This is a genomic window from Streptomyces exfoliatus (assembly GCF_000725545.1).
Taxonomy (GTDB): Bacteria; Actinomycetota; Actinomycetes; order Streptomycetales; family Streptomycetaceae; genus Streptomyces; species Streptomyces exfoliatus.
Genome location: NZ_JNZP01000039.1, coordinates 1 through 50,240 on the forward strand (window position 1 = coordinate 1; position 50,240 = coordinate 50,240).

The window sequence follows — 50,240 nt, forward strand, 5'->3', positions numbered from 1 at the left end:
CCGGGGCTGGTCTCCTGCTGGCGGCGGCGGTGACGCTGTTCTGGGGGGCCCGCGGGTCCGGAAGCCTTTCCTGCGGATCATCCGATCGTTGGTTGATGAGCGTCCTTGACTCAGCAGCCGTGGCGGCAGGCCGGCGGCCTTCGACTGCGAGGCCTACAGGAACGGAGCACCGTCGAGCGCTGAGTCGACCCGCTCAGGCAATGGCGTGGCCGGGCCACTGGATACGACAGTCCGAAAGAAGCCGTCTGGCTTTGGCCGCGCAGGTTCGCCGGGTCGTTCAGGCAGCGGCGGCGAGGGGGCGTCCGCCCCAGCGGATGCCCCCTCGCCGCGGATGCGGGCGCGTACCTTGCGTTCGGCGGCCAGGACGTCGCGGTGGTGGGTTGGCGTTGCGCCAGCGCAGGTAGGCGTGCAGGGCCCGGGTCTGCACGGTGTGGTTGGGGTGATCGCCTGCAGCGGGAACGACCAGGTCGCCGGTGGTGGCGGCAGGCCTGGACCAACTGGGCGATCACCGGAACGCGGTTCCCGCCGGCCGAGGTCGACATGGCTCATTGGAAGAAGATCGCGGGCGGTCTGACGGGGATCTCGGCGGGGTCGCGGTCCAACGTGTGGGGCGTGAACGCGGACGCGAGGATCTACCGGTTCACCAACGACGACGCCACCCTCTGGCACAACGTCCCCGGCGGCCTCACCGACATCAGCGCAGCGGCCGACGGCACCGTCTGGGGCGTCAACGCCAACGCCGAGATCTACCGCTACACCGGCGACCAGCCCTAACCGAGTAAGCCTGCGCCCCGCCGCCCGATGACGGCGGGGCGTTCCTGGCTACTGCTCCCCCAGCCCGGACAGCTGAAGCCCCGATTCCCGGCAATGGAACAGCGAGGACCGAGGCGGTGCGTCTGCCCCGGTCCTCGCCGTGTGAACTCAGGCGAGGCTGGCGTTCTCCGCCTGGGGGCCCTTCTGACCCTGGGTGACGTCGAACGTCACCTTCTGGCCCTCGAAACGGCGGCCGCCGCACGCCGCGGTCGCGGTATTGAGGGGGTGTGGGGTTAGCTCGACTGACAGACCCATCGGCGCGAGGTCGCCGGTCTGCAGCAGGACCTCCGTCGAGCGTTGACCGCTATACCCCAAGGCCGGCAACAACTCTGTCCGGCCGGCACGTCGGGGATGTACCGGCCGGACAGACGAGGTCAGGCGAGGGCGAGGAAGAGTTTTTCCAGCTCTTCCTGCGTCATGGGAGGGGCGTCGGAGCCTTCGGCGAGGCACTGACGCATTCCGCTCGCCACGATCTTGAACCCGGCCCGGTCCAGGGCCCGGGACACAGCGGCCAGCTGGGTCACGACGTCCTTGCAGTCGCGGCCGGACTCGACCATCGTGATCACTGCGGCCAGCTGTCCCTGCGCCCGCCGCAGACGGTTCAGGACGGGCCGTACCGATTCTTCGTCCACCTGCACGAGATCCTCCTTCGCTCCCTGACAAGAATACCCCAAGGGGTATAAATCAGGACTTTGCTGGGATGTGCTCGTGCCCCTCCACCGGTGTGGGGTGCCTGAGACCCGAGGCGGCCGCATGTCGGCGTGGTGGGCGTTGGGCCCGCCGCAGCCGGGCGGCGATCGCGGCGGCCACGGCGACCGTGAGCCCCGCCCAGGTGGCCGGGTGGGCCCATAGGGCGGTGTCGAGCTGCTGCGCGAGGACGAAGACGCCCATGACGACGACGAACCAGCCGAACGCCTTGCGTAGCGTGTCCTGGGGGATGCGACCCGCGACCCGTCCGCCGACCAGGCTGCCGACCACCGCGGCGGCCGTCACGGTCAGGGCGAGCCGCCAGTCGATCTCGATGCCCGACAGGTGCCCGGCGAGTCCGGCGAAGGACTTCATCGCGATGACGAGGAGCGACGTGCCGACCGCGACACCCATCGGGAGCCCGCCGAGGATGACCAGGGCGGGGACGACGAGGAATCCGCCGCCGGAACCGACCAGGCCTGTCACCGCACCGACCACGAGACCTTCCACCGCGATGTACTTCAGGGGCAGATCACCATGCGCGAGCCGCGCCTTCTTGCGGCCGTCACGGGGCTTGCGGAGCATCGCGACCGCGGTCGCCAGCATCATCAGCGCGAAGGCGACGAGCAGAGCGGTGCCTGGGATGTATTCGGCGAGCCGGCCGCCGCCGTAGGCGCCGACCATGCTGAAGGCTCCGAAGAGCAGTCCGGTCCGCCAACGCACCCGCCTGGCCCGTGCGTGCGGGATCAGAGCGGCGAGGCTGGTGACGCCGACCACGAACAGTGAGGTGGCGATGGCCTCCTTGGTGCCCTGCCCGGCGAGGTAGACCAGGATCGGGACGGTCAGGATCGAGCCGCCGCCGCCGAGGATGCCGAGGCTGACGCCGACGAGCAGGGAGGCGGCCACCACCAGGGCGGTCACGGCGTGCTCCGCAGCTCCGTGATCACCGTGCGGATGTCGGTGCGCGGCCCGCGGTTGTACGGCAGTTTCGACAGCAGGACGCCCATGGCACACGAGTTGCTGACGGCGGCGTAGGTCAGGCCGGCGCCGATCGCTGTGCCGATCAGGTGCGCACCGGGGACGAAGATTCCGACGAGGCCGGTGGCAAGGACGAGCGAGCCTGCCACGAGCCGTACCTGGCGCTCCATGTCCCACCGCTCGGGGCCACGGTTGAGGGGTGCGTCGGCGGTCTCCCAGGCGACGATGCCGCCCTCCAGGACGCGGAGGTTGGGCAGTCCTGCGTCGGCCAGGGCCTTCTCGGCCTGCGCGGCGCGCTGCCCGGAGCGGCACACCAGCACGACGTCCTCGTCCAGGTGGGTCAGGAGCTCGGCCCGGTGCTCACGCAGGGTGTCCAGGGGGACGTTGTACGAGCCGGGGATGTGCGCGGTACGGAACTCGCCGGGCGTTCGGACGTCGAGCAGGCGGGGAGCCCTTCCTTCCTGGACGAGCCGGTGCAGGACGGTGGGGGCGAGGGAGGAGGCGGGCGCAGGGGTGGTGCTCATGAGGTTCCTTCGAGTGACCGCACATATACCCCGGGGGGTATATGTGGGAGCTGGTGGGGTCCGGGTGGGTTGCGGGCCCCTGGAGGTGGTCGGGGCTGCGTCGCTCAGGCGTTCGCGGGCTCGGCCGACAGGGCCCAGGCGGCGTATCCGCCGAGGATGTCGGAGATGTCGGTGAAGCCGCGGTGGCGCAGGAGGCTCGCCGCGATGGAGGAGCGGTGCCCGCCGGCGCAGTGCAGGACGAGGGGCTGGTCGGCGGGCAGCTCGCCGCTGCGTGCGGGCAGTTCGCTCAGCGGGATGTGCAGGGCGGTCTCGATGAAGCCGTTCGCCTCGCGCTCGCCGCAGGTGCGGACGTCCACGACGACGGGAGGGTTGTCCCCGGCGAGGACGGTACGCAGGTGCGCGGCGGTCACACGGCTCGCCGGAGTGACGTCGGCGGCCAGCGCCTCCAGGGCGTCCTCGGGGTTGCGCAGGTATCCCGCGGCATGGTCGAAGCCGATCCGGGCGAGGCGGGTGACGACCTCCTCCTCCCGGTTCTGCGGCGCCATGACGAGCAGTTCGCCGGCCGGGTCGAGCACGGTGCCGGCCTGCTCGGCGAACCGTCCGTCGGCGGGGATGTTCACCGCGCCGCGCAGGTGTCCGGCGGCGAACTCCTGCGGATCGCGGGCGTCCACGACGACCGCTCCTGCGGTGCGCAGCTCGGTGAACTCTGCGAGCGTCAGCGGCCGGGGGGCCGCCGAGGCGTCGTAGCGGGCGCGGTCCTTGCGGTTCAGCTCGGCGTCGTAGGCGAAGTAGCCGGGCGCGGCCGCCTGGCCGGCGGTGACGAGCGCGACGAACTCCTCTCGGTCCATGGGCGCGCAGGCGTAGTTGGTCGCGCGCTGCTCTCCGATGGTGGACTGCTTCTCGGTCGACAGGTTCTTGCCGCATGCCGACCCTGCGCCGTGCGCGGGGAAGACGCGGACGGCGTCGGGGAGGCCCATCAGCTTGTTCTGGACGCTGTCGTGGAGCATGACGCCGAGCTCCTCGGCGGTGACGCCGACGGAGGCGAGCAGGTCGGGGCGGCCGACATCGCCGATGAACAGCGCGTCACCGGTGAGGACGCCGTACGGGACGGTGTCGTCGGCATGTTCGTAGACGAGGACGCTGATCGACTCGGGCGTGTGCCCGGGGGTCTCCATGATCTGCAGGGTGACGTCACCGAGGAGGATCCGCTCGTTCTCGGCGAGCAGGCGGATGGGGTACTCGGTCTCGGCCCGGCGGCCGTAGCCGATCCACGCGCCGGTCTCGTCCGCCATCTCCAGGTGTCCGGCGACGAAGTCTGCGTGGAAGTGGGTGTTGATCACGCCGACCACCGTCAGGCCGTGCGCGGCGGCGTCGGCCAGGTACTCGGAGACGTCCCGCCGAGGATCCACGACCACCGCTTGGCCGGTGTTCTCGTCGGCGATCATGTACGACGCCTGGGAGAGGCAGTCGAGGTAGTACTGGGTGAAGAACACGGCAATCCCTTCATGAGGAACGCGCACCCCGAAGTGGGTGCGAGAGTGCTGAGCTGTGGGGCGGTTGCCCGCCCGTCATGGCGGATCCGGCGCCTTCGGGGGCGGGGTTCAGGTGGCGTGAGCGGCCCTGCCGCGTACGAGCGGTCGGCCGGTGCCGGCCCAGCTCGCGGTGCCGCCCGCGACGGACACGGCATCCACACCGAGAGCCGCGAGGTGTTCGGCGGCCCACGCGCTCCGGTTGCCGCTCGCGCAGATCACGTAGACCGGACGGTCCCCTGGCAGCTCGCCAAGTACGGCTCCAAGCGCTGACAGCGGAGTGCTGAGCGCTCCCGGTACATGGCCGGCTGTGTATTCGTCGGATTCACGGACGTCGATGACGAACGCGCCGTCGACGAGATCGGCCGCGAAGGCGTCCACGCCTACTTCACGCATCGAGGTACCCCTTGTTCAATACCCCCCTAGGTATTTACGTACTCGACGGTAAGCCAGCCTCACGGCGAAGTCAAATACCCCCCTGGGTATCCTGAATCGCAGAGGCATCAGAGCAGGGCCGCTCGAAGCAAGATACGGGTGGGGGTATTGTGAAGTGCAGGTATGAGGTTGCCGGAGTCGCTCAAGGCCGATACCGCACAGAAGAAGGAAGGCCTTGCGCAGGTCTGCGGCCGGTCCACCTCGCCAGCCCCTCCGTGCTTGGCCGGTGCCTTCCCCACCTCGTCAAGGCACGAAGGACATCCGCCCGTGAACACCACGCCTACGGCCACCATGCCGACCGACGCCGCGGCACGTCCTGTCCGGCTCGGCCTGCGGGAGAACTGGCTTCAGTTCTCCCTGCTCGTTCTCGTCAACGTCGCCGTGGGCGGCCTGGTCGGCCTGGAACGAACCACCGTGCCACTGATCGGCACCGACACCTTCGGCCTGACGAGCGACCTGGCCGTCTTCTCCTTCATCATCGCCTTCGGCCTCACCAAAGCCCTCACAAACCTCGCAGCCGGAACGCTGACGGCCCGCTTCCGCCGCAAGCAGCTCCTCGTCGCCGGCTGGTTGATCGGAATCCCCGTACCCTTCGCCCTCGCCTGGGCACCGTCCTGGGGATGGATCGTCGCCGCGAACGTCCTGCTCGGCCTCAACCAGGGGCTGACCTGGTCGATGACCGTCAACATGAAGATCGACCTTGTCGGCCCCACCCGCAGAGGCCTGGCCACCGGGCTGAACGAGGCCGCCGGCTACACCGCTGTCGGTGTCACCGCCCTGCTCACCGGCTACCTCGCCACCTCCTACGGCCTACGCCCCGCCCCGGAACTCATCGGCGTCGTCTTCGTCGCCGCCGGCCTCGCCCTGACCCTCGCCGTACGAGACACCGCCGCACACGTAGCCCTCGAACTCGCCCAGCACACCAAGCCCCTGCCCAGCGGCGAGCGCACGGGACTGACCGCCACGTTCGCCCGCACCTCCTGGCACAACCGTTCCCTGCGCGGCGCCAGCCAAGCCGGACTGGTCAACAACCTCAACGACGGTCTGACCTGGGGCGTCTTCCCTCTGCTGTTCACCGACCACGGCCTGGGGTTGGCCGCCGTCGGCCTCATCAAAGGCCTCTACCCCATCTTGTGGGGCATCGGCCAGATACCCAGCGGACTCCTCGCCGACCGCATCGGCCGCAAAGCCCTCATCGTCACCGGCATGCTCGTCCAAGCCACCGGGCTCGTCCTCGCCCTCACCCTGCTGAACCACCCCCTCCTGGCGGGCATCCTGTCCGCCATCGCCCTCGGACTCGGCACCGCCATGGTCTACCCCGCCCTCATCGCCTCCGTCTCCGACCACGCCCACCCTGCGTGGCGCGCCAACGCCCTGGGCACCTACCGCTTCTGGCGCGACATCGGCTACGCCGCAGGAGCCCTCATCGCCGGCATCCTCGCTGATCTCCTCGGCCTGAACGCCACCGTCATCGCAGCCGCCGCCCTCACCGCCGCCTCAGGGCTCCTCGCCGCCCGCTGGATCACCGACACCACAAAGCACTGACGGCCCGCGCCCAGCCGATACAGGGGTACGGTCGGTCCTCGACCTCAGCCGTCTGGGGTCGAGGATGGGCGCTCGGCATCGGATGCACTGCCGACGTATCCGCCCAACCCGCCCTGTGGTTGCGGAGATGAACTGGCGAAGGCCGGTACCGCCCGCATGCGGTCGCTCGGCCTCGTCACTCTCTTTCTCATGACTGTCAGGTCTGCGGTCATGGCATGGGAGCTGCGGCGCCGCGGCAGTCGGCACTCTGAGCGACCAGAGGTGCGCCTTGATGGATTCCTGGGGGTCTGGCACGCGCCCATGCCCCCAGGAATCCGCCTGTCCAGGAAGACGACGTTTGACGGCCTTGGCCCTTCGTCCGGTCCTAGCCTCTACGGGACCAGGTCGGGCAGGCTCGCGGAAGCGAGAACGCCGGCCCGATCGATGGCGATGCGTCCGTCCTTGAGCACGGCGTGCACATGGGCGGGGTCGGCGAGGGCGTCGATGTCGTCCAGCGGGTTCGTGCCGCAGATGACGAGGTCGGCGGCTTTGCCGGCGACCAGGCTGCCGGTGGTGTCACCCACGCCGCACAGATCGGCGGCGTCGGAGGTGGCCGCTCGGATGGCCTGGAGCGGCGTCATGCCGCCGATGCGGACGAGGAGTCCCAGCTCCCTGAGATTCTGCCCGTGGGGGGGCGATCAGGCCCGCATCGGTTCCCATCGCGACACGGATTCCGGCTGCCACGGAACGGGCCACGGACTCCTGGGCGACCCAGTGCCAGTGCACGGCCTTCGCATGTACGAACGCCACACTGCCACCCGACCACCTTGACCAAAGACATAGGGGGCCCCGGGGGGATACGGCAGCCGAGCCACACACCATGGCGCCCCGGACCATGACGACCGGGGCGCCGCCGCCGTGTGCTCGGCTGTCCGGCCTGCTCCAACGACCACCCGCGCACGCCCGTCACCGCCCGGACACCCGTGGGCACATGATCGAATTCCACGCGCCAACCCACCGGGCGTCATGCCGCTGAGGCCGGGTGGAGGTTCCACCATCCCGGCGTCTGCGGCAGGGTCGTTGGGTCACGCGGGCGACTGGCGGCCGGGCAGGGCGTGCGCGAGGAGGAACTCGGTCGCTCCCGCGATGGCCTCGGCGTAGGTGCTGTGGACGGGTTCGGACTCCTTGTCCCGCTGGTCTGCGGCGGTGGCGGTGTACCACCAGGCGTCGGCGTCGGCATCGTGGTGCACGACGGCCGTACCACCTGCGTAGTGGAGCGGAATGGACTCGCTGGTGGATTTCTTGACTACGGCGTGGGGCCACTTCAGACGGGCGGACTGACGCTTGATGCCCCCCCAGGCGGCGCCGAGCTGGGCGTAGTTCGCTCCGCTGCGGCCGGCGACGGTGGCGGCGCTCTCCGCCAGTCGGTCGACGGACTGCTTGGCTTCGTACAGAGCCCGCAGAAGTGCCAGCTGCACATCGGGCGCTGCCATGAGCACGGGGTCGAGGGGCTTGCCGGCGGCGCGGTAGGCCAGCGCCCGGGTCGAGACCCGCTCAGCCAGGGCGCGGACAGCGTCGTGGACTCTCTCGTCCATGGTGAACGCGTCGTCCGTGGTGGGCTCGCTCCACGGGGGCTCCACCAGGGTCGTGACGGTGGTCCAGAAGTTCTCGTCGTTCTTGTCGGGAGTCGGGATCCCAGCCACATCACTCATGCGACAAGCCTACCTGTCGGATGAGTGATGCGACAGGAAAATCTGTCGCCAGTGCCCTTGCGATCGGTTTCCTTGAACCCCGCAGGGCATGGCCCCGGTACGTCAGAAACCCGTCACGGGATGATTCAAGAGGGCTGGCTCTGGCTACTCACTGCTGGATGCCGGCCACGAGAGCGCTGACGCGGATCTCGTACCCGCGGCGGGCCTTGCCCTGCGCCCTCCCCCGGCCGTCCGAAGCCCGAACTGTGCGGAGGCACTGCTGTCTACGAACGAAGGCGGCGACGGCCTGGTGCTCGCGTGAGCGACCGGGCCGTGGTGGTTCGCAGCGCCCACCGGCCCGGACCGTGATCCCGCGCAGTTCGCGGGCGCCAGCGTCGTGGGGGGTGAAGAGCCGCTGCGCGTACGCCGGGGCAGGTGCAGGTGAGGCGGCGGAACCGCCCGTCGTCGGTGGTACCCACCGGTGCGATGCAGCCGAACCGGGCGCGTCTCGACGGTGATGCCGCCGGTGGCCGCCGCCTCCCTCATGACCGCCACGCTCGGCCTCCTCACGGCCGGGCTCGGCACGGGCACGCTGTCCTGGCCGGCGCTGCCGGTCGCATGGCTGGTGATCGGGGCGGCGACCTCGGCCGCCGGACCGGGGGTCGGCAGGACAGCACCCACAACAACGGGACCCGCCCAGGCCACGGCAGGGGCCCGGCCAGGGAGAAGCCCTCCACGCGAGCCCCAGGGGCGGTGCGCCACCGACGCCGACCGGAGTGCACCCCGACCACCGTCGCCGCCCTCACGGCGTCCGGAGCCGCATCAGCTACGCGGCCCGCACCGCTGGCTCTCACAACGGTTTGAGTAGCGCTACTCAGGCGCCCAGGGCCGCTCCGCCGCACGATGGAACCGCCGTCGACACGGCGGCACCGATCCACCCAGGAGGAACCAATCATGCGAGACAGCCGCCCCCGCACACTCGTCCGGCTCACGTTCGCCAACCCCTCGCTGGTCTACCTCGGCCTGGTGGCCGCGGCGGCACTCCCCATGGTGTTCGCCTCAGCGACCGCAGACAGCAGCTTCGCGGCCGTCTGGATCCTCCTGATCACTGCGCCCACCAGCATGCTCCTGCTCCTCCCCGACTTCGCGAACGGCGACTCGGGCCTGGCAAGCGGGTACTTCCTCGCGGCGCTGACCCTTTCCGCGCTGTTCCACTCCTTCCTCCTCGGCCTCGCCTACCGGGGGCTCCGGGGAAACCCGGCACAGCAGGCCCGCACCACCACGTGAAAACCCTCCCCCGACTCCACAAAGCGTCATCCTCCACGCGGGTAACAGTGCCTGCCACCTGGACGACGACCGTGAGATGGGACAGCCTGCCCACGGGCACCTCCTCGGCCAGGCGCGCAGCTGGACGGCGGTCCGGCCGATCAGCTCCAGGGTGCCGGGGGTGGCAAGGACGTGTGGGCGTAGACCTTGGGTCCAGGCCTCTGGCGTAGCGCCGCGCGGGGTCGGCGGGGTTGCGCAGTGCGTGCCGCAGGGCGAGGTACTACGCAGCCGCCCCTTGGATCGGCTGGTTGAGGTTGTGATCCACTGCGCTCATGAGCTTGTCAGTGGATGTCTTTGTGGTTGGTGCGGACGGTAAGAGGCAGGTGCAGGACGTTCCGGACGGGGACTCGGACTCCGCAGGCTTCGAGAGCTGGCGCAATCGTGTATGGGGGTCGGAAGTGGTGCGCTCGCTCGGAGCCGTCTTCTTGCCGGCCCTGGTGGAAGCGGACCTTCAGGTCGAGCCCGCGCAGGTCCCGGCGTTCCTGCGTGAGTGCCTCCTGCTCCGCGAAAACCTGGCGAGGATCGTCGCGGAGACGGAACCTGTGCGATCAGTCGAGGAGCACAGGGGCGCGATCTCCGCGCGATTGGCCATCATCGAGGACGCCGCCAGGCGAGCGAGCGCGGTGGGAGGCGGAATCCTCATCTGGTGACAGGCCCGCAGATTCCGCGCGGTTGATCCCGTCGGCAGCTTGTTCCCGCGGCCGAACGCCGACTCCCGGTCCAGAAGGGCCCCCGGGCAGATCCGCGCAACCTCCGCCAGCAGGACGACGTCCAGAAGTCGACGCGACCCAGCTGACTGGGGGCGTTCGGCGTCGGGAGCAGAGTGCCGAGCAGCAGGTCTCACCGCATCAGCAACTGTCCCTTTACATCCGTACGGGGCTGGGGACACCGACGCCCGCGACGCCTTCATCATCGCTGACCAGGCCCGCATCCGCCGCGACGTGAGCATGCTCCGCCCCGGCGACGACATCGCCCTCGACCTGCGGCTCCTCACGTCCTGCAGGAGCTGGGTGCCTACGTCGGCGAAGTGCTCGTCCGGCAGGCGCGATTCCGCTGGGTCGACTTCGACGGCATGACGTCCGAACTGCTCCGGCTGCCCGTCGGCGTCCGTACGCCCGACGGACGGGCGTGGAACCCGCTCGGCAAGGTGGCCAACCGCTTCGAACTGGGCTCCGACGAATCCGCCTACGGGCTCTTCCTCCTGGTCCCGCGCCGCCCGAAGGACCTGCCGCTGCCGCGGGGGACGGCCGACAGCCTGCGACTGACGGCGGTGTAGGGACGTCGGAACCGGTGTGCGGACCCGGCCGGTTCAGGCCGGGCCCGCCGGTTCAGGCCGGTTCAGGCCCTCGCGTCGTCGGGCGCGCGGCGCGCGGCGAGAGCGGTCTGGAGGCGGCCGAGGGCCGGTTGCAGGGTGAGCGTGCCAGCGAGGGCCACGGCGAAGGCCGGGCCGGTGCCCAGGGGTTCGATCAGGACCGCGGCGAGGAAGCAGAAGGCGGCGAAACCCCACAGGCCCCGGAGGATGCCGCGCAGGGTGGCCGCGGCGGCGGCCGTTCCGCCCTGGGCGAGCGCGAAGGTGGCGACGACGCTCGTGCCGATGGGGAAGGGAGCGAGCACGCCCGTCAGGTCGGGGCCGAGCTGTGCGGCCGCCGTGGTGAGCGCCGTGACCAGGGCGGCTGTCGCCGCGGCGCGGGCCGGGAGGTCCCACCACGGGAGCGGGGCGGAGGGCCGGATCGGCGCGTCGGCCGGTGCGGTGCGGGTCAGGGCCCAGGTGCCGCAGGCCGTCGCGGCGAGTGACAGGCACAGGGCGCCGACCGGCGGCACGGACAGTGGGGCGAGTGCGAGGTCGGCGACCAGGCACACCGCCCAGGCCAGTACGAGGGTGACCGCCCAGTGGCCGGTCCGCGGCATGCGCGACAGCGCGGCGAAGACGACGGTGAACAGGGCGAGGGAGACGAGTCCGAGCAGCGAGGCGCCGGCGGCCCGCGCGGCGAATTCCGGGCCGTGTTCCAGGCCGGTGATGAGGAGGATCGGTCCTGCCACGATCGGCAGTGTGACCAGGGTGCCCGCCACGGTCGGCCCCCAGCGTCGTCCGGCCAGCGAGGAGGCGACCACGAGGGCGGGGGCCAGGAGCAGCTTCAGTATCAGTATCGACACCGGCGTCATCCTGGCACATGCGTACTGGCCCCCTGTGGGCCGGTGTCCGCCCCGGGCAGGGGCCACGGCGGCGATCTCAGTGGTGGGCGAAACGGTTACCGGCAGCATGACGGGTGAGGATCAGGGCTTGGGTCGTGAGGGCCGACAGGGGTGGACGCAGCTGCACGTCGCGGCGGATGAGCAGGATGCCGCAGCTGTCGGCTCTCTCCTGGCGGTAGGTGTGGAGGTGAACACGCCCGACGGGCAGGGCAATACGCCTTTGTGGCTGGCCGTGTTCACGTATCGAGGCGATGGTGCGGTGTTGTCGCTGCTGGTCAAAGCCGGTGCCGATCCGGACAGGGACAACCTTCATGGTGTGAGCCCCCGGCGTCTTGCCGGCTGGCGTATCGGTTCAGATGTCGCGGAGCAGCTCGGAGAGCTTCCTTCCCCGTAGTGCAATTTCTGCAGGTCAGGCTGCCTTTGCGGGCGGGGGTTCGTAGAAGGTTCCGTCGCGGAGCATGGCGAAACGGACGTCGGCCCGGTGCCTGGCGAGGCAGAGCAGGGCCTGGGTGTGGTGTTTACCCTGGGCGATCTTCTTGTCGTAGTAGGCCCGCGATGCCGGATCGCCCAGAGCCGCGTGGCCTCGCCGGCCAGATCGTCGTCGAAGCCGACGATCATCTCCAGCTCGGCAATCGTCTCGTCCTCGCCAGCGATCGCCCGCAGCGTGTGCGGCATCGCGCGGGCCGCGTCGGCGATGATGAACGCGTCCTTCGCATCGGTCTTCGCCTCGCCGGGGTAGAGGTCGGCGATCCGCCGCATCGTCAGCCCCGGCAGGTAGGAGACGGGGCAGCCCATGTCCCTCGCGACTGCCAGCGGCAAGGCCCCAATCGAGGCCGGCTGATCCACCACGACCAGCACTGTCCCGTGCTTGGCCTGCAGCTGGGCGAACAGCTCGGGTTCGGCGTCGGGTAGGCGCTTGTCGAACGTCTGGCCCAGCTCGAAGCCCAGGTCATCGAACGACGCCGGACTACGAACTGATCTTGGAGCTGGGATCGCTTACTGCCACCCCGCCGCCGGGCTTGACAGTGAGAACTCCATGGTCGCGGACCGTCACTGTCCATGCTGACCGCTCGTCACTGATCGGCACCAGCAAGCGCCAACCGCCCGCGAACAGGACCCGGAGTGCTCCCTGATCGGAAACGCTGACCTCGGCAACGGCTTGACGCAACAGCTCAGTCGCCTTGCCGAGGTTCGTCTGCGGCCACGCCGAAAGCCCGTATGCCCGCTCGTCCGCCACAAGTTCCGCCCCCGAGCACAGGATCTCGCGGTCCATGGCACAGGCCGAGCTTCTGAACAGCGACTTCACGTTGTCTCACGGCCATGGCGCGCGGTTCAGTCCCACGGCCATGGCATATCGCGATCGGTTGCGCGCCGCCGCGTACCGAGTGTGTCGGCCGCAACAGACGCGACGGCATCGTTGGCCCGCGGGTTTGCTGCGGGCCCCAGCTCGACGGATGTGGACGATGGCCCCGCCTCATGGCTGCATTTCACCAGGCGGGCTTGCTTTTACCGTTCGGGTGAACGAAGACAGCGGACTGCGAATCGGCGAGCCGGGATGGCGTCCTCTACTGGGATGGCATCGAGCTGGGATACGCGGGCGCCCGGGGTGTCAGGGTTGTGGTGCTCAGTTCATGGCTGCTGTGGGCTTGACAGCGTGCGGGGGCAGTTCACTGGAGCCGCGGATCACCAGACGGGTGGGGACCATGATGGTCCGGACGCGGCTGTGGTCGCCGTCCAGGCGGGTGAGAGCGGTCTTGGCCGCTGTCTCACCGATGGTCGCGGGGTCTTGGGTGACAACGGTCAGTGCCGGTTCGAGGGTCTCGGCGAGTGGGAGGTCGTCGAAGGTGATCAGGGCGATGTCTTTGCGGCGTGCACGGGCGAGTTGTGCGATGACGCCGAGGGCCATCATGTTGTTTCCGGCGAAGATGGCGGTGGGCGGATTCGGCAGGCTCAACAGTGCTGTGGTCTCGGAGGCGGCCCCATCCTGGCTGTGGGCGCCGGACACCAGGGTTCGGTCGTAGGGCAGTCCGGCCTCGGCGAGCGCCGAGCGGTAGCCGGCGAGCCGTTCACGCCGGGTGTAGAGCTTGGCGGGAAGGTCTCCGATGAAGCCGATCCGGCTGTGGCCGCGGGCGATGAGGTGGGAGACGCCCTCGTGGACGCCGGTCCGGTTGGAGCTGACCACGCAATCGGCGGACAGTCCGACGCCCGGCCGGTCGAGGAAGACCACCGGCAGCCCTGCCGCGCGCGGTGCCTTGAGGTGACTGTGTTCGGCTCCGAACGCGGGGACGACCATCAGCATGCTGACGCGCCGGGCGAGGAACGTCTGGATCAACGCCGTCTCGCGGTCCGGGTCTTCGGCCGACGAACCCATGAGCAGAGTGAGGCCGCGACTGCGCACGATGTCTTCTATGCCGCTGGCGACGGTTCCGAAGAAGGGGTTGCCCAGGTCCGGTACGACCAGGCCGACCGTGCTGTCGGGACCTCCGACGCGGATGTTGCGGGCCATCAGGTTCGGCTGGAAGCCGAGCTTCGCGACCGCGGCGAGCACGCGCTCGCGGGTCTGCGGAGAACTCGGCCCGTCCTCGTTGAGGACCCGGGACACCGTCTTGGCGCTGACGCCCACTTCCTTGGCGACATCGGCCAGTGTGGGGCGACGGTTCGCGGCCATGTACCACCGTTCCTGTGCGTTCGTCGGGCCCGGCCCGGCCTGGGGCCGGGCCCGCTGTCCTGGCTATGCGGCGATCCTGCGTCCTGCGCGGCGTTGCCCCCGCAGTGACTCAGTGGGTGGACACGCCTGCCGCCTCGGCGGCACCCGCGTCGGCAACGACCGTACCTCCATCGTCGCTCACCCTGAGCGCTCCCGTCATGATGGCGACGACCTCCGCCATCGAATAGTCGGAAGGCTTGATCAGGGCTTCGCGCCGGCCGAGCCGGTGGATGTGGATGCGGTCGGCGATCTCGAAGACATGCGGCATGTTGTGGCTGATCAGGACCACGGGCATGCCCTTGTCGCGGACTCGGCGGATCAGGTCGAGGACCTGGCCCGATTCCTTGACACCCAAGGCGGCGGTCGGCTCGTCCATCACGACGACGCTCTTGGCCCAGGCGACGGACCGCGCGACCGCGACGGCCTGGCGCTGGCCTCCGGACAGGGTCTCCACCGGCTGGGTCAGCGATCGCAGCCCGATCTTGAGGTCGGCCATGTGGGCGGCCGCCTCCTGGCGCATGCGCTTCTTGTCGAGCATGCGCAGCGCGCTGCCGAGGAGGCCCGGCCGGCGCAGCTCGCGTCCGAGGAACATGTTGGAGGCGATGTCCATGGAAGCGGCGACGGCAAGGTCCTGGTAGACGGTCTCGATGCCGTGCTGCCGGGCGCTCTGCGGTCCGGTGAACCTGATGGGCTCGCCGTTCAGCCGGATCTCGCCCTCGTCGGGGGTGATCGCGCCGGTGAGGGCCTTGATCAGGCTCGTCTTGCCGGCGCCGTTGTCGCCGATGACGGCGAGGACCTCTCCGGGCAGCAGGTCGAAGTCGGCGCCGTCGATGGCGGTGACATGACCGTACCGCTTGACCAGGCCGCGTGCCTGGAGCACGGGCGTGACATCGGTAGTGCTCATCGTGCCTTCTTCCGGGAGATCTGGTCGACGGTCACGGCGAGGATGACCAGGACGCCGGTGATCAGGGTCTGGTAGATGGAGGCCACACCCATCAGCTGGAGACCGTTGCGGAACACACCGACGATGAGGACGCCGATGAAGGTGCCGAGGACGGCACCCCGACCGCCGAAGAGGCTGGTGCCGCCGAGGACGACGGCGGTGATGCTGTCGAGGTTGTCGGTCTGTCCGGCCTGCGGGTCACCGACGCCGGTACGGGAGATCAGGAGCAGCGCGGCGATCCCGTAGACGGCTCCGGCCAGGGTGTAAAGGCCGATCGTCAGCCGGGAGGTGCGGATGCCGTTGAGGCGGGCCGCCTCGGGGCTGTTGCCCAGCGCGTACACGTGCCGGCCCCAGGACGTGCTGCTCAGCGCGTAGGCGAAGACCAGGAACAGGGCGATGGTGACGAGCGAGCCGTAGGTGATGTCGGTGTTGCCGAGCGGGAAGGTTTCACCGAGGGCGGTCAGCGGTCCGGGGAGGTTGGTGATCGTCTGTTCGGCGGAGTAGATGTGGGTCAGGGCGAAGGCCACGTTCAGCATGCCGAGGGTGACGATGAACGGGGGGAGCGGGATCAGCTGCACCAGCAGACCGTTGACCAGTCCGAAGCCCGCGCACACGGCCAGGCCGAGGGCGACCGCGACGAGCGGGGGCAGGCCGCCTTCGGCTGCCGTCTTGGCGATGACGATGCTGCCGAACGCCATGACGGCACCGCAGGACAGATCGATGCCGGCGGTGAGGATGATCAGGGTCTGGCCGATGGCCAGTGTGCCCACGACCATGACCTGCTGGACGATCAGCGAGAAGTTGCCGCCGGAGAGGAACTGCTCGGTCGTCAGGGAGAAGAAGACACAGGCCAGCAGCAGGGCGACGAGCGGGCCCGTGGTCGGTGTGGTGAGCAGCCGGCGGACCGTGGTCGGTCCCTTCAGCTGATCGTAGGGCAGGGGTGTGGCAGTCATGATGGTCCTTGCCGGTGGTCGATGATCGGCGGAGCGGGGTTCGTCAGAGGGATGGCGGCGGGCTGTGCGCTGGGGCATGCCGCGAAGGGCCCCCTCCTACAGGTGCGGGCGGCCCGGCCTCGCGGGCGGGGAGACCGGATTCGGGCTGCTCGGCCGCAGGAGCGGTCTGTACGACCGAAGGCACACCCTGATGCCGGGCTCAGCCCCAGCACTTCTCCAGGCCGTAGGCGGTGTCCTTGGAGTCGACCCCCGTCTTTGCCGCGTCGGTGATGAGCGTGACGCCGGTGTCGGTGTAGCCGGATGCCTTCTTGCCGTTCTTGGCGAAGTCGGCGACCGCCTTGACGCCCTGGGACGCCATCTGGAGCGGGTACTGCTGGGAGGTCGCCGCGATCTTGCCCTCCTTGACGGCCTTCGTGCCGGTGCAGCCGCCGTCGACGGACACGACGAGCACCTTCTTCTCCAGGCCCTTGGCCTTGAGCGCGGTGTAGGCGCCCAGCGCGGCCGGCTCGTTGATCGTGTAGACGACGTTGATGTCCGGGGACTTCTGGAGGCAGTTCTCCATCGCCGTCTGGCCCTTGGCCTGGTCGCCGCCGGTGTCCTGCATGCACGCGATGTCGCCCTCCGCGACGCCGAAGCCCTTGAGGAAGCCCTGGTGGCGCTGCACGCCCACCGCGACGCCGGGCGCGAGGTCCAGCGTGGCGATCTTCGCCTCCTTGCCGGCCATGGCCGCCTTGGCGTACTGGCCGATGAGCTCGCCCGCCTTGACGTTGTCGGTGGCGAACAGGGCGTCGGTGGCGTCCTGCGGGTCGGTCGGGCTGTCGAGCGCGATGATCAGGACGCCCTTGGCGCGTGCCTTCTCGAGGGCGGGGACGATCGCCTTGGAGTCGTTGGGCGTGATGAGGATGCCCTTCACCCCGGAGTTGACCATGTTCTCGATGGCGGTGACCTGGCCGGCGTTGTCGCCGTCGAACTTCCCGGCGGCGCTGACGAGTTCGACGCCGTTGTCCTTCGCGGCCTGCTCGGCACCCTCCTTCATCTTCACGAAGAACGGGTTCGTGTCCGTCTTGGTGATCAGTCCGACCTTGACCCCGTCATCACCGGACCCACCCTGCGCGCCGGAGCCGCAGGCCGTCAGGGTCAGCGCCGAGACGGTGGCGAGGGCGGTGAATCCGATGGAGGCGAAGGTGGTGCGGTTTCTGCGAAGCATGACTGATCTCCTGCTGGACGAGGGCGGAACGGCCGTGGATCGAGGTGCTGCAGAGCAAGGGAACTGCTGCTGGCGAACGCACTGGAGCGGTGTCATCGTTGACTGATGTCATCGTTGACACCGCTTGCGGAGGATGATGAACTCCATCACCCGGAAACGTCAATGCCTTCCCGTCGTCACAAATCGGCAACGCTGCCCGCCTGTACCGCCTCACGCCGAGAGCGCCGCCCTCCGTGAGCTTCCTCAAGGCCCCTTGAAAACGCAGCCTTCCCGCGCTGCCCACCTGGAGAGAACGAGCCATGCGCCTGCCTCTGGTCACCGTCCTTGGAGAATGCGTCGCGGACGCCTTCACCGTCCCCGCGTCCATTCCGGGCGAGCTGTCCTTGCGGGTCCTGCCGGGCGGCGGTCCGGCGAACACCGCTGTGGCGCTCGCCCGCCTGGGCACGCCCGCCCGCTTCCTGGCGCGGCTGTCCGACGATGTTTTCGGACGCTTGTTCCGCGGGCACCTGGAAGCCTCGGGCGTCGACCTCACGGCCGCGATACGCGCACCCGAGCCCAGCACGCTGGCCGTCGCCGAACTCGACGCCCAGGGCCGGGCCGCGTACTCCTTCCACGCCCAGGGCACCGCGGACTGGCAGTGGACGGCCGATGAACTCGCCGCCGTGGACCTGACCTCCACGGCCTGCCTGCACTCGGGCTCCCTGGCCCTGGTGCGCGAGCCCGGCGGCACGGTCGTGGAGGACTTCCTCTCCCGCGCCTCCGCCACGGCCACGATCTCCATCGACCCGAACGTCCGGCCGCTGCTCGTGGCACCCGAGGTCTACCGCGAACGTCTGCCGCGCTGGTGCGCGACCGCGGACATCCTCCGCCTGAGCGAGGACGACCTGGAACTTCTGCTGCCCGAGTGCACGATCGAGCGCGCCTGCGACACCTGGCACGCGGCGGGTGTCCCGCTCGTCGTGATCACCCGGGGGGAGCGCGGCGCGGTCGCCTCACTGAACGGCGTGCGCACCGCCGTGCCGGCACCTTCGACCGCTGTGGTCGACACCGTCGGCGCGGGCGACTCCTTCACCGCCGGCTTCCTGCACCATCTCGGCGCCAAGGGGCTCCTCGGCGGGCGGCTGACGGATCTGCGGGTCGACGACGTCTTCGACGCCTGCGGTTTCGCCGCTCGGGTGGCGGCGCTGACCTGCGGGGTCGTCGGTCCGAACCCGCCGTGGGCCAGCCAGTTGCCGCAGCCGTCACCCGCGATCGGGCACAGTGCCGGCTGAACCGGCGGCCTGAACGAACTCGGACGAGGCCATTGACGTACGGCCCGGAGCGCGCACATCATCACTCCGCACTGGGTGTCATCGCTGTCACATGTCATCGATGACACCCGCTTCCGGGCCGTCCCCCACCGCCCGGCACTGCGAATCCCCCGGCGTCGTCCCACCGCAGCGGACGCGGGCACGACGACGCCCACAGCGCAGGAGAAACCATGAGCCGAGCCCCCGCACTCCGCCGTATCCCGCGGCGCCTCGTCGCCACCGCGCTAGCCACATGCGCCCTCACCGTCACCGCCGTCGCCCCACGGGCGGCGGCGGAAGACAGCCGACCGTACACGGAGACGTACCGCCCCCAGTTCCACTTCAGCCCCGCGAAGGAATGGCTGAACGACCCCAACGGACTGGTCTGGTACCAGGGCGAGTACCACCTCTTCTACCAGTACAACCCGAGCGGCAGCACCTGGGGCAACATGTCCTGGGGGCACGCTGTCAGCAAGGACCTGGTGCGCTGGCAGGAGCTGCCGCTCGCCATCCCCCACGACGACCAGGAGATGGTCTTCTCCGGCAGCGCCGTCGTCGACCACAACAACACCACGGGGTTCGGAACCAGCACGAACCCGGCGATGGTGGCCGTCTACACCAGCCACTCCAAGGACAGCGGCAAGCAGGCCCAGTCCCTCGCGTACAGCACCGACCGCGGCCGCACCTGGACCAAGTACGCCGGGAACCCCGTGCTCGACATCGGGTCGAAGGAGTTCCGCGACCCCAAGGTCCAGTGGTACGCACCCACCAAGAGCTGGTTGATGACCGTGTCGCTGTCCACCGAGCACAAGGTCCGGTTCTACTCCTCCAAGGACCTCAAGACCTGGACGCACCTGAGCGACTTCGGCCCCCGGGGGGCGGTGGGCGGCGTCTGGGAATGTCCGGACCTGTTCCCGCTTCCCGTCGACGGCGACCCCCAGCGCACCAAGTGGGCGCTCGTCGTCAACATCAACCCCGGTGGCATCGACGGCGGTTCGGCCGCCCAGTACTTCGTGGGCGACTTCGACGGCACGAAGTTCACGCCCGATGACGACGGCTCCTACACGCCTCCGGCCGGAGTGGTGATGCAGGACTTCGAGGGAGCCGACTACGGCAGCTGGCAGACGACCGGCACCGCTTTCGGCAGCGGACCGATCCATGCACCGGCGCCCGACCCCTCGGGCACGAACGGCTTCGAGGGCAAGGGACTCGTCGACAGCTTCCACGGCAGCGACACCGAGACCGGCACCCTCACCTCCGCGCCCTTCACCGTCAACACCCCGTACCTCAACTTCAAGATCGGTGGCGGCCGTCACCCGTACGTCCCCGGCTCCGTGAGGGGCGACTCCCCCGCACCCGCAGGCAAGATCCTCGCCGACTTCGAGCAGGACACCTACGGCTCCTGGACCACCACCGGCACCGCCTTCGGCACCGGTCCGGCACGCGGCCCCCTCCCCGGACAGCACCCGGTGTCCGGACACACGGGCACCGGCCTGGTGAACACGTTCCTGGGCGGCGACGCAACCACGGGCACCCTCACCTCGCCCGAGTTCACCATCACCGCCAAGCACCTCAACCTCCTCGTCGGCGGAGGCAACCACCCCTCCGGATCCGACGCGCCCACCGCCGTCCGGCTCGTCGTCGACGGCAGGACAGTCCGCAGCGCCACCGGCACCGACTCGGAGTCCCTCAACTGGATCTCCTGGGACCTGAGCGACCTCGCCGGCCGGACCGCGCGCATCGAGGTCGTCGACGAGAACACCGGAGGCTGGGGACACATCCTGCTCGACCAGGTCATGCTGTCCGACACCCCCGCACGGCCCCGCTCGACGGAGACCACGGTCAACCTCCTCATCGACGGCAAGGTCCTCCACAGCGCGACCGGCGCGGACAGCGGAACTCTGGACTGGGCCTCATTCGACCTCCGCGCCCACCAGGGCAAGCAGGCCGTCATCCAGATCGTCGATATGAACACGGCCGGCTGGGGCCACGTCATGGCCGACCACTTCGTCGCCGCCGACCAGCCGGCCCGCTCGAGCCTGCAGCGAGCCGACTGGGTCGACTACGGCAAGGACTACTACGCCGCCGTCTCCTGGGAGGACAGCCCGGACGGCAAGCGCCACATGATCGGCTGGATGAACAACTGGCAGTACGGCAACAACATCCCGACCTCGCCCTGGCGCGGTGCACAGAGCATCCCGCGAGAGATGGCCCTGCGTACGGTCAACGGCCGGATCCGGCTGACCCAGCAGCCCGTGTCCACCGTGGCGTCGCTCCACGGCCCCCTGACCAGCGTGCGCGGCACCAGAATCGCGGAAGGTTCCGTACCGCTGGCAGCGGGACGGGCAGACGGCAAGGCCCTCGACATCAGGGCCACGTTCACCCTCGCCGACGCCACACGCTTCGGGTTCAAGGTGCGCACGGGCCAAGGCCAGGAAACCGTCATCGGCTACGACAGGGAGACCCAGGAGCTGTATGTCGACCGGACGCGTTCAGGAGCAGTGGACTTCCACCGCGACTTCCCCGGCGTCCAGCGCGCACCCTTGACGCCCAAGAACGGCAAGGTCGAACTCCGGATCCTGGTGGACTGGTCCTCGGTCGAGGTATTCGGCGGCCGAGGCGAGGCCGTGATCACGGACCAGATCTTCCCCAGCCCGGACAGCGACGGCATCCAGCTGTTCGCCGAAGGCGGCACCGCCCGCCTGGACAGCGCCAACGTCTGGCAGATGCACCCATACCGCAGCTGACCACCTGCCCAGCCCGCTGACGGTGTGGAGGCGGACACAGGTCCTCAACCGACCGCCTCCACACCGTTCCGCCCTGCCGGCCCCACCGGCAACAGAACGAAAGTCACCACATGAACAAGTCGCTGCTGGCCGAGTTCACCGTGCGCTCCGGAAACGAGGAACACGTCGCCCGGCTGGTCCAGGACTACGCCGCCCGCGTCCGCGAAGAGCCCGGCAACCTCGCCTTCGAGGTGTACACGAAGGAATCCAACCCCTTGGCATACTGGATCTTCGAGGTGTACACGAGCGAGGCCGCATTCCAGGACCACTTGGCGGCCCCCTACAGCCCGCCCTTCAACACCGCGCTGCAACCCCTGATACGGGAGAAGGAATCCCTGCTCACCTTCCTGAGCCCACTCGGCTGACGAATCGACGCCGGCCCCGCCGGTCGTGCACCGCGGGCAGGCGGGTCGGGCGGGGCCTCCCCGAGATCGGCCGGACTGGCCGTTCGAGGCATCGGGCTGTGCCTCTCGGACGGCGCGGTCAGGACACGGTCCACACCGGGACCGGGCTCGGCCAGGCCGGCGAGACGCTGGGTGAAAGTGCCGAACGGCTGAGGGGTGGCACGCGTGCGCAGAGCGTTCCGCTGGCCCTCATCGAGCCCGTCGAGGCTGCTGGACAAGCCCAGGACCTCAAAGGGCGGCATCGGTAGCCGCCACCCCTCGCCGGAAGCGTCGACCTGCTGGCGCAGCTGGTCCGCTGCCTGCGGTGGCATGAGGTCGAGCATGCACATGCCTGCGGCGAACGGGGCGCTGTCCACGTAGATCACGCGCTCCAGGCGGTCGCCGAGACGTCCGGCTGCCCCGGTTACCGGGGCAGCCGCGTAGCTGTGGGCGACCAGCGTGACGTCGCGCAGATCGTTCCGCTCGACGAATCCCGTGATGTCCGCGATGTGCGTGTCCAGGTCTGTCTGGGGGCCGACCTGGTCGGCGTGTTCGGCCAGGCCGGTCAGGGTCACCGGCAGCGCCGTGTGGCCGCGCTCCTGCAGAGCGCGGGCGGTGTCTTCCCACGCCCACGCCCCGAGCCAGGCGCCGGGAACGAGTACGAGAACACGATGCGGGGCCGGCGGCCGCCACGGTGGTGCCAATCGCACGACCGTCATCGCCGCAGCCGTCCTCACCCTGGAGCGGCAGCGCTGACGAAGCTCATTGCCGTGGCAGGGTGAGGGCGGCCGCGGCGATGGCCGTCATGCGGTGGGGAAGCGCCTCACGACCAGACGAGCCGCCCTTCGGAAAACTTACAGACCGGGGAGTGTCCATCGGCGATCTTCGCCAGCATCTCCGCTACAGAGTCGAAATACTGGGCCATCGATTCGTACTCTCCCGTAACCGTGGGGTCACACGAACCAGCTGCCGACACGCCAGTCCCGTACGTCGATGAACTGCCGACCGGAGAACCTTGCAGGGATGCTGCTTCGAGCGTGCCTCCCACCCCTCCCCACGACTATCTTCCGACCCGAAGCACAGGGCCGGCTCCTCAGCGCGGTGGCCATCCGTCAAACGGCCGCATGCCCAGGCCGTCGGGTACACAGACCGAGCCCTTCTGCTCCTGCGCTTCCTCGCCGACCTCCTCTCGGACCCTCCGAGCCAGTTGCCCAGAGCCCGCTCACCCCCACGCCATGACGTCAGTCATCCGTGCCGCCCTCACCCTGGAGGGACGAAGCTGAAAACGCTTACTGATTCGCTGGCCGGGCGGGTCCGCCTCGGCCTCGGCCGATGATGGCTGAGCGCCGAGCCTCACCCGAAGACGAGATACGAGGCTGGTACACCGCGCTCGTGGAGCAATGCCCTGAGCGACGAGACCGCATCGGATGCGGAGGTGATGGCGGCGACCTCCGCATCGCTGATCCGGATGGTCGGAAGCCAACCGTGCACGGGCGGGAGGAGATCCGCCAACGCGTCTCGGAAGGCGCGCTGCCGATGGCGGCCTCCGTCGCTGGGGAACAGCGGTGGTTTCGGCCGGCCGAAGCCACCGCCGGGCTCGCGCCCGGCAAGGGCCCGTGAGCGGGCCAGCCATTGAGAGGCATCGAAGCCGAGCTTCACGCCTGCCGGATAGTGCTCCAGGGTCAGGGCGCGGGCCCCGGTGAAGTGCTGCTTCTCGTCGACCTCCAGGATCTGCTGGTCCCCATTCTCGTAGGTCAGCAGGACATCCAGGCGTCGCCGCTCACGAGAAGGGGCCCGTTCGGGAAGGACCAGCCCAGTGAGCGCGGCGTAAATTGCGGACACCGTCTCCCACATGGCGAGGCACTCGATCCGCCCTGGCCGCAGCAGCCAGGCCGGACAGCTCTCTGATTCGATCTCCGCTTCCACCGCATCAGCCAGTAGACGGGTTATGCCGTCCTGAATCTCTTTCACGCCCACTCCCCTTCGCCCGATTGACCGCCCCGAGTATGCGTGACGCCTCTGACAACGAAGGGTGATGGGGGCCTGGGAGTGGGGAATCTGAGGGCTGTGGCCCACATTTCGTGACGATCACGTCCCGACGGCCCTGGTCTGGCCTGGCCCGCCTGGGCCGGCCCGCCGAGGGTCCCTGCGGCGCGCAATACTGCACGTCGTGGATCGCGAAGACCTTGCTGCTGCCCTGGAACGACATCCAACTCATGCCGCCGGTCACGCTGTCCTGGCCTTGCGGGCGGGCGCAGCCTTCACGGTGTGGGCCGAAAGAGTACAGCCCGCTCGTCAGTACCTCGACGTCTGGGCATGGCGAGCTCAATGCATGGAGCAGGACGGTGTCGTCACCGGCCAGGACTTCGAACAGGGATTGCCAGCCCTCCGGCATGCGGGAGATGCCCCAGTCGTGTGGGGGCGAGTGGAGAAAGCCGAAGGCACGCACTTGTTCTTCCTGACCTCTGATCTGAGCTCATGCGTCGCCGTGTTGTAGCTCGGAGTAGACAGCTCCAGCCCGGCGCCTGGACCAAGCGGGTCACGGTGGCTGGGCAAGGACGAGGGTCCGTAGCAAGGAGAAGGATGCCCGTCCGTATGACCTACGCTTGATCAGCTTGATGCGTGTGACTTGGCCTTCGACCACCCCTGAGCTCCAAGGGGAGGCTGAGGCCATTGACGACCGCAGCCTGGCGAGGGTCGGCTGAAATTCACAACAGACCCGCGCGGTAATTTGATTGCCAGTGACACGTGCGGTACTGCTCGATCGGCACGACCGCACGGGTCGTCTTCCCCCCCAGGGTGGACCGATACCGTCACCCGCTCCAGGACGAGGCGGAAGCCCGTGACACCGCCACCGTGCCGCTGGGCGTTGGACACCAACTCGGACACGACCAGCAGCAGATCGTCGACCTGTGCCGGCTCCATCGGACGGATGCCCGCCAGCCGTCGCCGGGTGGCCTCTCTGGCCTCGGTGGACGTCCGCACGGCCGCGGTCCGGCCGTCGCGGTCAGGTCGCCCACGACGGTCCGGACGCGTGGGTGCACGGGACGGCCAGGCGTCACCCGGGGGCTGCAGCATGGTTCCCCCTTCTCCCGACTTCTGGGCATCTGCTCCTCTGTCGCCTTCCCCGGGTCGCGCGCCGGACACGCCGCGTGGGAGACCTGACTCGAAAGGGGTTGCGATCACCGGGCCGGGGGCAACCGAAGAACCCGGCCCGACGGAGGTGTCAGACGTGATGACAGGAACATGGTCGCCCCGAGCGGCGGCGAGGAGAGCGGCCCGAGGTGACGCGGTGCGGGCGGGTGCCCGCGCGGGTTTCGTGGCGCGCGGAGTTCTGTACCTGCTCGTGGGACTGCTGGCGGTACGCATCGGCCTCACGGGGGCGAACGAGCAGGCCGACCGGGGCGGAGCCCTGACCGAGGTCGCCGCCACACCGTTCGGTGCCGTACTCCTCTGGGCGCTCGGCGCGGGGCTCGCCGGCATGGCGCTGTGGCGCCTGACGGAGGCCGTGTACGGGGCCGCCGGACCGGACGGAGGCAAGGCGGCCAAGCGGACCCAGTCTGCCTTCCGCTTCGTCTTCTACGCCTTCGTTTCCTTCCTCGTCCTGTCCTTCGCCGCGGGCGCCAAGAGCAGCGGGGCCGGGTCGAGCGACCGGCAGAGCCAGGACGTCACGGGCCGTCTGCTCGGCCAGCCCGGCGGACAGTGGTGGGTCGGCGCGGCGGCGGCCGGCATCCTCGTCGCGGGTCTCGTCATCGCGGGGCGCGCCGCCCTGCGGAAGTACCGCACACACCTGCCATGGGCGCGACTGTCGAAGAAGCAGCGCCGTCTCATGGACGGCACGGGCATCGCCGGCGGTGTCTCCCGCGGCCTGGTCTTCGCAGCCGTCGGCTTCTTCGCACTCAAGGCCGCGATCCAGTTCGACCCCGCCGAGGCCAAGGGCGTGGACGACGCGATCCGCTCGTTCGCGACGGCCCCGGCCGGACAGTGGCTGCTGGTCGCAGTTGCGGTCGGACTGGCGCTGTTCGGGGTGTTCTCCTTCGGCCTCGCCAGGTGGCGGAAGTTCTGAGACCGGGGACGGAGGCCGGGGACAGTCCGCGCCACCGCCCGCGGCCGCGCTCGGGGCGTACCGTCACGGCTCGTCCCTGGTGTGCCGGGCGGCCCGCACCAATCCTGCGGCACCTGGCCGTCCAGGTACTCGCGGATCGGGGCACGGATCAGCGGCACGCCGTCCTTGCCGCGCCGGACATGCTCGGCTGCGGGAACTTGGCTGACAGAGGTGCCTTGGGCGCCCTCACCGTGCTCCAGACACTCCTGGGCCGTGAGGAAGCGGCGTTGGGCGCCCTACGCCATCACTTCGAAGCGGCGCAGACCCTGTAAGCGAGCGCCCGGCAAATCACCGGGAAGAGCGTAGAGCTCCAGCAAGCTGCGGACACCGACCCGCAGGAGCACCGACAGCAGACGAACGAAGCGATGCTGCTCTTCTCCCAGTACGCACAGCGTCTCTAGGGAGAAGGCCGCGAGGCATACCTCGCCATCCAGGCAGGCCGCAGCAGCCTGACCATTGCACCGAGGGTCGACAGCGACGACAGCCGCGGCATCGCCAGCATGGTCATCTTCTGCTTCGACCGCACGCTTGCCGTCCTGGCCCACCGTCACGGACGCGGCCCGGACTTCCTCATCCACGACAGCCACCTCTACGACGGCGTCGACGAACGCCAGATCGCCAAAAGCCCGCACGCCCGCCGGTCGCGGCACAAGTGACGGCGAAAGAAGGGCTGCAACACATCGTCACCATCAACACCGACAGCCTCGGCGTCGCCGCCCAGCGGGGATTCGACCCGGAGCCCTACATCCGCAGCCCCCGCCTCGCCGACGAACACGAGACCGGCGGCCTCTTCGGCTTCCGCTTCAAAACATCCACCGAGCAAGGAAGCCCGTTCTGAGACAGCAGTTCTCCAGCTGGGCTCGGCATACGAGCGGTTCAGAAGTTCTTCACCTCCGTACTGGAAGACGTCGAAGGCCGCCGCGTCGCTCGACGACGGGATTCCGCGTTCGGTGAAGCCCTGGGTGAGAGCGTCACCCCATGAACCGCGACGCCGTCTGCTGGGCGGCGCGGGGTTCGCCGGTGCTTTCAGTTGTCCACAGCCAAAATGAGACCGGCAGCGCGGTCCGGCTGTGGGCCCAACGGCGCGCGGGTGGCGCCGGTTCGCTGAAAGTGGCCGGCGCGGTGGTGCCGCAGGGCATGCAAATCCCGCCCGGTTCGCTGGTGGCGGGCGTCCCGGCCAAGGTCAGGCAGCCGGGCGAGCCGTGGCCGTCGGGGCGCCGCCGGAACAGGAAGCGACTCCCCATCACCCAAGAAAATGTCACTCTTGGTAATGATTCAGATCATATCGTGACGGTTAGTGATGTCTATTGCGATGCTCGTACCCCGCCCCTCCCCTGAGAAGTAAGGAGTCACGTCGCCATGCCGATGCTGCTGATCAAGGGCTCGTACCACATCCTCAACGCCCGGCCGGACGGGGACACCGTCCATTTCACCCCCGACGATATGACCGAGTGGAACCTCGTCGAGGGGCCTCACAAGGTCGAACACAACGCGTCCGGCAGGGCCCGACTGCGGCTGGAGGCCATCGACGCGCTGGAGACCCACTACTCCCGGACCGGACCGGAGGTCCACCAGCCGCTGAAGTTCGGTCACGCCGCGCAGGACGAACTGCTGCGCTGGCTCGGCTTCACCAGCGTGACGCGGGACGCGAACGAGAAGGTCACCGCTGCCACCCCCACCAGCGTGCCCGGCTGGATCCTCACCCGTGGGGCGGCCAAGGATCACCGCTGCATCGCCCTGGCTGGCCGGGGCACACCCCCAGGCACGAGCGGAACGCAGATCTTCGTCGACGTGCCGATGCTCAAGACCACCGTCAACCACCACCTCCTCGCCACCGGCCTGGCCTACCCCACGTACTACCGCAGTCTCTTCCCCGACCTGCGCAACGAGCTGACGGCCGCGGTCCATCAGGCGCAGGCCGCCACGCCCGCCAAGGGGCTGTGGTCCGACGACGACACCCTCAACGGGGCGACCGTCACCGGGATGTCCTCGCTCACCGACGACACCGGCGCGGTGATCCTGCCGAAGCTCTTCCGGCGGCTGGTGGACTATCTCAACCTCGGCTCGGCAGACCTGAGTGGGTTCCCCACATTCCTGGACCATGCCCAGGACAGGTTCTGGATCCTGTCCACCGGCCAGCACACCACCGGCCTGGACGCGGTGGTCGAAGTCAGCAACAGCAAGGTGCGGATGACCCACCCTTCCGAAGACCTCGTCTTCGAAGACTGAGCAGGAGGCAGCCGCCATGACCCACGCTGCAGACTTCCGCGCGCTGTCCGAACTGCTCACCGGAGAGCAGCCCCTGGACCAGGCGACGGCCGACGCGCACCGCGAGCGCCTCGCCCGCCACTTCCCCGCCGACGTGGACCGTCTCATCGACGCCTACCGTGCCGCTGTCGGCCAGCCGGACCCCGGCGCCGCGCTTTTCACCGCCGTCAACGCGGACCCGGCGCTCGCGAGGCTTGCGCGGGAGACGCTCGCGATCTGGTACACGGCGCAGTTCACGCGCCCCGACAACACGCAGGACGCGCCGGACACACCCTCGCGCTATCGCGCTGGGCTGGTGTGGAAGGTCATCAGCGCCCACCCGCTCTCCGCTGCCCCGGTTCCGGGCGGCTACGGCTACTGGACCCAGCACCCCTGAGGCAAGGAGACCTGATGGACACCACCTACGACGTCGTCATCATCGGCGCGGGAGTGGCTGGGGCGATGTGCGCGTGCCGGATCAAGGAGGTGAAGCCGCAGGCGCGGATCCTGCTTCTGGATGCCGGCGACAACGACGTCGATGACGACCAGCGCCAGGCGTTCGTCGACGCCTACCAGGTGTCGACGGCCAAGAACGTCCCCTCCCCGTACGCGGCGCTGGGCAACAACAAGTTCGGCTACGCGCCCTCCTCGGACGGCACCAGTGACCCCGTCGCCATGAACCGGTACTACGTGGAGAGCGGACCGGACCTGTTCAAGAGCGGCTTCCAGCGCATGGTCGGCGGCAGCACCTGGGCATGGCGCGGCAACACACCCCGGTTCCTGCCGACCGACTTCGACCTCAAGACCCGGTACGGCATCGCCGTGGACTGGCCGCTCACGTACAACGACCTCGAGCCGTACTACGCCCAGGCCGAGGTGGAACTGGGTGTGTCGGGAAACCGTGACGAGTGGGAGCCGCTCACCCCGCGCAGTACGGACTACCCCATGCCCGGCATCGCTGCCAGCTACGGCGACGAGCTCGTACGCGCCGCCCTGGCCGATATCGAGCCGATCGACGGCACTCCCGTCACCGTCCTCACCACTCCCCAGGCCCGCAACTCGGAGGAGTACCAGGGGCGCAGCGCCTGCCAGGGCAACTCCAGCTGTATCCCGATCTGCCCGTCCGGTGCGAAGTACGACGCCTCGGTCCATGTCCGCCGAGCCCGCGACGAGCTCGACGTCCAGGTGCGCACCGGCTGTACCGTCGCCCGCCTGGTCCCGCGGCCCGGCAACGTCTCCCCCACCGTCGTCTTCCGGGACTGGACCACCACCGAGCGGGCCGAGGAGCAGGTGAACGGCACGCACGTCGTGCTGGCCGTGAACGCCATCGAAACCCCGAAGCTGTGGCTGCTCTCCGGACTGGACAACCGCAGCGACCAGGTCGGCCGCAACCTCATGGACCATCTCGCCGAAGAGGTCGTCGGCCTGTTCGGCCAGCCCGTCTTCCCCTACCGCGGCCCGCAGTCGACGCTCAGTATCGAGACGTTCCGCGACGGGCCGTGGCGGCGCACCACCGGCGCGTTCCGCATGACGATCGGCAACGACGGATGGGGCCGCTTCGAATCACCGAGCTTGGCAGTCGACAAGCTGATGTGGGATCCGGCCGCCAAGAAGCTCAAGCACTACGGCACCGAACTGCAGGACGCGCTGGCCGAGCGGGTCACCCGCATGCTGCGCATCGGCTACTCCACCGAGCAGCTCCCCGACTCCGCCAACCGGGTCACCCTCTCCGACGAGAGGGACGGCCTGGACATTCCCCGCCCCAAGATCGCCTTCAAGATCGACGACTACTCCAAGCGAGCCCTGGCCTACGGCCACTCCGTCGCCCGCCGTATCTGGCAGCACATGGAGGACACCGCCGGCGCGGAGGAGATCGAACCCCTGCAGCCGACGCTGAAGTTCAACGGAGCCGGCCACCCCATGGGCACCACCCGCATGGGAACCGACCGGGCGACTTCCGTGGTCAACGCGGACGGGCTCTCCCACGCCCACACCAACCTGTGGGTCGTGGGCCCGTCCGTCTTCCCCACCGGAAGCACGGCCAACCCCACGCTCACCCTGGCCGCCCTGACGCTGCGCACCGCCGACAAGCTCGCCACCACCCTCCCGTGAAGCAGCCACCGTGACCGTCACCACGCGGCTGACCATCGCCCGCCACGGACAAGCCCGGTGCAACGTCGACGGCCGCGTCGGCGGCCCCAAGACCTGCACCGGGCTCACCGACCACGGACGCGACCAGATCGAACTGCTGGCCGCCCGGCTCGCCGCCCAACAGCGCACCGGACCCGCCTTCGACGCCCTGTACACAGGCCCCAGGCCCCGCCTGCAGGAAAGCGGCCGCATCCTCGCCCACGCCCGCCCCGACCAGCCCTACGCACCCGGCTCGGACAGCTGGAACGGCTACCTCACCAGGGCAGCCACGCACCTGGCCGCCCTCCTCGAGCACCACCAGGGCCAGAACATCCTGATCGCCGCACACGGCGAAACCATCCACGCCGCCTACCATCTCCTGCTCCAGGTCCCCGTCCAGACAAGCGCGCACACGGGCCTCGGAACGAACCACGCCGGCCTGACCCGCTTCGAGCGCCACCACGACCAGTACGGAAACCAGTACTGGGTTCTCGCCGTCCTCAACGACACCGCCCACCTCAACGACCGTGCGACGCAAAGCGATCAGTGACCGAGCCGAAGCCAGGAAGTGCCCCTCGTTCGCTGAGCCATCGATGCGCTGTAGCTGGTCATCCGCACAGGTTCAAGGCACGGGTCCGGTCCTGGCCGGGCGAGCGGCTTCGAGTCCGGCCTGCCCCTCCCCCAGCGTGAACCCCAGCCGCTGGGCGGCCTTGATGACCCGCAGCGCGGTCACTGACATCGCTTCCCGCCTGTCCGTTACTCCGGGCGCGGGGCGGAAGTGCCGGACAGGCGGGGCGTACCGTCAGGAGGAAGCGGCGTCCTCGCGGCTGGACCACCACCAGGCTCCGGCCACCGTGCGCCTGCGGGACCAAAGAGAGTCGGTCGCCCTCGATCGTGTGGCCCCAGAGCAGCGTCCCGCCCGGCGAGGGCAGGACCGAGCAGGGCACAGAGGTGGAGCCCGCCAGCCGACGGCTCCATTCCTCCCCATACGCACGCAGGCCCCGGGCACCACAGAAGTACACGTAGTCGGAGATCATGACGTCGCCGTACGTAGCTGCCGCGGCCACATAGTCCGCTGGAAAGACGACTCCCCAGTCACGCGCGACCGCCTCGATCACAGCGGCGCCTTCATCCGCCGGCCCGACGGGAGGGCCCAGCAGTTCGGCCAGGCTCCAACCGCCCCGCGCCGCGAGGGCCGCCTCCTCCCCGGGGCGGGCGCGGGCGTCAAGGGCTCGCCATTCAGGTCGGCGTCGCCCTCGAAGGACCACCACAGCTCGCCGTCCCGCGTCAGGCAGGGCACGCAGCCGTCCACCATGCCGCCGTGGTCCAGTACCTCGGCCACCTCCGCCAGGTAAGCGGCGAGCGACGGCCAGCCGTCGCCGAAGTGGCCCGTTCCGTCGTGGCACGCGGCGCCCAACCGCCCCTGCTCCGGACCCTCGCGCATGTCGATCACCTGCGCGTCCCCGTCGCCGTGGGCCCAGGGGATCCACCGAACGTGCCACCAGGGCTCTTCCGATGGCCCAGAGGACTCGCGGAGGTCTTCGTCGTCACCCGCGATCTCCTCGCACATCCGTCAGTGGTCCACGATCAGCGCGACCGGCTGGGGCGGCTCGCCCGGAAAGAGGTTGCCCCACTCCAGCACGCCGTCGTGGCAGAGCAGAGAGTCGACCAGGTCGGCCGGAAAGCGCAGACCCATCACCTCCTGCGCCGCCTCGATCCGGCCCGGATCCGCGGGCGGTGCGAGGAGCTCGTACGAGGCGGGGCGTACACGGGCAGCCAGGCGTCTATACGGTCCCACGTCGAACGGACCGACGACACAAGGGAACTCATGGCGCCGAGCATGCCCCACACCACCGACAACGACCTTGTCGGGGCACCAGCCTCAGCAGCAGAGACCGAAGAGGCCGTCCTCGTACGCCTACACGAGCGACAGCGAACCTTCACTGGAAAACGACCCAGCCATCACCAATACAACGACACCCTCACAACCCACCCAGCCCTGCCACCAGGAACAATGCCACCCCGGCCCAGTGCAGAACGCTGTCGCCGTCCACTGGAACTCACACGTCGCCCATCAGGTCGAGTACCGCGATGGCGGACAACCTGTGGGACTACAGCCCGACATGTGGGCACCGGACGGCCTGGACCTGACCGGCTGGAGCGTGATGGCGACGGACGGGTTCGTGCGACGTGTGGACGAACACACCGAAGAAGTGGGCGACGCCTACCTGGTCCTGGACGGCGGAGCATGGAACTTGGGAAAGCCGCTGATCCCCGCGAGCGCGGTCGTCCGGTGCGAACCCGAGGAGAGGACCATCCGGCTGGCACTCACGCGAGGGCAGGTCGAGGACGCCCCGCAGCACCTCTCCGAGACCGATCGAGCCGACGGGTAGCACCGGGACGACGTCGTCGCGTACTTCGTCGAAGCCGCCCGCAGCAGGTGACCCGGGCGCCCCCGAACGCGCGGGGGCCTCTCACGCCGCCGGTCCGCTCCGCGGGTGCGGAGCGGACCGGAGAGGGGTTGCGTGGGGGCGTGAGACCCTCACGGAGGGGGCGGTCAGATCCGCCCGCCGGCTAGCCGGGTGAGCGGGCCGACGGCGGGCCGGGCGGTCGCACGGCCGGCCGCAAAGGCGACCCCGGCGAGCCCCGCCGCCGCTCCCGCCGCGACGACCTTGCGGCTCTTGACGACCGTCCAGACCGTGGTGGCGGCCGACGCCACCTTCGCCGCGTTCGCCGTGACGGCTTCCCGGCCCGACTGCAGCCCGTCCGCCACCGCGCCCCCGGCCCGCTTCGCGGCGCCCTCCGCGCGGCCGGCGCCCGCGGCGGCGGTCTCACCCGCCCCGCGCGCGGTGCTCCCCGCCTCCCGTGCGGCGGACTTCGCGCCGCCCGTCGCCGACTTCGCCCCGTTCGAGGCCGCGGAGGCCTTCGAGCGGGTGCGCTCCGCGGTCGAAGCGGCCCGCTTCGAGGTCCGTGCGGTGGACTTGCTGCGCGACGAGGACGTCTTGGCCGACGATGTGGCGTCGGCGCTCTTGGAACTGTCGGAACTCCCGTTCGATGTAGTCATGGCATTCCTCCTTGCCTGTGTCGAGCAGATGAAACGAGCGGTCGGTCCGGCCTTTCCGTCCGGCGGCGCGGAACCGCTCACCGACCGGCCGGGTCCCGGGGCAGCAGCGAACCGAGGGGGCCGAGATCCAGGTTCAGGTCGTCCATGGTCAGGCCGTAGCGCGTGCACAGCTCCTCCATGCGCTCCTCCAGGATCATCAGCGTCATGCCGACGCGTTCTTCCTCCTCCTCGCCGAGGTCGCCCTGCTCGACCCGGTGGACGGCGGTGCGCTCCATCAGCTGGCGCAGCAACTCCACGATCGTCAGGACGAGTTTGATGAGGTCCCGCTCCACCGTGTCTGAATCCGTGGCGAGCCGCTGCGTCAGCGCATGGCCCGCGGCGGCGCCGTCCGGTGCCTTCACGAGCTCCTCCAGTCCGTGCCGCACCACGCGATCAGGGCTCATACCGTGTCCTCCTCGGGGTGCTCCGGTGCGGCCGCGCGGGCCCAGGGCGCAGGGTCCTCGGCGGTGATCGACCGGATGACCGCCCGCAGGTTGATGTGGACGAGGTCCACGTCGGCGATGGACAGGACGAGGTCACCGGTCAGGACCGCGCCTCCGGTCAGCAGGCGGTCCAGCAGGTCGATCAGGGCGACCGGCGGCCCGGCGAGCCGGTCGCCCGGCTCGTGCCGCCCGTCGTCCACGACTTGGGTTCTCATCGGGGCGCCGTACCTCCCTCGCCGCCCTCGGTGACGGGCGAGGCGAAGGAGTACGGCGCCCACGGTCCGGTGACCTCCACCCTGACCCCCGCCACCCCGCTCCCGGCCGCCTCCACCTCCGCGCGGAACCGCGCCTCGGCGTTCGCGGGCACCAGATAGGCGTGGTTGGCGACGTTCATGCCGCGCTCGCCGGACAGTTCGCCCTGCTGCGTACGGTGGGCGACGGAGGCCCGAGCGGTCTCCAGCACCGCCCGCGTCACCTGACCCCTAACCTCCTCGGCCGCCCGGTATAGGTCCTCGGTGCCGCGCCGCTGCCGCCTGCGCTGCTGGAGGTACGCCCTGCCCGGGCTCGTCGGCCCCGACCCGTGCGCCGCTCGGTGCTCCGGGGCGGGGGGCGAGGCGGCGGGGTCCACGAAGACCTTCACTCCCAGTTCGACGTGACCGTCCAGCCACGTCAGCATGTCGGTGAAGCCGCCCCGGTGCGCGAGGAGCATCCCGGTCACCCCCTCCACGTCGGAGTACACCGTGGCCAGGCGGAGGGGGAGGACGGCGGTCCGCGCGAACGCGGCGTCGACGACGGCGTGGTGGGCGCGGGCGAGCTCTTCGAGCCCCGGGAGGTGTTCCAGCCGGCGGCGCAGCGGCTCCTCGCCGAAGGCCGCGGCCGGTACGTCCGACACCAGGGCCACCAGGCCGCCCTCCGCGACCAGCCGCACGTCGTGCCCGTCCACCCCGCCTCCGGGTCCCGCGAGCGGTGCGAGCGTCCCGTCGTCCCGGCCGATGCCGTAGACGTACACGCGCATCTGGGACTGGGGCTGGTCGCGGGTCCGGTCCCGGGCCCGGACGTGGGCCGTGGCTTCGGTGCGGTTGTCGGTCCGGTCGGTCGTGCTCATCGTGCCTCCTCCGTCCCGTCGTCCGTGACGGCCCTCTGCCCGCCGTCCCGCAGGCGGGCGAGTTCGGCGCGCAACAGCTCGTTCTCGTCGACCAGTTGCCGCTCCCGCCGGGACCCGCCGTCGAGGGGGGCGGGCGCACGCGCCCGGGAGGAGAGCGAGGGATCGTGCTCCCACCAGTCGATCCCCATCTCCTTCGCCTTGTCGACCGAGGCGACCAGCAGGCGGAGCTTGATGGTCAGCAACTCGATGTCGAGAAGGTTGATCTGGATGTCACCGGCGATCACGACGCCCTTGTCGAGCACGCGTTCCAGGATGTCCGCGAGGTTCGCAGACGAGCCCTGTCGGCTGCTCGGCGGTCCGGCGTGCGACGAGGCCGGCAGGCGGCCCGCGAAGGACTCGGACAAGGTATGCCCCTCTCCTGTCTAGGTGCTTCTGCTGTCGGTCAGCGGCAAACCGCAAGCGGTCAGAGGTCAGAGGTCAGCGGCGGTCGGGGTCCTCGTCCTCGTCATAGAACTCGGCTTCCTCCTGGTCCAGTTCGTCTTCCTCCTCGTCGGGTCCGTCTTCGTCGTCCTCGTACGCGTCGTCCTCGTACCCGTCGTCCACGGGTTCGGCGGCGTCGATGCCGTCGCCGTCCCCGTCCGCGTACTCCTGCTCCTCCTCGACGGCCTCGTCGTGCCCCACCACGACCTCGCCGTCCCTGATCTCCCCGCGCCACCCGTCCTCGGCCTCCCCGCCCCGCAGCATGAGGAACGCGCGATAGCGCTGGAGGTCCAGGCGGGCACGCCTGCCCGGGACGCGCCAGACGTTCCCCAGCTTCTCCAGCAGCCCCCGGGGGAAGTACTCCAGGACGAGGAGGACCCGGGTGAGGTCGTCGGCGAGCCGATGGAAGGTGACGACTCCGCGGACGGTGCCCTTCGCGCCTTCCGTGATCCAGGCCATGCGCTTGTCCGGGATCTGCTCGGTGATGTGCGCCCGCCAGGTGCGGGTCGCGCCGGCGACCCGCACCGTCCAGTCGGTCGTCGTGTTGTCCTCCGTCGCGACGGCGACGACGCCCTTGGCGAAGACGCTGAACTCATGGAAGCGCGTCCACTGGTCATAAGCCTCGCGCACGGGAACGCCCACGTCGACTTCCTCGACGATCGCCACGCGCTTCCCTGCGTCATCGTCCGACCCGCGGCCCGCGCCTGCGACCCCGACGACCTCGCGGGCCTTCTTCTTCACGGACGCCTTCACCGAGGCCTTCACAGAGTCCTCGGCCGCGTGGGCTCCGGCGGTCAGCGCGGCTGCCGCCGGCGTCTTGCCCTCTTCGAGCGCCCGCCTGCCCCGCTCCAAGCCCTTCGCGAGACTGCCTCGCCCGGATCCCGGCTCGGCCCACCCCGCCACGGTCTCGCCGAGGCGTTCTCCGAGCCGCCTCAGGGCGGCCTCGGCGCGTGCCGTCAGGTACAGGCGGAGCTCTTCCCTGAGCCGTTCGACCGCGGGGCTGTCCAGCACGTCGTTCTTGATCCTGCTCACGGCCGAGTCACCCATCGTCGTCGTTCCCGCCCTTGCGCGTACGGGATCCCGACGACTTCCGGGGGGCGCTGGTCCTCTTGCGGGGCGTCTGCGAGGAGCGGGTGCCGCCCGAGGCCGAGGACCGTCCGCGGCCCGAGGACCGGCTCGTGCTCTTCCCGCCCTCCGAGGACGCCTCCGCCTCGCCGTCCGCGCCGTCGCCGTCGCCATCGGACGGGCCTGCGAGCGCCTTCGTCCGCTTCTGCAGCGACTCCGCCAGGTGTGCGGTCCGCTTGCCGAGGGCCTGGGCCGCCGCGTTCTTCGTGGCCTCGACGACATCCCGGCGGACCTGTTCACTCAGCGCCCCCGTCGCCGGCGACGCGGCGATCAGCCGGCCGATCCGCCGGGGGTCGAGGTCCAGCTTGCGACCGGCGAGGAACAGCCCGACCCCCATGGCCAGCCGGGCCTTCCGCGTCCTGCCCAACAGGTAGCCGCCGACCAGCGCGGCGGCCACGGTGGTGTTCTTCGGCGTCACCGGCGCACCTCCCCCTGCCGTGCCCGTTCCCTGCGTGTCGACATCAACCGCTCTCCGTCCTCCCTCGGTACGCCTCGATCTCGTCGAGGCGGTCCAGGAGCTCGTCCTCCAGCCGGTCGAACTCCTCGGGTTCCAACCGGCCGCTTTCCAGGTCGTTCACCAGCGCCGCGAGCCGCGCCCTGACGGGTTCCGGGTCGTAGTACTCCCGCTCCGCGGCCTCCAGCACCTGGTCGACCACCCATGCCGTGCCGCGCAGCGGGGCGAGGGGCAGCGTCAGGATTCCGCTCAGCAGACCCATCGGCCCGCCTCCTTCGCCCCGCCGTCACACCCGCGTGCCGCGCAGCGGGTCATACGAAGCTGTACGGCGGGAGCGGGCCGGTCAGCGTGAAGGTGCACGCGTCGCCTCCGCGTTCCGCCTCCTTCCGCACCGCTCCGACGAACTCGTCCGTGGACCCGGCGGCGACGAGGAAGGACACGTTGAGGAAGTGGCCGGTCCCCGGCTCGGACCGGGCGACGCGGGTGGCGACGGGCAGTAGCCGCCGCAGGGTGTCCTCGGCCTGTTCCGCGTTGTGGCCGGCCACCTCACGGGCCACGAGTTCGCCCAGGGCGACCCGGTCCTCCTGCGCACCGGCGCCCGACCGCGTCCGCTCGTTGAGCTCCCGGATCTCCTGCGACTCCGCCACGATCTCGCGCAGCAGGTCCTGCTCGTCCCTGGACGCCTTGAGGTGGAACTCCAGGTGGCCGTCCAGCTCGGTCAGCCGCGCGCGGTAGGCGTCACCGTCGTGCTCCAGGACCTCGGCCACCCTGCCGTCGTCCGGGCCGAGCAGCCCGAACCGCATCGGGAGGGTCGCCCCGTCCGCCATAAGGGACTCCACCACTGCCTCGTGGGCCAGCACGTCGCGCCGCTTGGCCCGGAGCCCTTCCTCGGCGTCGCTCACGACCGCGGCGAGGTCCCCCGCGGAGACCGTCCGCAGCGCGGCCGGCGGTTCACCGACTCCCTGGAGGCCTTCCAGGGACGTCGGGTGATCGGCCGAGACGATCGCGTAGACATAGGTCGGCACTTCTACTCCTCCCGCCGGGCGGCAGACGTCCGGCCGGAGGCGGACTTGCGCGCCGGCCGCTTCCTCGGTTCCTCCTCGGACTCCTCCCGCTTGCCCTGGAGGGAATCCGTGATCGCCTCGACGGCGCCGCTCAGCGCGCCCTTCGACTTGCCCTTCGCGCCGTTCTCCGTCACCTCGCCCACGATGTCCGTGAGCTGGGTCGGGGCCTTGCGCCCGGACTCCAGGTCGAGCCGGTTGCACGCCTCCGCGAAGCGGAGATAGGTGTCCACGCTCGCGACGACCACACGCACGTCGATCTTGAGGATCTCGATCCCCACGAGGGAGACGCGCACGAACGCGTCGATCACGAGCCCTCGGTCGAGGATGAGCTCCAGCACGTCGTAGAGATTGCCCGAGCCGCTTCCGCTGCTCGTCGTACTGCTCTGTTGGACGAGTGTCACGCTGATACTCCTTCCGGTTCGGCGTCCGTCGACGCCAGGGGGCAACGTCGTTGCCAGGAGAGGGCAGTCTCCGCCGTCGTCAGCGGCGGTCGATCTGGCCGCGTGCGTAGCGGCGGATGCGTTCGTACGCGACCAGCCGGCCCTCGTGGTCGAGAGCGACGTGGTACGAGGCCATCACGCTCATCGTGTCCGGGATCTTCGCCAGTTCGACGACCTCCACGTCGGCCGACCAGCCGTCCTCCGTCGCCCGCACGGACGACACGGCCCCCGGGTCGCACCGCAGCAGTTCCGCCAGCTGCGTGGACGCACGGCGCATCGCCGTCGCCAGGTCGATCGTTCCGGTCTTCCTGTCCTGCTCTCCATCGGTCGTGCTCATAGTCCCGCCTGTCACACATGGAAGTCCGGCCGGGAAAGGCCCGGCCTCGGTCCGTGGTTGGTGACCGCGTGCCCGTCGCCCGACGTTGTATGCGCGAAAGACACGAATCATCCCGAACACGCGTTCTTGGGCCGCCGAACGCGGTGCCCGGACCTCGACGCGACGCCCTGCCCCGCCCTGATGCCCGGCCCCGCCACGAGAGTTGGCCGTGTGGGCCGGGGGATCCCGGGCACCCGGGCGAGGAAGGCCGGTCCGATCGGTCCGGCCCGGATGACCGTTGTAAAGGAGAGGCAGATGACGACGCCGTACGGCAACCAGCCCACCGGACAGCACTCCCACGGCGCGCCGGCGAGAGCCTCGGCCGGCAATGTCATGAGCATCACCGCCATCGTGATGGGCGTGGTCGCGCTCCTGTTCCTGCCCATCGTCTTCGGCGTGATCGGCCTGGCGCTCGCCGTCATCGCCAAGGCCGTCAGAAAGGAACGGCTCGCCGTGCCCGCCATCGTGGTGGCGGCGGTGGGCCTCGTCGGCGGCATGATCCTCGGTGTCATGGTCGCCGGATCCTGACCCCGTTCCACCGGCGTACCCGGCGACGGCCCCGCGCCCCGGACGGCGGGCCGGCTCCATCTCCGCGTCGGCGAACTTGCCCTGCAGAGCCGGTTGCATTGCGGTTCGCGGCACGATGGTCGCCATGAACAGAGTCGTCGAAGCGATCAAGGATAACCCCGAGGTCTTCGCCGCGGTGGTGGCATTCATCGGGATCGGTGGGGGCATTCTCGGCAACTTCATCGGTGCGCGGATCCAGCTGCGAGGCGGCCGTGCTCAAGCGGACGCCGCTCGGGATGCCGCTCGCATCACGGCAGAGGCACAACGGCTGGCGGCCCTGCGTGACGACCGCAGGCGCGAGATAGCCCAGTTCGTACAGAAAGCGCGAGAGACGGTGTCCTATGCGGAGACGTTGTACCAGCAGGAGGACCACGAGGGGGCTCACCAGGCGGCTGTCCGGACCGCGCACATGGAGCTGTCACGGAAGCAGGCGGAGCTTGAACTGATCGCCCCAGCCGACTTGGTGGCGCTGGCTCACCAAGTCGTCACAGCGGTGGAGAAGCGCATGGACCTCGCAGACGACCGCGCGCCAGCAGAGCGCGTTCGCCACAGGTTGGAGGCCATCCCCGTGATGTCACCAGAGCACGTCTGGGCGCAGCAAGCGCTCCGCGCACTGGATGACGCACGTGTCGCCAACCTCGCCCGCGACAAGAACGGATACGTGGCGTTCAGATCGGCGGCCCGTACGGCGCTGGAGGAGCTGCCTCACATGAGTGACGACGAAAGGCGCCTCTTGCTCGACGACACGTACCGGTTTCACCTGCGCGAACGGCGGCGGGACCAGGAAGAGAGCCTCAACGCCGCTCTTGGCGAGCTGGTGACGGCGGCACGCCGACTGCTGAAGTCCGAAGATGCCGATCAGTGATGATCCGATGAAACACCCCAGGGCCTGTGAACAAGCCGCGTCTGCACAGGTAGGTGCGGCTCTTCCGCGCGTCGTATGCCCTGTCGGCGCGAACAGTGTACGGGCGCTTGCGTGGGCGCCCCGGACCCAGGTGAAGCACCCGGATGTTCTCCAGGGCCGATTCCAACCCGGAGGAGTCACCACGCTGACCGGCAGTGATCGCGATGGACATGGGGCTTCTGGCCTTGCTTGATCGTGCGGTGCACCGGCCGGGTAGGTGGCGCTGCACCCCGAACAGGTGTGAGGCGGACGTGAGGCCCTGCCGAGCCGTGCGGCAGGGCCTCACCGTTCTCAGCGCAGGATCTCGAGCCGCACCCGCTCGTCCGGCATCGCGATGTCCCAGAAGCGGGCGATGCCGCGCGCGTTGCGGTAGACGTCTGTAACGCCGGTGATGGCCATGTCGCGGGAGGCCGCTCCCTTCGTCCCCAGCGACTGCATCGTCAGGGAACCCTGCTCGACCTCCATCGTGATCAGGCACTGCGAGGTCAGCTCCTCGCCCTTCAGGCGAATGACCTGGCAGTGTCCGCCCCCGCGTCCGACGCTCCGACCGTCCTTGACGGCGGCGCCGGAGTACACGTCCATGTCGCCCGGGCTCGGCCCCACGGGCCGAGATCGGCAGCCGTGTATGGATCGTGCGGCCGCCGCTCAGGATCCCGGGGATCGTGTAGCGCATCCCATACGGCGACGCGGCTTCCAGTCCCGTCCCGGTGCTCAGACGAGCGCCTGCCCGACTGGCTCGACGCCGTCCGGCAGGACGACCTGCCCAGCCTCCACACCCTGGCTACCAGTCGAGGAAAGGGTTCGCCACTACTTGAGTCTGGCGCACAGGGACGGCCTGGGCCCGCCCAACCGGGGGCGCTGTCGGGTGTCAGCAGCCGAACGGCCCCTGGTCTCGGCCATCAAGGCGGCGCCAGGGGCCCGTGCGGTGGTGCTAGGAGTCCCTAGACCGGCTGCGACCAGCAGCAGGATGCTGGCGAGGGAGGCACTCATGAGAGGCGAGGTTTCCCCGCATGTCGGTGATGACGGCCGATCCGCTCGGGGTCGATGTCGCTGCGGGTGGTGAGGTAAAAACGGCGGCGCGGATGTCCTCGGCGCGCTGGAAGGGGTCCTCCAGCCCGCGAGGAAGCCCTTCGCCCTCGCCCTGGTAAGCGGCGTCGAACACGCGGGCGGCGATTCCTTCGCGGGACAGTCGCTCGGCGTAGATCGAGGCAGTCTGCTCCTTCACCCCGCACCACGGATGGCCGATCACGACGGCCGCCAGACGCTCGCCGGAGTAGCCGTCCGGCACGAAGAGGATGCCCGCAGGCCCCGGCTGGGAAAGCTGCCACGAATCTTCATGTGAACAGGACTTCCTCTTCGGCGCGGTGACCGGCGCGCTTGCCGCGCCGACGGACTCGGGAGCGGAATGCTGTCGCAACCGACAACGCCATGCGAGGCCGACTCGCCCCGGGAGAGGCTCCAGCCTCACGCCGCCGCATACCGTCACCATCAGCAGCTTTTCCTGCGCGGGATGCGGCAACAAGGGAGAGCTCTCCCTGTCTCTCCGGTTGCGCACCCGCGCGCTGCACAGAGGGCACGGGTGCTCCTTGCATCCGGATGCGACTGTGCACGACCCGTCCAGTGGCGTGCGGAAGGGGCGAATCCAGTCAGACCTGGTGCAGGGCCTCCATGTCTTCACCGACCCCCCGCGAGGATCAGGCCCGGCGAGCCGATTCGGCCACGCGGTCGAGTAGGGCACGCAGCTGGGCCGCCTCCGGCGTGCTGAGCTCGCCGCTGATCTGCCGCTCGATGCCGGCGATCGCCTCATCGGCCGCACGCAGCGCCGTCCGTCCGGCATCGGTGAGGTGCAGCTCTTGCACGTGCCCATGGCGGGGGTGCGCGCGACGTTCCAGCTGCTCGCGCTTCTCCAGCCGCGCCACCAGCGAGGCCACGGCCTGGGGGGTCACGTTGAGGCGGCGGGCCAGTTCGGCGCCGGTCAGCCCCGGCTCGGCGTGCACCGTCATCAGCAGCGTGTAGTGCGCGGCCATCATGCCCAGGGGCCGCAGCCGCTGCTCCTTCAGTGCCTGTACCGCCAGTTCCGCGCGGCGCAGCGCCCAGACCAGTCGGTCCAGCGCGTCGGCCCCGACGGGCTCCTCATCGTCTCCAGCCATGCGAGAAGGATACGACAGCTCATTGATATCAAGCGCTTGATAGTAGCCAATGTGGTTGATACTCTGAGGGTGCCGCGGAGCCGGGCGAATCGTGAGCTCGCCGGAAATCCCGCAGCTCAGGCCGATGTCACCGGGGCTTCCCGTGGCGCCGTCGGCACCCAGTGAAGTCCTTCCTTCCGACGCGCATCCGCCACCACCATGCGGCTCATCGCGTCGATCACCGCGTCCGCCCCCCTGGCCCTCAGGGGCTGATCGCACCGGCGTGCGCACGAGAGCAGGAGAAACCCCGTGACAAACAACGCTCCACTGATCACACGTGACGGAGTCATCGGATACGACGCGGCTGAGATCATCACCGTCGATCAGGCGACCGGGGCCGAGTTCGCCCGCTACGCCGTGGCGGGCAAGGACGAGGCCACCACGGCCGTCACCGCCGCCCGCTCCGCCACCGGACCTTGGTGGGATCTCGGATTCGAGGGCCGCGCGCAACGGCTGCGCGCCTGGAGGCGCGAGATCGCCGTCAGCGGCGAGGAGGGAGCCGCCCTGATCCACGCGGAGAACGGCAAGCCCCTCGACGACGCGCGGGTGGAAGTACTCGGGGCCCTGGAGCATCTTCAGTACGTCATCGAAAACGCCGAGCGCGTGCTGGGACGCCGAGAAGTCCCGGCCAACCCCACCACGTCCAACCAGCGAGCCTGGGTGGAATACCAGCCGTACGGCGTCGTCGGCGTCATCGGCCCGTGGAACTTCCCCCTGCTCACCCCCGTGGCGATCGTCGCCGACGCGCTCGCGGCCGGGAACGCCGTCATCCTCAAGCCCAGCCAGATCACGCCCGGCGTCGCCGAGTGGCTCATCCAGACCTGGCAGCGCGCAGTCCCCGACCTGCCGGCCGTCCTGCAGAACCTCAACGGATACGGAGCCACCGGCCAGGCGCTCATCGCAGCCGGCCCGGACAAGCTGGCCTTCACCGGAAGCGTCGCCACCGGCAAGACGGTGGCCGCCCAGTGCGCGCAGACCCTCACCCCCGTCCTGCTGGAACTCGGCGGAAAGGACGGCGCCATCGTGGCCGAGGACGCCGACCTGGACGAAGCCGCCAAGCACATCGTCTGGGGCGCGATGCAGAACACCGGGCACGGCTGCATCAGCCTCGAAGTGGCCTACGTCGTCGAGTCCGTACACGACGAGTTCGTCGAGAAGATCAGCGAGCTCGCCCGGCACGTCCGCGTCGGCAGCGACACGGACGCGGAGATCGGACCGGTCCCGCTGCCCGGCCAGATCCCGATCATCCGGGAACACATCGAAGACGCGCTGCAGCGCGGTGCGAGGGCCACTGTCGGCGGCCTCGACGCAGTGGGCGAGCGTTATGCCGCGCCCACCGTCCTCGTCGGCGTGACTCCCGACGCCCTCGCCGCGACGGAGGAGACGTTCGGGCCGACGCTGGCCGTCGTCAAGGTCACCGACACCGACGAGGCCGTCGCGCACATCAGCGCGGGCCGCTACGGCCTGGGCAGCGCCGTCTTCAGCCGCGACCGCGGCGAGGACATCGCCCGTCGCCTGCGCGTGGGCATGACCAGCATCAACGACGCCCTGGTGTTCTCCATGAACCCCGCGCTGCCCTTCGGCGGCCGGGGAGACAGCGGATACGGGCGCAAGCAGGGCGAGGAAGGACTGCGGGAATTCGCCTGGCCGCACTCGTTCACCGCCAAGACCGGCGCCGCCCACTTCTCGGCCTCGACCTTTGGCAGGCCCGCGGGCGCCATGGCGGCAGCCCTCGCCACCGTCCGCGACAGGATCCTTGCCGAGCAGGACACCGACACCACCCACTGAGCACCCCGGCGGGGCTCGGCCGCACCCCTGGCCGGGCCCCGGGCCCCTTCGCTCCATGCCTGTCTCATCAGGTGACTCCCGTACGTGAATGAGGACCCCCTTCTCATGCCCACCCCCAACACCAACGCCTCCACCACCGTCGAACCGCGCCTGACGCACCGTCCGCTGGCGCCCGCCACCGCCGCCCCGCAGCACGGTGTCTCGGGAGCACGAGCGGTCCTGCTCCCGGTCGTCATCGTGCTGGCCATCGGCTCCATCTTCGTCAGCGTCTTCCTGTCCGCCTTCCACGCACCCGCGCCGCACGACCTTCCGGTGGCCGTCGTCGGCAGCACCGCACAGGCGGACCGGATCACCGACGGCCTGGAGCGTGGACTGCCGGGCGGCTTCGAGGTGAAGCACTACGCCGACGAGGACTCCGCCCGTCAGGCGGTGCAGGACCGCACGGTCTACGCCGCCTACCTGATCGGCGACGGAACATCCGCCGAGCTGCTGTACGCCGGGGCCAACGGCCCCTCCGTGACCTCCACCGTCGCCGGGGCTTTCTCCGGCATCGCGCAGGCGAACGGCGACCGCCTCGACCAGCACGACGTCACCCCCGCCTCGGCCGGCGACACCCGCGGCATGTCGGTCTTCTACGCCGGCTTCGGCATCGTCCTGGCCGGCTACCTGTTCGGCATGATGACCTACCAGATGGCTCCCCGCCTGCCCTATCGGTGGAGGATGGCCAGCCTGGCCGCGTTCAGCGTCCTCGGCGGCATCGCCGTGGCGCTGATCACCGGTAGCCTAGGCTTCGCCGCGCTGCCCGGCCCCTTCCTGGGAATCGCGGGCATCACCGCGCTGATGGCCGCGGCCATCAGCAGCGCGACGATGGTGTTCCTGCGCCTGTTCGGCCGCGCCGGCGTGCCGCTGGCCTCCGTGGTGCTGCTCATCTTCGGCAACGCCACCAGCGGCGGCACGCTGCCCACCGCCTACCTTCCGGACTGGCTGCACCCGCTGTCCCAGATCCTCCCGGTGGGCGTCGGCGTCCGCGCCCTCCAGGGCCTATCCCACTTCGTCAACGACGGCCTGGTCATGGGTATCACCGTCCTTGCCGCATGGACCCTCGCCGCCGCGGCGGCGCTCTACTGGCGCGATACCCGCGCCCCCAGGGCTCAGCCCGCCGCGTGACACTGGAAACCGGCCAGTGCTCGTCGGCGCCAGCGGCCATCTTCGGCGATCGACCACCTCGCTGTCGGCGACGTCCAGGCAGCCGGCCAGACTTCCGTGGCAACGGTCAAGATTCGGTGGCACGCGCTCAGGGTTCACTGTCAAAAGACACACGTGTCCTGTCTCATCGAAGTTTGAGTGATCCAAGTCAGGCGGCCTCCGAGCTGTCGAGCGAGAGTCGCGACGAATGGAACTGACCTGGTGGGATTCCGGCATGACGGATTGGTCGCAACTCAGCCATGCTTACGGCTCTGCGGAAGACATACCGGTGTTGCTGGACCAGTCACATCGGAGCCGATCCCCGAGCGTTGGAACGATCTATGGTCAGCGCTCTGCCATCAAGGCATTGTCTACTCGGCCAGCTTCGCGGCCCTGCCATGGCTAGCCGACGTAGCCGGCAGTGATGACCGAGAACAGGCGGTCAGCGCCCTGAACCTGGCGGGCGCGATCTTGGTGGGCTCCGACCAACCGCACAGGGCCGGCGACGTCCGCGCGCAGCACGTCGTCGTGCCCGGACTGCGAAACAGGCTTCTCAGCAGCGGATCAGGTCAGTGCCGACCGGCCAGCTCCACCACCGCCTTCAGGCTCGCAGTCTTCCAGCATCGTGACCGGACCCCGGGCCTCTTGAGGCCCGGGGTCTCGCTGTCCTGTGCCATCGAACTTTGAGCGATGGGTGTGGCAGCACGGCGACGATGCTCTGTTCGCGTCAGTGACTCCAGTAGTCGCGGCGGGGCAGTTCGACCCACACATCGGGAGGTCCGATCACGGCACGCCTGTCGGTCAGCCGCAGTCCTGCAAAGGCGCAGGAGTAGGCCACGGCGCTGTACTGGTAGAGGTACGAAGCCAACACCTCCTCGGAGGTGTCGTTCTCGTGCGGTCCCCCGCCCGGGTGCAGGTCCCAGCCCTCGACAGTTCCATGACGGGCGATGCTGCCTTGGTTGCCGCTCTTGGGATTGGCGTACAGGCCGTAGCAGACCGTGTCGGCAGACAACCGGGTCAGCACGCCCGGCATCTGCGGTGCGTATCCCCAGGGCTGTGTCACGACGCAGCCGCGCGGCACGGACGTCACGCCGATGATCTGCAAGCTCTCGTCCATGCCGTACTCGTAGGGATCTTCCAGTAGTTCATCGATGACATCGTCCACCACCGGCGCTGCCTCCAGACGGCGCACCGCCTCGGCCGCGTCGATGCCGGCCACACAGGCCAGCCCCGTACCGTCGTAGTGGAATGTGCCCAGTGCTGTGGTGAGCCGATTGGCCTCTTCCGCTGCCGCACGCTCCGTGTCGGTCAGGCCTGCCCATTCCGGTACCGAGAACAGGCCAGGCGTCGGTCCAGCCAAACTCAGCCGCCCAGGTGACCAGCCGCCGATCGACAGCCGCCAAGGATCGGCCCCGGCAGCGGCGAGGGCTCGTGCGTTTTCCGGCTTCCTGGACACGACGGCCTCCCAGAGTGCCGTCACCCCGTTCTCCAGCGCGTCCACATACGGAACTCGACCAGCCAACTCCGCGACGACCTCCGAAGACCCGAACACTGCTGCGCGATGCAGCGGTCGGCCCCCGCTCCACTTCTCTGGATCGGCGCCTTCGTCGAGACGCCGGCGAATGTCGTCGACATCCGTCCAGTCCCAGCCCATGCCAGCCCAGCCGTCACTCTCCGCTGCCACCGTTCCCCCTCCAACACGTCGCATGCTTCGCGCTACACGCTCGCACACGGGTCCGACACCGGGACCGACCAGCGCGATCAAGACTTCGATGACACGAACACGCATCCGCTCAAGGTTCGATGGCACACGGTCAAAGTTCCGTGACACCGGACACGCGCTGTCGGGGCTGGGGGTTCGGCCCTGGTACCCGCGAGGACGCGCCATGCGCTCACCCGTACCCCACTCACCTGGTATTCCAGCAGGTCAGGCCGCAACACGCGCCGTGTCGCGCCCGTCGCCGCCGGCACCAAGGCCGTCGTGCTGTGCTTCGTTCAGGCCGCTCAGGCTCCGGTACAGCGTCAGGCGCTGCCCGTGGCCGCGCGGAACTCCTGAGTCATCAACGCCACCGAGCCGCGCTGTGCAGGGGCTGGGCCCAGCTCGCCCCACACCTTGTGCAGGCGGGCTCGCATCCGGTCGTGCATGGCGTCGCTGATGACGGCCCGGTGCTCCTTGGGCACCTCACGCACATCCCGGACGCCGATTACGGTGCCGTGGCGGGTGCCGATCATCCCGATCTTGGTGACCTTCCAGCCGAGCTGCGGGTCCAGGCGGTGCTTCCCGGCCGCCTTCGCCGCCGCGGCGGCCGCGTCGAGGCCGGGCTCCGGCGCGGTGAGCACTTCGTCCTCTTCGCGTTCGGGCGGGGCGGTTTCGTAGGCGGTGCGGTAGTCGGGTGCCGGGCCGGACGCTGTCTCGTAGAGCCGCCAAGTCCTCCTGCACCACCGGCACCGAAGGGCCTGGCCTGGGCTCCCTCGACGGCGACCAGGTAGGTCTTCCGGCCCGGCCCCAGGCCGCACAGCCGTAGCGGACCGTCTGCTCGCGCTCGGCCGCCACACCTCGTGCCAAGGCACGCTGCGCACCGGAGCGGCACCGTTGCCGCCCGGCCCGTTGTCGATCAGTGTCCGTGAGCTCATTTCGCTTGACATATGGTGCGCTCCGGACAAGCGTGGGTAGCAGGTATCGCGCCCGTGGAATCGAGCACATCATGACCGGAACCGCGAAGACCAAGAGGATCGGTGCTGCGCTCGCCGCCGCGGCGGCGGCTTTCGCACTGAGTCTCGGCGGAGCCTCGATCGCGGAGGCCAAGATCCAGCCGGTGGACATCTCCTGCACCAACAACGGCGGCCACGAGCCAGGCGGCCAGCAGCCGTCCTGCAAGGGCAGTTCACTGACTCAGGAGTCCGAGAACCAGAACCCCGCAGGCCACGCTCCTCGCGGCCACAACTGACACCCCCGCCCCTACCACCCTCTAGCGGCCCCTTCGATCGCGCCGTCGAGCGCGGTGGAGGGGCTGAACCAGGTGACGGACGCCGGAACGGTGACGCCGGGTCCATCAAGATCTCTCGGCGGAACTGGCCTTGTCACCCGCCGGGTGAGCCGGGGCTCCAGGTGCCCGGCGCGGGGGCGGGGCGGGTTCACCGTCCAGTCGCCGCCGACGGCGCGCTCGACGGTCGTCATCGCCCGCGGGCCACAGGCGGCCGGGTCGGGCAGATCGGTGCGGCCGGGCCCCAGGGGGGCGTGGTGCTCCGCACCCGCCCGCGCCGGCCTGGCGGCCGTCCAGACCGGCGGACGGGGCGACGTCACGCAGGGACGCCGAGCGGCGGGTGCTCGAGCACGCGGGGCTTGTACTCGACCAGCTGGATGCGGCCATCGAAGGTGCGGTGATCGATCATCTCGAGAGCAACGTCCGGATAGCCGTCGTAGATGCGTTCTTCGCCCGTGGCCCCGGTGATCACCGGGAACATCACAACCCGGAAGCGGTCGACGAGTCCGGCTCGTAGCAGGGACCGGCACAGGCTGAGGCTGCCGATCGTGCTGAGGAGGCCCGAGCCACTCGACTTCATGACGCGGACCGCCTCGACCGCGTCGTCGCGGACGAGCGTGGAGTTGGCCCACGTCAGTGGCTCCTCGAGCGAGGAGGAGAACACCACCTTGGACGCCTGCGTGAGCTCGTCGACGGACGCCTCTTCCTCGGGCCTGAACTCGTCCTGGCCAGTCGGGACCTCGCCTGCGGCGAAGCCCGACATGAGGCGGTAGGTATTCGCCCCCATCACGTAGGTGGCCTCGGGCTGCCCGCCGAGCCACGCGAGGTACTCCGGGCCCTCAAGGCCCCAGAACCCAGGCCACCCCTCTCCCGATGCGTAGCCGTCGAGGGAGGTGATGAAGTCAACAAGAAGCTCCGACATGACAGTGTCCTTCCCTTGGGTGTCACGAGCTTGGACTGGCCGGGAGCCACAAACTCATCGACCGCACCGTGGAGCAACGAGAAACCCATGACGCTGCAGCCGAACAGCTCGGCGGCGCGCCACCCGCGGACGGCCCTTGCCAACCGCCACGCTCAGCCGGGCCAAGTACAACGCTCAGAAACCAACGGAAACGCTCAGTCACAGCGCTGCCCTGATGTGACTGAGCGTTGTAGTTGGCCCCTGTGGCCAACTACAGCGCTCATCGTCTCGGTGGCGCAGCTCCGTGCACACCGATGCCCAGCCTCAGGCGTTTGTCGACGGTTGGTGTGCGATGAGCTCAGCCTTCTGCAGCCACTCGATGTACCAGTGAGTGAACGTGGCCGGCCGGCCAGCCTGGTCGAGGAGCGGGACGAGGTCCGTCCTCGACCACGCCTCCCCCGCGCCCACGCCCGCCCAGCCGGCCACGCCGCCCCGGACCCTCGTCGACGGGACCACGGGCGCCCGCCTTCCACCCATCCGTGGAACAGGGCGCCTCCCAAACCCATCGACAAGCGACGTCGCTACTGGGTTCTGGCACGGATCTTGGGGAGCCGTCGCGGAGAGTCATCGTGGCGTTCGATAATGAGCTCCACACCTACAGTTCTGCTTCACTGAACTTTGA

58 protein-coding genes and 6 pseudogenes are annotated in these 50,240 nt (G+C 69.5%); 25 read left to right on the top strand and 39 right to left on the bottom strand.

Going from position 1 to position 50,240, the window contains the following annotated elements; all coding sequences use genetic code 11:
• Positions 1-277: 277 nt before the first annotated feature.
• Positions 278-445, bottom strand: a pseudogene (locus tag IO20_RS41730) (IS630 family transposase); the annotation flags it as partial.
• A gap of 95 nt (positions 446-540) precedes the next feature.
• Between IO20_RS41730 and IO20_RS0131380 the strand changes: the two are divergent.
• On the top strand, positions 541-774 hold the full coding sequence (locus tag IO20_RS0131380) for a tectonin domain-containing protein (protein ID WP_030556053.1): 234 nt from the start codon (positions 541-543) through the stop codon (positions 772-774).
• Between the two features lie 147 nt (positions 775-921).
• Here IO20_RS0131380 and IO20_RS42445 read toward each other — a convergent pair whose 3' ends face one another.
• The 6 genes from IO20_RS42445 to IO20_RS0131410 all read right to left on the bottom strand — a co-directional run bounded on the left by IO20_RS42445 (position 922) and on the right by IO20_RS0131410 (position 4,927).
• Positions 922-1,068 (bottom strand): cold-shock protein, encoded by a 147-nt coding sequence (locus tag IO20_RS42445; protein WP_397793283.1) that lies wholly within the window; start codon positions 1,066-1,068, stop codon positions 922-924.
• Between the two features lie 119 nt (positions 1,069-1,187).
• Positions 1,188-1,451: a metal-sensitive transcriptional regulator gene (locus IO20_RS0131390; RefSeq protein WP_030556049.1), complete on the bottom strand. Its 264-nt coding sequence runs from the start codon at positions 1,449-1,451 to the stop codon at positions 1,188-1,190.
• A 46-nt stretch (positions 1,452-1,497) separates the two neighbouring features.
• Positions 1,498-2,421, bottom strand: coding sequence for a sulfite exporter TauE/SafE family protein (locus IO20_RS0131395; protein WP_078946254.1), 924 nt, complete (start codon positions 2,419-2,421; stop codon positions 1,498-1,500).
• Complete coding sequence (locus IO20_RS0131400; protein WP_030556045.1) at positions 2,418-3,002, bottom strand: rhodanese-like domain-containing protein; 585 nt, start codon at positions 3,000-3,002, stop codon at positions 2,418-2,420. The genes IO20_RS0131395 and IO20_RS0131400 overlap by 4 nt, the downstream gene beginning before the upstream one ends.
• 104 nt (positions 3,003-3,106) lie before the next feature.
• The gene (locus tag IO20_RS0131405) at positions 3,107-4,495 is read right to left on the bottom strand and encodes an MBL fold metallo-hydrolase (protein WP_030556044.1); all 1,389 of its coding nucleotides are present in this window, start codon (positions 4,493-4,495) and stop codon (positions 3,107-3,109) included.
• A gap of 108 nt (positions 4,496-4,603) precedes the next feature.
• A complete protein-coding gene (locus IO20_RS0131410; RefSeq protein ID WP_030556042.1) occupies positions 4,604-4,927 on the bottom strand; it encodes a rhodanese-like domain-containing protein in 324 nt (107 codons plus the stop codon).
• A gap of 306 nt (positions 4,928-5,233) precedes the next feature.
• Here IO20_RS0131410 and IO20_RS0131415 point away from each other — a divergent pair, with 306 nt between their 5' ends.
• A complete protein-coding gene (locus tag IO20_RS0131415; protein ID WP_211270452.1) occupies positions 5,234-6,511 on the top strand; it encodes an MFS transporter in 1,278 nt (425 codons plus the stop codon).
• Positions 6,512-6,882: 371 nt separating this feature from the next.
• On the opposite strand, the gene IO20_RS41735 is transcribed toward IO20_RS0131415, so the two are convergent.
• The 3 genes and pseudogenes from IO20_RS41735 to IO20_RS42450 all read right to left on the bottom strand — a co-directional run.
• On the bottom strand, positions 6,883-7,131 hold the full coding sequence (locus IO20_RS41735) for an amidohydrolase family protein (RefSeq protein WP_030556039.1): 249 nt from the start codon (positions 7,129-7,131) through the stop codon (positions 6,883-6,885).
• A 444-nt stretch (positions 7,132-7,575) separates the two neighbouring features.
• Positions 7,576-8,202, bottom strand: a complete 627-nt coding sequence (locus IO20_RS0131425; RefSeq protein ID WP_030556037.1) for a hypothetical protein — start codon at positions 8,200-8,202, stop codon at positions 7,576-7,578.
• A 352-nt stretch (positions 8,203-8,554) separates the two neighbouring features.
• Positions 8,555-8,724: pseudogene (locus IO20_RS42450) on the bottom strand (telomere-protecting terminal protein Tpg); the annotation flags it as partial.
• 411 nt (positions 8,725-9,135) lie between these two features.
• Between IO20_RS42450 and IO20_RS0131430 the strand changes: the two are divergent.
• The 4 genes and pseudogenes from IO20_RS0131430 (at position 9,136) to IO20_RS37055 (ending at position 10,783) form a co-directional block, all read left to right on the top strand.
• Complete coding sequence (locus IO20_RS0131430) at positions 9,136-9,468, top strand: SCO4225 family membrane protein (RefSeq protein WP_030556035.1); 333 nt, start codon at positions 9,136-9,138, stop codon at positions 9,466-9,468.
• 311 nt (positions 9,469-9,779) lie between these two features.
• On the top strand, positions 9,780-10,157 hold the full coding sequence (locus IO20_RS0131435; protein WP_030556034.1) for a hypothetical protein: 378 nt from the start codon (positions 9,780-9,782) through the stop codon (positions 10,155-10,157).
• A 225-nt stretch (positions 10,158-10,382) separates the two neighbouring features.
• Positions 10,383-10,511, top strand: a pseudogene (locus tag IO20_RS41740) (IS110 family transposase); the annotation flags it as partial.
• 23 nt (positions 10,512-10,534) lie between these two features.
• A complete protein-coding gene (locus IO20_RS37055) occupies positions 10,535-10,783 on the top strand; it encodes a hypothetical protein (RefSeq protein ID WP_051874959.1) in 249 nt (82 codons plus the stop codon).
• Positions 10,784-10,845: 62 nt separating this feature from the next.
• Here IO20_RS37055 and IO20_RS0131445 read toward each other — a convergent pair whose 3' ends face one another.
• Positions 10,846-11,661, bottom strand: a complete 816-nt coding sequence (locus tag IO20_RS0131445; RefSeq protein ID WP_211270453.1) for a hypothetical protein — start codon at positions 11,659-11,661, stop codon at positions 10,846-10,848.
• A gap of 106 nt (positions 11,662-11,767) precedes the next feature.
• Between IO20_RS0131445 and IO20_RS42455 the strand changes: the two genes are divergently transcribed.
• Entirely contained in the window at positions 11,768-12,094 is a 327-nt protein-coding gene (locus IO20_RS42455) for an ankyrin repeat domain-containing protein (RefSeq protein ID WP_369405428.1), read from the top strand.
• 179 nt (positions 12,095-12,273) lie between these two features.
• Here the strand turns inward: IO20_RS42455 and IO20_RS39120 are convergent.
• From IO20_RS39120 to IO20_RS0131475, 6 genes and pseudogenes are all read right to left on the bottom strand, one after another.
• A pseudogene (locus IO20_RS39120) lies at positions 12,274-12,648 on the bottom strand (IS110 family transposase); the annotation flags it as partial.
• Positions 12,649-12,667: 19 nt separating this feature from the next.
• A complete protein-coding gene (locus tag IO20_RS0131455; protein ID WP_031127757.1) occupies positions 12,668-13,006 on the bottom strand; it encodes a DUF6188 family protein in 339 nt (112 codons plus the stop codon).
• Between the two features lie 318 nt (positions 13,007-13,324).
• Complete coding sequence (locus IO20_RS0131460; protein WP_030556021.1) at positions 13,325-14,368, bottom strand: LacI family DNA-binding transcriptional regulator; 1,044 nt, start codon at positions 14,366-14,368, stop codon at positions 13,325-13,327.
• Positions 14,369-14,477: 109 nt separating this feature from the next.
• Positions 14,478-15,311 carry an ATP-binding cassette domain-containing protein gene (locus IO20_RS0131465; RefSeq protein ID WP_030556020.1) on the bottom strand — a complete coding sequence of 278 codons (834 nt, stop codon included), beginning with the start codon at positions 15,309-15,311 and terminating at the stop codon, positions 14,478-14,480.
• Positions 15,308-16,303, bottom strand: coding sequence for an ABC transporter permease (locus IO20_RS0131470; RefSeq protein WP_030556018.1), 996 nt, complete (start codon positions 16,301-16,303; stop codon positions 15,308-15,310). The genes IO20_RS0131465 and IO20_RS0131470 overlap by 4 nt, the downstream gene beginning before the upstream one ends.
• Before the next feature lie 199 nt (positions 16,304-16,502).
• Complete coding sequence (locus IO20_RS0131475) at positions 16,503-17,510, bottom strand: sugar ABC transporter substrate-binding protein (protein ID WP_030556017.1); 1,008 nt, start codon at positions 17,508-17,510, stop codon at positions 16,503-16,505.
• A 299-nt stretch (positions 17,511-17,809) separates the two neighbouring features.
• On the opposite strand from IO20_RS0131475, the gene IO20_RS0131480 reads away from it, so the two are divergent.
• The 3 genes from IO20_RS0131480 (at position 17,810) to IO20_RS0131490 (ending at position 21,950) form a co-directional block, all read left to right on the top strand.
• Positions 17,810-18,781 (top strand): carbohydrate kinase family protein, encoded by a 972-nt coding sequence (locus IO20_RS0131480; RefSeq protein ID WP_030556015.1) that lies wholly within the window; start codon positions 17,810-17,812, stop codon positions 18,779-18,781.
• A gap of 209 nt (positions 18,782-18,990) precedes the next feature.
• On the top strand, positions 18,991-21,546 hold the full coding sequence (locus IO20_RS0131485) for a GH32 C-terminal domain-containing protein (protein ID WP_030556009.1): 2,556 nt from the start codon (positions 18,991-18,993) through the stop codon (positions 21,544-21,546).
• Positions 21,547-21,656: 110 nt separating this feature from the next.
• On the top strand, positions 21,657-21,950 hold the full coding sequence (locus IO20_RS0131490) for a putative quinol monooxygenase (protein ID WP_030556007.1): 294 nt from the start codon (positions 21,657-21,659) through the stop codon (positions 21,948-21,950).
• Here IO20_RS0131490 and IO20_RS39125 read toward each other — a convergent pair.
• Both IO20_RS39125 and IO20_RS0131495 read right to left on the bottom strand, forming a co-directional pair.
• The gene (locus IO20_RS39125; RefSeq protein ID WP_211270454.1) at positions 21,866-22,687 is read right to left on the bottom strand and encodes an alpha/beta fold hydrolase; all 822 of its coding nucleotides are present in this window, start codon (positions 22,685-22,687) and stop codon (positions 21,866-21,868) included. The two genes, IO20_RS0131490 and IO20_RS39125, sit on opposite strands and share 85 nt — an antisense overlap.
• 634 nt (positions 22,688-23,321) lie before the next feature.
• Entirely contained in the window at positions 23,322-23,939 is a 618-nt protein-coding gene (locus tag IO20_RS0131495; protein ID WP_037636732.1) for a hypothetical protein, read from the bottom strand.
• Positions 23,940-24,138: 199 nt separating this feature from the next.
• Here IO20_RS0131495 and IO20_RS40475 point away from each other — a divergent pair, with 199 nt between their 5' ends.
• The 9 genes and pseudogenes from IO20_RS40475 to IO20_RS0131540 all read left to right on the top strand — a co-directional run bounded on the left by IO20_RS40475 (position 24,139) and on the right by IO20_RS0131540 (position 31,000).
• Positions 24,139-24,465 (top strand): hypothetical protein, encoded by a 327-nt coding sequence (locus IO20_RS40475; protein ID WP_157850830.1) that lies wholly within the window; start codon positions 24,139-24,141, stop codon positions 24,463-24,465.
• 738 nt (positions 24,466-25,203) lie between these two features.
• On the top strand, positions 25,204-26,034 hold the full coding sequence (locus IO20_RS0131505; RefSeq protein WP_030556002.1) for a DUF1206 domain-containing protein: 831 nt from the start codon (positions 25,204-25,206) through the stop codon (positions 26,032-26,034).
• 494 nt (positions 26,035-26,528) lie between these two features.
• Complete coding sequence (locus IO20_RS39135; RefSeq protein WP_245685129.1) at positions 26,529-26,729, top strand: DUF2326 domain-containing protein; 201 nt, start codon at positions 26,529-26,531, stop codon at positions 26,727-26,729.
• A complete protein-coding gene (locus IO20_RS37850; protein WP_030556000.1) occupies positions 26,726-26,911 on the top strand; it encodes a hypothetical protein in 186 nt (61 codons plus the stop codon). Before IO20_RS39135 ends, IO20_RS37850 begins: the two co-directional genes overlap by 4 nt.
• Before the next feature lie 254 nt (positions 26,912-27,165).
• Positions 27,166-27,267, top strand: a pseudogene (locus IO20_RS39140) (gamma carbonic anhydrase family protein); the annotation flags it as partial.
• A gap of 165 nt (positions 27,268-27,432) precedes the next feature.
• Positions 27,433-28,302, top strand: coding sequence for a thermonuclease family protein (locus IO20_RS0131525; RefSeq protein WP_030555999.1), 870 nt, complete (start codon positions 27,433-27,435; stop codon positions 28,300-28,302).
• 16 nt (positions 28,303-28,318) lie between these two features.
• Positions 28,319-28,717: a sugar dehydrogenase complex small subunit gene (locus IO20_RS0131530; RefSeq protein ID WP_030555997.1), complete on the top strand. Its 399-nt coding sequence runs from the start codon at positions 28,319-28,321 to the stop codon at positions 28,715-28,717.
• Positions 28,718-28,731: 14 nt separating this feature from the next.
• Entirely contained in the window at positions 28,732-30,432 is a 1,701-nt protein-coding gene (locus IO20_RS0131535; RefSeq protein ID WP_030555995.1) for a GMC family oxidoreductase, read from the top strand.
• Between the two features lie 10 nt (positions 30,433-30,442).
• Entirely contained in the window at positions 30,443-31,000 is a 558-nt protein-coding gene (locus IO20_RS0131540; protein ID WP_031127758.1) for a histidine phosphatase family protein, read from the top strand.
• A gap of 564 nt (positions 31,001-31,564) precedes the next feature.
• On the opposite strand, the gene IO20_RS41750 is transcribed toward IO20_RS0131540, so the two are convergent.
• Positions 31,565-31,894, bottom strand: a complete 330-nt coding sequence (locus IO20_RS41750) for a hypothetical protein (RefSeq protein WP_245685124.1) — start codon at positions 31,892-31,894, stop codon at positions 31,565-31,567.
• Positions 31,895-32,023: 129 nt separating this feature from the next.
• The gene (locus tag IO20_RS41755; RefSeq protein WP_245685125.1) at positions 32,024-32,248 is read right to left on the bottom strand and encodes an SMI1/KNR4 family protein; all 225 of its coding nucleotides are present in this window, start codon (positions 32,246-32,248) and stop codon (positions 32,024-32,026) included.
• A gap of 307 nt (positions 32,249-32,555) precedes the next feature.
• On the opposite strand from IO20_RS41755, the gene IO20_RS37070 reads away from it, so the two are divergent.
• Positions 32,556-32,843, top strand: coding sequence for a PRC-barrel domain containing protein (locus IO20_RS37070; RefSeq protein ID WP_157850831.1), 288 nt, complete (start codon positions 32,556-32,558; stop codon positions 32,841-32,843).
• Between the two features lie 164 nt (positions 32,844-33,007).
• Here the strand turns inward: IO20_RS37070 and IO20_RS0131555 are convergent, their stop codons facing one another.
• From IO20_RS0131555 to IO20_RS0131605, 11 genes are all read right to left on the bottom strand, one after another.
• Complete coding sequence (locus IO20_RS0131555) at positions 33,008-33,514, bottom strand: hypothetical protein (protein WP_030555991.1); 507 nt, start codon at positions 33,512-33,514, stop codon at positions 33,008-33,010.
• Positions 33,515-33,591: 77 nt separating this feature from the next.
• Entirely contained in the window at positions 33,592-33,957 is a 366-nt protein-coding gene (locus IO20_RS0131560; RefSeq protein WP_051874956.1) for a gas vesicle protein K, read from the bottom strand.
• Positions 33,954-34,211, bottom strand: a complete 258-nt coding sequence (locus IO20_RS0131565) for a gas vesicle protein (RefSeq protein ID WP_030555987.1) — start codon at positions 34,209-34,211, stop codon at positions 33,954-33,956. Before IO20_RS0131565 ends, IO20_RS0131560 begins: the two co-directional genes overlap by 4 nt.
• The gene (locus tag IO20_RS0131570) at positions 34,208-35,101 is read right to left on the bottom strand and encodes a GvpL/GvpF family gas vesicle protein (protein ID WP_245685126.1); all 894 of its coding nucleotides are present in this window, start codon (positions 35,099-35,101) and stop codon (positions 34,208-34,210) included. The genes IO20_RS0131565 and IO20_RS0131570 overlap by 4 nt, the downstream gene beginning before the upstream one ends.
• Positions 35,098-35,505 (bottom strand): gas vesicle protein, encoded by a 408-nt coding sequence (locus IO20_RS0131575; RefSeq protein ID WP_030555984.1) that lies wholly within the window; start codon positions 35,503-35,505, stop codon positions 35,098-35,100. Before IO20_RS0131575 ends, IO20_RS0131570 begins: the two co-directional genes overlap by 4 nt.
• A 73-nt stretch (positions 35,506-35,578) precedes the next feature.
• The gene (locus IO20_RS0131580) at positions 35,579-36,613 is read right to left on the bottom strand and encodes an SRPBCC family protein (RefSeq protein WP_245685127.1); all 1,035 of its coding nucleotides are present in this window, start codon (positions 36,611-36,613) and stop codon (positions 35,579-35,581) included.
• A gap of 7 nt (positions 36,614-36,620) precedes the next feature.
• Complete coding sequence (locus tag IO20_RS37855; RefSeq protein WP_051874951.1) at positions 36,621-37,124, bottom strand: hypothetical protein; 504 nt, start codon at positions 37,122-37,124, stop codon at positions 36,621-36,623.
• A gap of 43 nt (positions 37,125-37,167) precedes the next feature.
• Positions 37,168-37,422, bottom strand: coding sequence for a gas vesicle protein GvpG (locus IO20_RS0131590; RefSeq protein WP_030555977.1), 255 nt, complete (start codon positions 37,420-37,422; stop codon positions 37,168-37,170).
• Positions 37,423-37,471: 49 nt separating this feature from the next.
• A complete protein-coding gene (locus IO20_RS0131595; RefSeq protein WP_030555976.1) occupies positions 37,472-38,185 on the bottom strand; it encodes a GvpL/GvpF family gas vesicle protein in 714 nt (237 codons plus the stop codon).
• Positions 38,186-38,187: 2 nt separating this feature from the next.
• Positions 38,188-38,625 carry a gas vesicle structural protein GvpA gene (locus tag IO20_RS0131600; protein ID WP_030555975.1) on the bottom strand — a complete coding sequence of 146 codons (438 nt, stop codon included), beginning with the start codon at positions 38,623-38,625 and terminating at the stop codon, positions 38,188-38,190.
• A 79-nt stretch (positions 38,626-38,704) separates the two neighbouring features.
• Positions 38,705-39,001 (bottom strand): gas vesicle protein GvpO, encoded by a 297-nt coding sequence (locus IO20_RS0131605; protein WP_030555974.1) that lies wholly within the window; start codon positions 38,999-39,001, stop codon positions 38,705-38,707.
• Positions 39,002-39,295: 294 nt separating this feature from the next.
• On the opposite strand from IO20_RS0131605, the gene IO20_RS0131610 reads away from it, so the two are divergent.
• Together IO20_RS0131610 and IO20_RS0131615 are read left to right on the top strand one after the other, a co-directional pair.
• Entirely contained in the window at positions 39,296-39,568 is a 273-nt protein-coding gene (locus IO20_RS0131610; protein WP_030555972.1) for a hypothetical protein, read from the top strand.
• 124 nt (positions 39,569-39,692) lie between these two features.
• Positions 39,693-40,472: a hypothetical protein gene (locus tag IO20_RS0131615; protein ID WP_030555970.1), complete on the top strand. Its 780-nt coding sequence runs from the start codon at positions 39,693-39,695 to the stop codon at positions 40,470-40,472.
• A gap of 330 nt (positions 40,473-40,802) precedes the next feature.
• On the opposite strand, the gene IO20_RS37075 is transcribed toward IO20_RS0131615, so the two are convergent.
• The 3 genes and pseudogenes from IO20_RS37075 to IO20_RS0131630 all read right to left on the bottom strand — a co-directional run bounded on the left by IO20_RS37075 (position 40,803) and on the right by IO20_RS0131630 (position 42,661).
• Positions 40,803-41,114 carry an allene oxide cyclase barrel-like domain-containing protein gene (locus tag IO20_RS37075; protein WP_425423761.1) on the bottom strand — a complete coding sequence of 104 codons (312 nt, stop codon included), beginning with the start codon at positions 41,112-41,114 and terminating at the stop codon, positions 40,803-40,805.
• Between the two features lie 422 nt (positions 41,115-41,536).
• A pseudogene (locus IO20_RS42460) lies at positions 41,537-41,808 on the bottom strand (alpha/beta hydrolase); the annotation flags it as partial.
• Between the two features lie 397 nt (positions 41,809-42,205).
• Entirely contained in the window at positions 42,206-42,661 is a 456-nt protein-coding gene (locus IO20_RS0131630; protein WP_030555965.1) for a MarR family winged helix-turn-helix transcriptional regulator, read from the bottom strand.
• Between the two features lie 288 nt (positions 42,662-42,949).
• On the opposite strand from IO20_RS0131630, the gene IO20_RS0131635 reads away from it, so the two are divergent.
• Both IO20_RS0131635 and IO20_RS0131640 read left to right on the top strand, forming a co-directional pair.
• Positions 42,950-44,488 (top strand): aldehyde dehydrogenase family protein, encoded by a 1,539-nt coding sequence (locus tag IO20_RS0131635; protein WP_051874945.1) that lies wholly within the window; start codon positions 42,950-42,952, stop codon positions 44,486-44,488.
• Between the two features lie 105 nt (positions 44,489-44,593).
• On the top strand, positions 44,594-45,655 hold the full coding sequence (locus tag IO20_RS0131640) for an ABC transporter permease (protein WP_078946250.1): 1,062 nt from the start codon (positions 44,594-44,596) through the stop codon (positions 45,653-45,655).
• 745 nt (positions 45,656-46,400) lie between these two features.
• Here the strand turns inward: IO20_RS0131640 and IO20_RS0131645 are convergent.
• Together IO20_RS0131645 and IO20_RS0131650 are read right to left on the bottom strand one after the other, a co-directional pair.
• Positions 46,401-47,357 (bottom strand): ankyrin repeat domain-containing protein, encoded by a 957-nt coding sequence (locus tag IO20_RS0131645; RefSeq protein ID WP_030555959.1) that lies wholly within the window; start codon positions 47,355-47,357, stop codon positions 46,401-46,403.
• 338 nt (positions 47,358-47,695) lie between these two features.
• The gene (locus IO20_RS0131650) at positions 47,696-48,013 is read right to left on the bottom strand and encodes a hypothetical protein (RefSeq protein ID WP_051874943.1); all 318 of its coding nucleotides are present in this window, start codon (positions 48,011-48,013) and stop codon (positions 47,696-47,698) included.
• 365 nt (positions 48,014-48,378) lie between these two features.
• Between IO20_RS0131650 and IO20_RS0131655 the strand changes: the two genes are divergently transcribed.
• Entirely contained in the window at positions 48,379-48,621 is a 243-nt protein-coding gene (locus IO20_RS0131655; RefSeq protein ID WP_030555956.1) for a hypothetical protein, read from the top strand.
• An 11-nt stretch (positions 48,622-48,632) separates the two neighbouring features.
• Here IO20_RS0131655 and IO20_RS40480 read toward each other — a convergent pair whose 3' ends face one another.
• A complete protein-coding gene (locus tag IO20_RS40480) occupies positions 48,633-48,977 on the bottom strand; it encodes a hypothetical protein (protein ID WP_157850832.1) in 345 nt (114 codons plus the stop codon).
• Positions 48,974-49,579 carry a dihydrofolate reductase family protein gene (locus IO20_RS0131660; RefSeq protein WP_030555954.1) on the bottom strand — a complete coding sequence of 202 codons (606 nt, stop codon included), beginning with the start codon at positions 49,577-49,579 and terminating at the stop codon, positions 48,974-48,976. The genes IO20_RS40480 and IO20_RS0131660 overlap by 4 nt, the downstream gene beginning before the upstream one ends.
• Between the last annotated feature and the right edge of the window lie 661 nt (positions 49,580-50,240).

Excerpts from the sequence above, each read along its gene's own strand:
- IO20_RS0131380 (WP_030556053.1), top strand. The coding sequence starts at position 541 with ATGGCTCATTGGAAGAAGATCGCGGGCGGTCTGACGGGGATCTCGGCG.
- IO20_RS42445 (WP_397793283.1), bottom strand. The coding sequence starts at position 1,068 with ATGGGTCTGTCAGTCGAGCTAACCCCACACCCCCTCAATACCGCGACC.
- IO20_RS0131400 (WP_030556045.1), bottom strand. The coding sequence starts at position 3,002 with ATGAGCACCACCCCTGCGCCCGCCTCCTCCCTCGCCCCCACCGTCCTG.
- IO20_RS0131410 (WP_030556042.1), bottom strand. The coding sequence starts at position 4,927 with ATGCGTGAAGTAGGCGTGGACGCCTTCGCGGCCGATCTCGTCGACGGC.
- IO20_RS41735 (WP_030556039.1), bottom strand. The coding sequence starts at position 7,131 with ATGACGCCGCTCCAGGCCATCCGAGCGGCCACCTCCGACGCCGCCGAT.
- IO20_RS0131425 (WP_030556037.1), bottom strand. The coding sequence starts at position 8,202 with ATGAGTGATGTGGCTGGGATCCCGACTCCCGACAAGAACGACGAGAAC.
- IO20_RS0131430 (WP_030556035.1), top strand. The coding sequence starts at position 9,136 with ATGCGAGACAGCCGCCCCCGCACACTCGTCCGGCTCACGTTCGCCAAC.
- IO20_RS0131435 (WP_030556034.1), top strand. The coding sequence starts at position 9,780 with ATGAGCTTGTCAGTGGATGTCTTTGTGGTTGGTGCGGACGGTAAGAGG.
- IO20_RS42455 (WP_369405428.1), top strand. The coding sequence starts at position 11,768 with ATGACGGGTGAGGATCAGGGCTTGGGTCGTGAGGGCCGACAGGGGTGG.
- IO20_RS0131460 (WP_030556021.1), bottom strand. The coding sequence starts at position 14,368 with ATGGCCGCGAACCGTCGCCCCACACTGGCCGATGTCGCCAAGGAAGTG.
- IO20_RS0131465 (WP_030556020.1), bottom strand. The coding sequence starts at position 15,311 with ATGAGCACTACCGATGTCACGCCCGTGCTCCAGGCACGCGGCCTGGTC.
- IO20_RS0131470 (WP_030556018.1), bottom strand. The coding sequence starts at position 16,303 with ATGACTGCCACACCCCTGCCCTACGATCAGCTGAAGGGACCGACCACG.
- IO20_RS0131475 (WP_030556017.1), bottom strand. The coding sequence starts at position 17,510 with ATGCTTCGCAGAAACCGCACCACCTTCGCCTCCATCGGATTCACCGCC.
- IO20_RS0131480 (WP_030556015.1), top strand. The coding sequence starts at position 17,810 with ATGCGCCTGCCTCTGGTCACCGTCCTTGGAGAATGCGTCGCGGACGCC.
- IO20_RS0131485 (WP_030556009.1), top strand. The coding sequence starts at position 18,991 with ATGAGCCGAGCCCCCGCACTCCGCCGTATCCCGCGGCGCCTCGTCGCC.
- IO20_RS0131490 (WP_030556007.1), top strand. The coding sequence starts at position 21,657 with ATGAACAAGTCGCTGCTGGCCGAGTTCACCGTGCGCTCCGGAAACGAG.
- IO20_RS39125 (WP_211270454.1), bottom strand. The coding sequence starts at position 22,687 with ATGACGGTCGTGCGATTGGCACCACCGTGGCGGCCGCCGGCCCCGCAT.
- IO20_RS0131505 (WP_030556002.1), top strand. The coding sequence starts at position 25,204 with ATGACAGGAACATGGTCGCCCCGAGCGGCGGCGAGGAGAGCGGCCCGA.
- IO20_RS0131525 (WP_030555999.1), top strand. The coding sequence starts at position 27,433 with ATGCCGATGCTGCTGATCAAGGGCTCGTACCACATCCTCAACGCCCGG.
- IO20_RS0131530 (WP_030555997.1), top strand. The coding sequence starts at position 28,319 with ATGACCCACGCTGCAGACTTCCGCGCGCTGTCCGAACTGCTCACCGGA.
- IO20_RS0131535 (WP_030555995.1), top strand. The coding sequence starts at position 28,732 with ATGGACACCACCTACGACGTCGTCATCATCGGCGCGGGAGTGGCTGGG.
- IO20_RS41750 (WP_245685124.1), bottom strand. The coding sequence starts at position 31,894 with ATGCGCGAGGGTCCGGAGCAGGGGCGGTTGGGCGCCGCGTGCCACGAC.
- IO20_RS0131555 (WP_030555991.1), bottom strand. The coding sequence starts at position 33,514 with ATGACTACATCGAACGGGAGTTCCGACAGTTCCAAGAGCGCCGACGCC.
- IO20_RS0131560 (WP_051874956.1), bottom strand. The coding sequence starts at position 33,957 with ATGAGCCCTGATCGCGTGGTGCGGCACGGACTGGAGGAGCTCGTGAAG.
- IO20_RS0131565 (WP_030555987.1), bottom strand. The coding sequence starts at position 34,211 with ATGAGAACCCAAGTCGTGGACGACGGGCGGCACGAGCCGGGCGACCGG.
- IO20_RS0131570 (WP_245685126.1), bottom strand. The coding sequence starts at position 35,101 with ATGAGCACGACCGACCGGACCGACAACCGCACCGAAGCCACGGCCCAC.
- IO20_RS0131590 (WP_030555977.1), bottom strand. The coding sequence starts at position 37,422 with ATGGGTCTGCTGAGCGGAATCCTGACGCTGCCCCTCGCCCCGCTGCGC.
- IO20_RS0131605 (WP_030555974.1), bottom strand. The coding sequence starts at position 39,001 with ATGAGCACGACCGATGGAGAGCAGGACAGGAAGACCGGAACGATCGAC.
- IO20_RS0131610 (WP_030555972.1), top strand. The coding sequence starts at position 39,296 with ATGACGACGCCGTACGGCAACCAGCCCACCGGACAGCACTCCCACGGC.
- IO20_RS0131615 (WP_030555970.1), top strand. The coding sequence starts at position 39,693 with ATGAACAGAGTCGTCGAAGCGATCAAGGATAACCCCGAGGTCTTCGCC.
- IO20_RS0131630 (WP_030555965.1), bottom strand. The coding sequence starts at position 42,661 with ATGGCTGGAGACGATGAGGAGCCCGTCGGGGCCGACGCGCTGGACCGA.
- IO20_RS0131640 (WP_078946250.1), top strand. The coding sequence starts at position 44,594 with ATGCCCACCCCCAACACCAACGCCTCCACCACCGTCGAACCGCGCCTG.
- IO20_RS0131655 (WP_030555956.1), top strand. The coding sequence starts at position 48,379 with ATGACCGGAACCGCGAAGACCAAGAGGATCGGTGCTGCGCTCGCCGCC.
- IO20_RS0131660 (WP_030555954.1), bottom strand. The coding sequence starts at position 49,579 with ATGTCGGAGCTTCTTGTTGACTTCATCACCTCCCTCGACGGCTACGCA.